Below are 57,671 nucleotides of genomic sequence, written 5' to 3' on the forward strand. Positions count from 1 at the left end.
GGGATCTTTGGTCTTCACACGATCTGTGCTGGCGGCGAATATCCTGTAGGAGCGAGGCTTGCCCGCGAAGAAGCCGGTTCAGACGCTAGAGAATCAACCCGCCAGCAACCACACCCCAGTCGCCGCCGAAGCCGCACCCGCCAGCCGAACCAGCGGTGCGGCGGCCTGAGGCAAGACGCGAACCACCGCATAACCCGCTGCATGCAAAGCCGCCGTCGCCCCCACAAACCCAACGGCATACGCCCAAGGGCTCGACATGTCCGGCAGCTCCAGACCATGCGCCACGCCATGAAACAGCGCGAACAATGCGGTCGCACCCACCGCCAGGCTCAACGGCGGACGCACCGCCAAAGCCACCGTCAGGCCTAACGCCAATACCGAGGCAGCAATCCCGCTTTCCAGCGCCGGCAGGTTCATCCCTTCAAAACCCAGCAGGCCGCCGATCAGCATAGTGCCCACGAACGTGCAGGGCAGCGCCCAACGCGCGGCGCCTTTCTGCTGCGCGGCCCACAACCCCACGGCAACCATGGCCAGCAAGTGATCGAGGCCGCCGATCGGGTGGCTGATGCCGGCCATCAAGCCATTGTCGCCGTGGCCCGGGTGAGCGAACGCGATGGCCGGGCTCAGCAGCAGGGCCATGGCGCCCAGAATGCGTTTCAGTGTCATGGATAAGCTTCCTTGTTGATAAGTGTGATCAGGCCGCAGTCAGTAAGCCCTGGCGTTCGATGAAGGCGATGATTGCTTCCAGGCCCTGACCGGTTTTCTGGTTGCTGAAGACGAACGGTTTGCCGTTGCGCATGCGTTGGGTGTCGCTGTCCATCATCTCTAGCGAGGCGCCTACCAGAGGCGCGAGGTCGATCTTGTTGATCACCAGCAGATCGGATTTGCAGATCCCCGGCCCGCCCTTGCGCGGTAGCTTGTCGCCGGCCGAAACGTCGATCACGTAGATGGTCAGGTCCGACAGTTCCGGGCTGAAGGTCGCCGAAAGGTTGTCGCCACCGGACTCCACCAAGATCAGATCCAGTCCCGGGAAGCGCCGGTTCAGTTGATCCACGGCTTCGAGGTTGATCGAGGCGTCTTCGCGGATGGCTGTGTGCGGGCAGCCGCCGGTTTCCACGCCGATGATCCGTTCGGGCGCCAGGGCTTCGTTGCGCACCAGGAAGTCGGCGTCTTCGCGGGTGTAGATGTCGTTGGTCACGACGGCCAGGTTGTAGCGGTCGCGCAAGGCCAGGCACAGGGCCAGAGTCAGGGCGGTTTTGCCGGAGCCGACCGGGCCGCCGATGCCGACACGCAGGGGGTGTGCGTTCATGTGATTCTCCAAAGTAAAAGGCCCTAGGAACGGAACAGACGGCTGTACTGGCGCTCATGGGCCATGCACGCCAGGGACAGGCCGAAAGCGGCGCTGCCAGAGTGTTCGGGGTTGATTCGGGTGGCGTCTTGCTGCGCCTGTTGCAGCAGCGGCAGCAGTTCGCTGGTCAGGCGCTGGGCAGCTTGCTGGCCCAGGGGCAGGGTTTTCATCAACACCGCCAATTGGTTTTCCAGCCAGCTCCAGAGCCAGGCGGCCAGCGCATCTTGCGGGCTGATCTGCCAGGCGCGGGCCGCCAGCGCCCAGCCAAGGGCCAGATGCGGTTCAGGGTATTGGTCGAGAAAGGCCCGGGCCGGCGCATCCAGTTCCGGTAAACCGTTGAGCAGTTGCTTCAACGAATAACCCATCTGTCGACTTTCCTGATGCAACTCGCGGGTTTCCCGGCTGGCGCGATGCTCTTCGCAGCGTTGCAGCAGTTCGGCCCAGTTTTCTTCGGCCGCAGCGGTGCTATGGGCGAGCAGTAGCGGCGCTTCGAAACGCGCGAGATTGAGCAGCAACTGATCGCTGATCCAGCGCCGCGCGCTGTCAGGATCGTTTACGCGGCCGTTATCCACAGCCATCTCCAAACCCTGGGAATAGCTGTAGCCGCCAATCGGCAGCTGCGGGCTGGCCAAACGCAGCAGCGCCCAGGCTGGGTTCATAAGCGCACGCCGAACTGGTGCAGTTTCGGCGGGTAGTTGAAATCCTCGTCACCATGGCGCGAATGGTGATGACCGCCGCCGTAAGCACCGTGTTCCGGCTGGAATGGCGCTTCGATGTTCTCGGCATTGGCGCCCAGTTGCTCGAGCATGGCCTTGAGCACGTAATCGTCGAGCAGGCGCAGCCAGCCATCACCGACTTGCAGGGCCACATGGCGGTTGCCCAGGTGATAGGCGGCGCGGGTCAGTTCGAAGGCGTTGGCGCAGGTGACATGCAGCAGTTGTTCGGAGCGAGCGCAGACGCGAACGACGCGCCCATCTTCGGCTTGCAGGCATTCGCCGTCATATAGAGGCGGCTGACCGCGCTCCAAAAACAACCCGACGTCTTCACCCTCGGCACTGAAACAGCGCAAACGGCTTTTGCTCCGGGCTTCGAAAGTCAGGTGCAACTCGGCGGCCCAGACGGGTTGAGGGTCGATTCTGCGATGAATCACCAGCATCGGAAGGCTTCCAGCAATGGACAATGCTCAGGGATAGAGCAAGGGGCTTGCCAATCGGGGTGAGAGGTAGGAAATGCCTGTCGGAGCGTGGAGGGTGGTTCAGAATTTTGGATCAAGTTGGTGCGTGTGGAGTTTTCGCGCACCAATGTGGGGTGGGGGGGGCGAGCCTGCTCGCGCCCACAGGGGGATGTATTTACTCGGTGCTGCCGAGGCCTTGCCAGTGTTTTAGGCCTATAAAGATGAAGCGCAACTGCTGCGTGATCTTCGCCTGCGGCGTCAAATGCTCGGGTAGTGCCTCGGCCGGGGGATCAATAATGTCAGGCAGTGTGGCGAACACGCTTTTGACGATCAGATCAGCCATGACACTCAAACCTGCGATGTCCAGATGCTGCAGTTTCGGCATCAGCGACAAGTCTGCCGCCAGGTCCGAGCTGATGTCTTCGCGCAAGCGGCCAATGGCCTGGCGCACCGGCAGCGAGCCGCCGTACTGTTCGCGGGCAAGAAACAGGAACTGCGAGCGATTGGCGGTGACCACATCGAGAAAGATCCGTACCGAGGCGTCGATGATGCCGCCCATGACGAACTCGTTATGGCGCACCAGGCGGATGGTTTCACGGAAGGTCTGACCGACTTCGCTCACCAGCACCAGGCCCAGTTCATCCATGTCGGCGAAATGCCGGTAGAAACCGGTGGGTACGATCCCGGCGGTTCTGGTCACTTCGCGCAGGCTCAGGCTGCCGAATCCTCGGCCGCTTTCCATCAAGTGGCGGGCAGCGTCCATCAGGGCGTTGCGGGTCTGTTGTTTCTGTTCGGCGCGGGGCAGCATCGCAAGGGTGTTTTCTGGACAGGGACAGCGGCGCACTCTAGCAAATCGGCTTCGCTGGCGTCGAACGACTATCGGGATATCACGCGGGGAAATGCAGCTTCTATAAAGTCAAAAGCCCAATCCGGGGATTGGGCTTTTTTTCGGGGCCGCCATGGGCTTAGCTCACAGCGCTGTTGCGTTCGATTACACGGTCACCACCACCTTCAGCAAGGGTTTGACCTTGTGGAGTGCGATCGGAACCGTCGGCAGCCAGGGGCTGGCCTTGTGGAGTGCGATCGGTACCGTCAGCGGCCAGGGTTTGACCTTGTGGAGTACGGTCGGAACCGTCAGCGGCAAGAGTCTGACCTTGTGGGGTGCGATCCGATCCATCTTGAGTGATCAGGCCTTTTTCTTTCAGGCGATCATTGCCACCTTCGGCCAGGGTCTGACCTTGTGGAGTGCGGTCGGAACCATCAGCGGCAACGGTCTGGCTGAACACCGAGTGGCTGTCTTTGACTTGTGGAGTGGCCTGATCAGCGGCCGGCAAAGCAAAAGCGGTGCTGGCCAGCATTGAGAGGGTAAGGCTAAGCAGTAATTCGCGTTTCATGATGGGTTGCTCCTTGGGAGGGCGATAAAGTGGGTACGAGGGCAATGCTACTCTCGATAAGTCGATACAAAAGTTCATAAACGCAATGGTAATAATCAACAGAATTGATTGTTCGGCCGCAGCGCTCTAGAACGGGCGTTTCCGGCGAGCTTTTTTGCACTGGGGTGGGTATTTTCGACCCACTCTCGCCTCGCAAAAGTGCGGGTGTGGTAACGCCGGATGAGGGAGCAGGGTGTCCCCGGCCGATTATTTGAGTGTTAAGTGCCTATTCGGTTAAACCTGCGTGCCATTTCCCAGTCCTAGATTTCATGGCAGGCCAGTTCTGGCCTAACGTTTCATCAGTGCGTCGCTGTCGGGGCGCTCAGTCGTATTCAGGAGCTCTGTGCAATGACGCGCACTCGTAAAATTCTTGCCTGGACCTTCGCCAGCCTCGTTGTCCTGCTGGCCGTCCTGGTGCTGATCATCGCGTTCTTCGATTGGAACCGGATCAAACCGCCCCTGAACGCCAAAGTGTCCGAAGAACTGCATCGTCCGTTCGCCATCAATGGCAACCTTGCGGTGGTCTGGCAGCGCGAGCCTGATGAGGGCGGCTGGCGAGGCTGGGTGCCGTGGCCGCATGTGGTGGCTGAGGATTTGAGCCTGGGCAACCCGGACTGGTCGAAACAACCGCAGATGGCCACCCTCAAACGCGTTGAGCTGCGCATTTCGCCGCTGGCCTTGCTGGCGCAGCGGGTGGCGATCCCGCGCATCGACCTGAGCGAACCCAATGCCGAGCTGCAGCGTCTGGCCGACGGTCGCGCCAACTGGACGTTCAAGTTCGACCCCAAAGACCCGAACGCCGAGCCTTCGAACTGGGTGCTGGACATCGGGGCCATCGGCTTCGACAAGGGCCACGTCACTCTCGACGACCAGAAGCTGAAGACTCAGCTTGATCTGCTTATCGATCCGTTGGGCAAACCGATTCCATTCAGCGACATTGTCGGGGACAAAGCGGCAAAAAAAGCAGTTGAAAAGGGTGGTTCGCCGCAGGATTACGCCTTCGCATTGAAGGTCAAAGGCCAATACCACGGTCAGAATCTCGCGGGCGAGGGCAAGACCGGCGGTTTGCTGGCTTTACAGGACGCCTCCAAGCCGTTCCCGCTTCAGGCGCAAATGAAGATCGCCGACACCAGCGTCGAACTGGCCGGTATGCTCACCGATCCATTGAACCTCGGCGCTCTGGATTTGCGATTGAAACTGGCCGGTGCCAGCCTGGGCAATCTCTATCCTCTGATCGGCGTGACGCTGCCGGATACTCCGCCTTATGCCACCGACGGGCACTTGATCGCCAAGCTGCATGAGCCGGGCGGGGCGGTGTACCGCTATGAGGAGTTCAACGGCAAGATCGGCGAGAGTGACATCCATGGCAACCTGACCTACGTCGCGAGCCAGCCGAGGCCCAAGCTCAGCGGGGCGCTGGTGTCCGATCAACTGCTGTTTGCCGACTTGGCCCCGCTGATCGGTGCCGATTCCAACGCCAGGCAAAAGGACCGCGGCGGTGAAAGCAAGCAGCCGGCAGACAAGGTGCTGCCGGTCGAGGAATTCAAGACCGAGCGCTGGCGCGCGATGGACGCCGATGTTGAATTCACCGGCAAACGCATCGTCCACAACGAAAAACTGCCGTTCAACGATCTCTACACTCATTTGGTGCTGACCGATGGTGTGCTCAGCCTCGAACCCCTGCGTTTCGGCGTGGCCGGCGGTAATCTCGATGCGCAGATTCGTCTGGACGGGCGCGCCGAGCCTTTGGAAGGTCGGGCCAAACTGACCGCGCGCAAGTTCAAGCTCAAGCAGTTGTTCCCCACTTTTGAAATCATGAAAACCAGTTTCGGTGAGCTCAATGGCGACGCCGACCTTACTGGCCGGGGCAACTCTGTGGCCAAACTGCTGGGCACTGCCGACGGCAATTTGAAGATGCTGATGAATGACGGTGCTATCAGTCGCGAGTTGATGGAGCTGGCGGGGCTCAACGTCGGCAACTATGTGGTCGGCAAGATCTTTGGCGACAAGGAAGTGAAGATCAATTGCGCAGCGGCCGATTTCGAGATCAAGGCTGGTCTGGCGACCACGCGGCTGTTCGTCTTCGATACCGAGAACGCGATTGTCTATATCGATGGCACGGCGAATATGGCGACCGAGCAACTGGACCTGACCATCTCCCCGGAATCCAAGGGCTGGCGTTTGATTTCGCTGCGTTCACCGCTGTATGTGCGAGGTAGGTTCATCAAGCCGGATGCGGGCGTGAAAGCGGTGCCGCTGATGCTGCGTGGGGCTGGGATGGTTGCACTGGGTGTGATTGCCGCGCCGGCGGCGGGCTTGCTGGCGCTGATAGCGCCGAGCGCTGGTGAGCCGAATCAGTGTGCGCCGTTGCTGGAGCAGATGAAGGCGGGCAAGGCGCCGGTGACGGTTAAACCCACCAAGTAACTTTCGGCGTCTGTGAAGACGCCATCGCGAGCAGGCTCGCTCCCACAATGGACCTGTGTGTACAGGGAAAATGTGGGGGCGAGCCTGCTCGCGATGGCGATATGCCCGACGCTACAGATCTTTCAGAATGCAATCGAAGCCTACAGGGGAATGAGTTCTCCCGAAGGCTGCGATCTTGGCAATAGACCAGACAATCGAGCTTCCTCCTGCAACCACGCAAAAAACGCCCGCACCGGCGGATGCCGTTCACGGCCCGGTACGCACAGCGCGCTGTATCCGGCCCCGTCGACCTGAGTGTCCCCCCGATAGGGCAGTAGCAAGCCGCTGGCCACACTTTCCGACACCAGAATATTGCTCGCCAGCACCAGGCCTTGCCCGGCGATGGCGGCTTGCAGGGCGTAATGCTCTTCGTCGTATTCACGCACCGCTGGTTGTTCGGTCAGCCACGTTTCGCCGGACTGCGCGCACCAGGCCTCCCAGCCATGGGCGTACAGCTTGGAGTTGTGCCAGCGCACGCTGATCAGGGTCGGTACCCGACTGGACGCCAGGGCCACTTGTTCAGGCGAGCCATAGACCCCGAAGGATTCGTCGAACAGGCACAGGCCATACAGGTTCGGGTAATCGTCGAGGCTGTAACGCACCACCAGATCGACGCTGGCGTCCTGATGCAAATCGATGACTTCGCAGTGAGTGTCCAGGCGCAGGCTGATGCTCGGATGACGGGCATAAAACCGGCCCAGCCTTGGCACCAGCCAGAGGGCTGCGAAGGCGGCCGTGGTGGAAATCGTCAGGTTCGTGCCGCTGCGTTGCGGGCGCAAGGTATCGACACTTTGCGCCACTTCCAGCAGGGCGCCGTGCAGGCTGCGGAACAGCCGTTCGCCACATTCGGTCAGGCGCACCTGCCGTGGCAGTCGTTCGAACAACGGCACGCCGAGCCAGTTTTCCAGGGAGCGGATCTGGTGCGAGACCGCCGTCGGCGTCACGGAGAGTTCTTCGGCGGCGGCCTTGAAACTCAACAGGCGCGAGGCGGGTTCGAAGGCGCGCAGGGCGGTCAGCGGCAACGAGGCAAACATTTGAAACTCCATGGATGAAATGAATTCATCCAGACTGATTTTTGTTCATTTGAAGAGAGGCGGCTACGCGCTTCAAGCTGCAAGCACAAGCCGTTTCAGTTTAGCCCTTCAAGGAGATTCAGATGAGCAGAATTCTTGCCATTCACGCCAGCCCCCGTGGCGACCGTTCACATTCGCGGCGTTTGGCCGAGGTGTTTCTTTGCGCTTGGCAGGGCCGCAACCCGCAGTCGCAACTGACTCGCCGTGAAGTCGGTCGGGCGCTGATTCCGGCCGTCAACGAAGCGTTTGTCGCGGCCGCTTTTCATCCGGAACCTGAAGCGCGACCGCTGTCGATGCAGGCCGACCTGGCACTCAGCGATGAATTGGTGGGGGAGTTGCTCGGCCATGATCTGTTGGTGATTTCCACGCCGATGTACAACTTCAGCGTGCCCAGCGGCCTCAAGGCCTGGATCGACCAGATTGTGCGGCTCGGGCTGACGTTCAATCACACCCTGGACAACGGCGTCGCTCAGTACGAGCCGCTGGTGCAGGGCAAGAAGGCGTTGATCGTCACCAGTCGCGGCGGGTTCGGCTTCGGGCCGGGTGGTGAACTTGAAGCGATGAACCATGCCGATCCGTTGCTGCGCACGGCGCTGGGGTTTATCGGCATCACCGACGTCACCGTTGTCGCCGCCGAGGGTGAGGAGTCCGCCGAGCGCACGTTCCAGGTGTCCGTGGCCGAGGCCGAGCAGCGTTTGCTGGCGCTGGCCAGGGAGTTCTAGATGGCCTGGTTGTTCTTGCTGATCGCCGCCGGGTTCGAGGTCACCTTCGCCATGGGCATGAAGTACGCCGAAGGCTTCACCCGGCTCTGGCCGTCAGTGATTACGGTGGTGGCCGCGGTGGGCGGGATTTACTTCCTCACACTGGCCATGCGCGAATTGCCGGTGAGCATCGCTTACCCGATCTGGACCGCCATCGGTTCACTGGGCACGGTGTTTCTCGGCTTTGCGCTGCTGGGCGAAAGCCTGACCGCGCTCAAGCTGGTGTCGGTCGGGCTGATTGTGGCGGGCGTGGTGGGGTTGAAGTAAGCGATGTCATAGACTGGTCGTTGAGTTGTCATCTTGGGTGGCGATGCTTGGCTGATGCCTTGCATCCGGCCTTGCTTCATCTCACCGATCACAAGGATGTTCATCCATGTCGCAAGGTTCTGCCACGCGTTACCCCTTGGTGCTGGTCCCGGGGATGCTCGGCTTTATCCGTCTGTTGCTCTATCCCTATTGGTACGGAATCATTTCGGCGCTGCGCCGGGATGGGGCGACTGTGATTGCGGTGCAGGTCTCGCCGCTCAACTCCACCGAGGTACGCGGCGAGCAATTGCTGGCGCGGATCGAGGAGATTCTGCGCGAAACCGGGGCCGAGAAGGTCAACCTGATCGGCCACAGCCAGGGCTCGCTGACCGCCCGTTACGCCGCGGCAAAACGCCCGGACCAGGTGGCTTCAGTGACCTCGGTGGCCGGGCCGAATCACGGTTCGGAGCTGGCGGACCATCTGCACACCCATTATCCAGCTGACAGCGCCAAGGGCCGGCTGCTGAGCTTTTTACTGTGGCTGATCAGCGCGTTGATGTGCCTGCTGGAAACCGGCTATCGCGGGCCGAGACTGCCGGTGGATATCCCGGCTTCGCACCAATCCCTGACCACCGCGGGCGTGGCGCTGTTCAATCAGCGTTATCCACAGGGCCTGCCTGACACCTGGGGCGGGCACGGCCCGGAAGTGGTCAATGGCGTGCGGTATTACTCCTGGTCCGGAACCTTGCAGCCGGGCAAGACCGATCGCGGGTGCAACCTGTTCGACGGGACCAATCGAAGTTGCCGGTTGTTTGCCAGGACTTTCGTGCGCGAGGCGGGGCATTGCGACGGGATGGTCGGGCGTTACAGCTCGCATTTGGGGACGGTGATCGGTGATGAATACCCGATGGATCACTTCGATATCGTCAACCAGTCGCTGGGGCTGGTGGGCAAGGGGGCAGAGCCGGTGCGGTTGTTTGTTGAGCATGCGGCGCGGTTGAAGGCGGCCGGTGTGTGAACGGCAGTGGGACCGCGTTATCGTTCTTCGCGGGCAAGCCACGCTCCCACAGGTTTTGTGTCGGACGCCCGTAATAGGCACGACGCCAAACCTGTGGGAGCGTGGCTTGCCCGCGAAGGCGTCCGGTCAGGCAACACTGACCTTACGGCCCAGCACCGTGGTCCAGCGCTCCGACAAAATCACTCCACCCAACGTCAACACCCCACCCACCAGGTGATACATCGCCAACTGCTCATGCAGCACCACCGCCGCAATCAGCGCCGTAATCAATGGCAGCAAATTGAAAAACAACGTGGTCCGGCTCGGCCCCAGGCGCACCACGGCCTGCATCCACGCCAACGGCGCAAGCATCGAGGCCAGCAGGCAGGCGTAAAGCACCAGCGGGATGTTCTGCAGGGTCGGGCCGATTTTCGGTGAGGCGAGGAACAGCGGAAACAGCACCGCCACCGCGACCAACACCTGCAAATACAACAACACCAGCGGCGGCAAACGCAGCTGCCATTTTTTCAGCAGGGTGCTGTAAATCGCATACGCCAGCGTGGCGATCAACATCATCGCGTCACCCAGGTTCACCCCGTGTTCCAGCAACGCGCCAAGGCTGCCGGACGACACCACCACCAAAACACCCGCAAACGACAACACCGCCCCGGCCAGTGCGCCGGCAGTCAGGCGTTGGCCGAGGCTGACAATCGCCATGGCCAGCGACATCAACGGCATCAGCGACAAAATGATCCCCATGTTGGTGGCCGAAGTCAGCGTCGCAGCGAAGTAAGCCAGGCTCTGATAAACCGCCATGCCAAGCACGCCGAGGATGAAAATCCTGCCCAGGTTCGGGCGGATCAACGGCCAGTGGGTGATCACCGGTTTAAGCATGAAAGGCGTGAACAGCAGTGCGGCCAGCAGCCAGCGGTAGAAACCGATTTCGGCGGGAAAGATCGCGCCGACCGCCAGTTTGTTGATCACGGTGTTGCCGGCCCAAATGAAAATGGCCAGCAGGGGGTAAGCGTATTGCATCGGGAAAAACCAGAATGTTAATGAAGGGTGATTATCCGCTTGTCTGGATCAATGCCTATACTTCAATCCAGACAATCTACCTCTGATTCCAGACAGCATGAACAGCAAACACATCGACCTGCTGGATTTCAACGAACTGCCGGCCCCGGTCTATTTCCGTTATGCCGACTTCAACACCCACGAATACGCCTCGGCCCACCATCACCCTTGGGGCACCCTCGAGTATTCGGCCAATGGGGTCTTGCACATGGAAATCGGCAGCCGCCGCTTCATGTCGCCGCCGCAATACGCGGTGTGGGTGCCGCCCGGGACCGAGCACAGTTTCTATAGCAATCAGCCGATCAACTACCGCGCGGTCTGCCTCGCGCCGGCACTGTGTCGCGACCTGCCGCAGCAGGCCTGCACCCTGGCGATCAGCGACATTCTCAAGGCGATCCTGAAAGACTTCGCCGCCCGCGATGTGAAAATTCCCGAGCACGATGCAGACAAGCGTCTGGCTCAAGTGCTGGTGGACCAACTGCAACAGGCGCCGATGCATGAGTGCTACTTGCCCTACGCCAGCAGCCCCGGGCTACTCGCAATCCTTGAAGCCTTACAGACCGAGCCTGGGGACAACCAGCCATTGGCGCACTGGGCCGGACAAATTCACGTCAGCGAACGCACGTTGGCCCGGCAGTTTGTTCGCGAATTGGGCATGAGTTTCGGGGAGTGGCGGCAACGGCTGCGGTTTCTGGCAGCGATCGAAGCGCTGGACAGCCAGCGCAGCATTCAGGAAATTGCCTTCGACATGGGCTACAGCACCGGCTCGGCCTTTATCGCGATGTTTCAGCGTCAGGCCGGGTGCACGCCTGAGCAATATCGACGCAGCCACCTCGATAGCAGGTGAACGTGCAACAGGCTTTGTCTACACTCCGAAAAGGCCGCATCCATCGGTGCGGTAACAAGGAGAAGACTCCATGAAGATGTTGCGTGCCCCGTTGTTGATGGTCGGTTTGCTGCTCTGCTCCCAGGGTTTCGCCGCCACTGCCCAACAGAACAAAATGACCACCTGCAATGCCGACGCTACCGCAAAAAGCCTCAAGGGCGACGAGCGCAAAGCCTTCATGAGCACCTGCCTCAAAGCCGCGCCGGCCGCCGATGCCGCCAAGCCCATGACCCCTCAACAAGAAAAGATGAAAACCTGCAACGCCACCGCCACCACCCAAGCCCTCACGGGCGATGCGCGCAAAACCTTCATGAGCGAATGCCTGAAGAAAAAATAAAGATCAGAAGATCGCGTTCTCTGTAGGAGCTGCCGCAGGCTGCGATCTTTTCGGCGCGCCGCCGCTTGAAGGTCATCCGCTCGCTTCGGCGCCAGAACGCTGGCAGACTGCCAATCCTTTTACGTCGTTCGTTTTGAGGCTGTATGTCAGCGTTTTCTCAGCGTCAGGTCTTGTTGTTCATCAGCTGGGTCATCATTTTTGGTGGTTTGCTGCTGGTGCTACCTCTGCGATTGCTGCCTAGCCTGCTGGCCGGGTTGTTGGTGTTCGAACTGGTCAACATGCTCACGCCGCAATTGCAGCGGCTGATCGAAGGCCGCCGTGCGCGCTGGCTGGCGGTGGCGTTGCTGGGAACATTGGTGGTCAGCGTGCTGGCGCTGATCTTTGCCGGTGCGATCAGTTTTCTGCTGCACGAGGCGGAAAACCCCGGCGCTTCTCTCGATAAATTCATGGTCGTGGTCGACCGCGCACGTGGGCAGTTGCCGCCGTTCATCGACGCTTATCTGCCGGCCAGTGCCGCCGAGTTCCGGGTGGCCATCGGCGAGTGGATGAGCAAGCATCTCAGCGATTTGCAACTGGTGGGCAAAGACGCGGCACATATGTTCGTGACGCTGCTGATCGGCATGGTGCTGGGGGCGATCATCGCCTTGCAGCGAGCGCCGGACGTGACCAAACGCAAACCGTTGGCCGCAGCGCTGTTCGACCGTTTGCACCTGTTGGTCCAGGCGTTTCGCAACATCGTTTTCGCCCAGATCAAGATTTCCCTGCTCAACACTTTCTTCACCGGGATTTTCCTCGCGGTGGTCCTGCCGATGTTCGGGATCAAGCTGCCGCTGACCAAAACCCTGATCGTGCTGACCTTCCTGCTCGGCTTGCTGCCGGTGATCGGCAATCTGATCTCGAACACCTTGATCACCATCGTTGGCTTGTCGCTGTCGATCTGGGTGGCGGTGGCGGCGCTGGGTTACCTGATTGTTATCCACAAGCTCGAATACTTCCTCAACGCGCGCATCGTCGGCGGGCAGATCAGTGCCAAGTCGTGGGAGTTGCTGCTGGCAATGCTGGTGTTCGAAGCCGCGTTCGGCCTGCCGGGCGTGGTGGCGGGGCCGATTTATTACGCGTATCTGAAGAGTGAGTTGAAGCTGGCGGGGATGGTTTGATCCGGCAAATATGTATTGCCTGATCTGACGCCATCGCGGGCAAGCCCGCTCCCACAGGTCATGCGCTGTCCTTGTGGGAGCGGGCTTGCCCGCGATGGGGGTGCTTCGGTTTCAGGTCAGGCGAGGGTGCCGTAACGCTTCATCGCCTCGATCGCCAACCCACTACCGATGCTGCCGAAGATGTTCCCTTCCACATGCCGAGCATTCGGCAACATCGCCGAGACGCTGTTGCGCAGCACCGGAATCCCGCTCGAACCGCCGGTGAAGAACACGGTGTCCACCTGATCGACCCGCACGTTGGCGTCATTCAACAACTGGGTCACGCTGTTGCGCACCCGCTCCAGCAAGTTATCGATGGCTGATTCGAACAGTGCCCGGCTCAGTTCCACGCTCAAACCCGGTTCAATACGATCCAGTGGCACATGGCGGCTGTCGGCGTGGGTCAGCTGGATCTTGGTTTCTTCTACTTCCATAGCCAGCCAGTGGCCGGCGCGCTGGTCGATCAGCTTGAACAGGCGATCGATGCCGCCGGTGTCCTCGATGTCGTAACGCATGCTGCCCAGGGCCAGGGTCGACTTCTGCGAGTACACCGAGTTGATGGTGTGCCAGGTCGCCAGGTTCATGTGGTGGCTGGTCGGCATATAGGCGCCGCTCTTCATCCGGCTGCCGTAGCCAAACAGCGGCATCAGGCCTTGCAGGCTCAGCTGCTTGTCGAAATCGGTCCCGCCGATGTGCACGCCACCAGTGGCGAGAATGTCATCGTGACGATTGTCGTGGTTGCGGCGCTCAGGCGACAGGCGCACCAGCGAGAAGTCCGAGGTACCACCGCCGATGTCGACGATCAGTACCAGCTCTTCCTTTTCGATGGTCGACTCGTAGTCGAACGCCGCTGCAATCGGCTCGTACTGGAACGAGACGTCCTTGAAGCCGATGGCGCGGGCTACATCCACCAGGGTGTTTTCCGCTTCCTGGTCGGCCATTTCATCGTCATCGACGAAAAACACCGGACGACCCAGCACCACTTCTTCGAATTCCCGACCGGCAGCGGCTTCGGCACGCTTCTTCAACTGACCGATGAACAGCCCGAGCAGGTCCTTGAACGGCATCGCCGTGCCGAGAACGCTGGTATCGTGCTTGATCAGCTTGGAACCCAGCAGGCTCTTGAGCGAGCGCATCAGCCGGCCTTCGTAACCTTCCAGGTACTCGTGCAGCGCCAGCCGGCCGTATACCGGGCGGCGTTCTTCCATATTGAAGAAGACCACCGAGGGCAGGGTGATCTTGTCGTCCTCCAGCGCGATCAGCGTTTCCATGCCGGGGCGTAGCCAGCCGACGGTGGAGTTGGACGTGCCGAAGTCGATACCACAGGCACGGGCTGGAGATGCGTTTTTCATGTCTTTCAAGTTCCGGTTAAAAAACGGCCGCGCAGTGTATGTCAGAGCGGCGAAGATTCGAAGGCCGACTATCCGTTAAATCGCAGCGATCAGCGCTTGAAAGATGCTCCAACACCCCCAAACTTCCCTGCATAGACTTGGCAACCCTTGGGGCGACTGCAAGAACCGCGCCCTGCTGCCGATAAACTTCTGATGCGCTGCCCGGTCACAAAGTTGAGATCGGTCAATCCAAATGCTGCAAACAAGAGCATGCTGTACTTGGCTGCGCGATTTCGATAATGGATGGTGATTCCCTCGATGGACTTCAAAGACTATTACAAGATTCTCGGTGTGGAGCCGACCGCGGACGATAAGGCGATCAAGGCCGCCTATCGAAAGCTGGCGCGCAAATACCACCCCGATGTCAGCAAGGAAAAGGACGCCGAGGCCAAATTCAAGGACGCTTCGGAAGCCTATGAAGCGCTGAAAAGCGCCGACAAGCGCGCCGAATACGACGATTTGCGCAAATACGGCCACCACGGTCAGCCCTTTCAGGGCCCACCGGGTTGGCAGAGCCGCGGCGGTTTCGGTGGTGGTGGTCAGGACACGGGCGATTTCTCGGACTTTTTCAGTTCGATCTTCGGCAACCGTGGTCCGGGTTTCAATGGTGGTGGACGGTCGGGTCATAGTGCCGGGCGTCGAGGGCAAGACGTGGAAATGGAATTACCGGTTTTTCTGGAAGAAACCCTCTCGACCGAATCGAAGAAGGTCAGCTTCCAGGTGCCGCATTACAACGCTGCCGGCCAGCATGTCAGCAACACCAGTAAAAGCCTGAACGTGAAGATCCCCGCCGGCGTGACCGACGGTGAGCGCATCCGCCTCAAGGGCCAGGGCGCTCCGGGCATCGGTGGCGGGGCCAATGGCGACCTGTACCTGACCATCCGTTTTGCGCCGCACCCCAAGTTCGACGTCGAAGGCGAGAACCTGATCATCACCTTGCCGCTGGCACCGTGGGAGCTGGCGCTGGGGACCGAAGTCGCGGTGCCGACCCTGACCGGCAAGATCAACCTCAAGGTTCCGGCCGGTAGCCAGAATGGCCAGCGCATGCGCGCCAAGGGCCATGGCCTGCTGCACAAGGCTGGTCATCGTGGCTATCTGTTCGTGCAGCTCAAGGCAGTAATGCCGAAAAAACTCGACCATGACGTCAAAGAATTGTGGGAGGAGCTGGCAAAAAAAGCCGCTTTCGATCCGCGAGAGAACTTTTGATTTTGAGATAAGGAGTAGCCAATCATGAGCGACCCCGTGATCGTTCTACTGGACCTGGCAGAATTCTGCGAGGCGACCGAACTGTCGGACGTGCACGTGATCGAGATCGTCGAACACGGCATCCTCGAACCTCAGGGAGCCCTGCCCAAGGATTGGCGCTTCACCGATTATGAGCTGGTGCTGGCCAAGCGTGCTGCCAAGCTGCGGCGCGACCTTGAGCTGGAATGGGAAGGCGTCGCCCTGGCGCTGGACCTGCTGGAAGAGGTCCAGCAACTGCGGGCCGAAAACCGCATGCTCAAGCAGCGGTTGGGGCGGCTGGTGGTCGAGTAGCTGTAAACACTCCCTGTGGCGAGGGGGCTTGCCCCCGTTGGGTTGCGAAGCAGCCCCAAAAACCAATGCCCCCGGATTTTTTCAAGCCCATCTCATTCTCAGGAATTGCGACCGCTTCGCGGTCGAACGGGGGCAAGCCCCCTCGCCACAGGGCTTCACCCCTTTCTGGGCAACACCACAGTAAACAACGTCCCATCAACCTCATTGGAGCTGACGTCGATCGTCCCTTGATGGGCCTTCACCACTTCCTTGACGATGAACAGTCCCAGACCGAGGCTGGTGGTCGGCGCTCCGAGCTCTTCGTCGGCACTGCGCACCAGCGGATCGAAGATTGTGGAGATCGCCTCGGGTGGAATCGGCGCACCGTCGTTGTGCACAGTGAGCCGAACGCTGTCCGCTTCGCCCCTGAGGGTCAGTTTGACCGCGCTGTTGTTCGAACCGTGTTGCAATGCATTGCCGATCAGGTTCTGCAACATCTGATTGAGCTTTCGGCCATCCCACACACCTTGGGTATCGCCTTCGACGCTCAATGTCGGATCGCATTGCGGATGAGCGGCGCAGGCCTGCGCAATCGCTTCACGCGCCGTATCGGCCAGATCCATGGGCGCCGGTTCGATCGGCAGGCTCTTGCCCAAGCGACTGCGGACCAGCTCCAGCAAATCGCCAATCATCACCGCCATGTGGCGAGTGCCGCGCTTGATGTGGAGCGCACAGGTCAATGCGTCGCCCTCAAGGTTGGTTTTACGCATGAGTATTTCGGTAGACATGCTCACCGCTTGCAGCGGTGCGCGCAGGTCATGGCCGAGGATCGCCAAAAAGATGTCCCGGGAATGATTGACCTGCTCGGCATAGGCCGCGGTAGATTCGGCCAAGGCTTCGTCGATGGCTTCGTTGAAGCGGATCATGTCCTGGAAGTAGGCCAGGTCCGGCGAGTCCAGGCTGTTGACCCACAGACGGATCACACACGCGCGCAAATGGCGAAACTCGCTGGTCATCTGCACCAGGTCGAAGCCCACGGTATGCCGCAACTCGCCATGGCTGGCGCCGGCTTCGTCCAGGCTCGGGGTTTTCTCCGGACCTTCACCCCTGGCTTTTGCCAGCTGTTCACTGGCGGATTGGGGTTTGCTCATGTCCCGTGCGGCGGCCAGCAGGATCGCTTTTGAATGATCGCGCAGGGACACGCCGTCCATGTTGTCGGCCGCGGGGGTGATTGTTCTGGCAAATTGCTCCCATTCATCGACGATACGGTCAACGTGGAACACGATGAACTCGGAAAGGCGCATAAATGGTTACCTGGGGCAGGGGAAGGGGAGCAGCGAATCGCATAGTAGCGCCTTTGGGAGGCTGAAAAAACGACCGTTGATGCGCTGGCACTATCGGAGCCAACGGAGGCGGTATTTATATATTTTCGGCTCCATGATTTTCGAACGGTATCTGCTTTGGCCTAACAGTTATTTGGTCTTTTTTTTGCGGCAGGAGTGAATAGGCTGGTTGCTCTACCCCTTAACACCAAGGTTGTTGAGTCATGTCTGATTTGCAGGGAAGCAATTCAATCGAAACCAATGCCAGTTCCACTGGCGAAAATCAGGGCATTCATTACGCCCGGGTGATCGGCGTCCTGCCGAACGCCATTAAATCTGCATCGGCATCGCGGCTCAAACCTCTCCTCGGGATGAACGCCGAGTGGCCCGAGTGGTACATGGGCGCACGTGAAATCGACCGCCAGTATCTGAAAACCCTGATTGATGAGCGCTGGCGCCTGCAAGGGCTGCTGGACGAGACGCTGGGTCATTTGCAACAGGATATCGATACTTTCGCCAAGCCACTGTTGAGCACGATGATGCGCTCCAGCTTCAATGGCGTCGGCAACATCGACGAGTTGAGTGTGCAACTCGAAGTGCCGAGTACCATGATCTTCGGGATTGACACTGGCGCCAGCCGGGTTCGGCAATCCAGTTTGCTTGAAGCCGCTTTGCACAATTTCGAGGACTCGGAAACCCGCAGCGACGCCTGGCGCAACAGTTCCGGCATTTACCGCAAGGACTCGCGTGGCAGCCTCATGCAGGACCCGGCGATTACGCTAACGGCGTTCGCGGCGCAATGCCGGCAGCTGGATATCGGTGGGCAATATCAACGGCACCTCAAAGCCATTCTGCTGCCGACTTCTGCGCAGGCACGCCAAACTTTGCAGGCGCAATCGATCGCCAGTGAAAAGGCTGCCTTCGATGTCGCAATGCTGGTGGCGCGCATGAAGGGGGAGATCAGCGATTACGTCTACGGCACGCTGAGGCAGGTGCGCAACCAACAGTCGGATATCACTTTGTATGAGCGTCCGCTGCTGAGCCACCGGTTATCGCTGATGGGTTTCAGGCTGACCGGCATCGTACTGTTCAGTGCGGTCAGCGACCCCTCGGAGATAAAGCGGGCCATTGATGCATTGACGCCCACCACATTGAAGTTCTGGAATGAGTGGTCGCACCGTATTCCGGTGTTGCCGGGGAAAGAGGATGAACAGTACAAATTGTTGCAGGCGTTCTTTGCCAACGGCCAACAGGGCGTCACCGATGAAATGCTGCGCAGTGACGATATTTATCGACAGAGTCGTCTGACCGGCCCGTTGATCGCTTACGTTCCCGATGATCCGAATCACCCGCTGAAAGAGTATGCATCGCTAAGCGAATTTCTGAATACGCTGATCGGTCAGTTGCGAGAGACGGACTATCAGGCTTTTTTCAGTCGGTTCGTGGCGCACAAGGACAAGGGACGGTTTTTTTCGCGAGTCAACGAACGCCTCAGGACGTTCACCTGGCAGCCACGCCAACCGCTGGATATGGGCCCGTGGTGGCGCGAAACCGCGATCGAGAATCCTGATGCTGAACCCGTCACCAACCAGCTCAGCGGCGATCTCTGGGAGAGGCTGTTTCGCGAGCGGCGCGACAAAGCCATTGCCGACGCCCGGCAAATGGCGGTGCCGACCGACGATGAAGATGCCGTAAGCCGTTTCAAACGCTTGACCAGCTTTCTGGACATCGGTTGGAACCTGTTCAATTTCGCCGCGATGCTGGTGCCCGGCTTAGGGGAGGCGATGCTGGGGATCATGGTTGCGCAAATGTTGGAGGAGCTGGCCGAAGGTATCGAAGACTGGAGCAAGGGCGATAAGGAACAGGCCTCGTCCTACTTCAATGGCGTACTGATCAATTTTGCCCAATTGGCCCTGATGGGCGCGGGGCATGTTTTGCCTGAGGGTAGCGTGACCCCGAAGGTCTCGCCCTTCATCGAGCGTCTCAAACCTGTGGAACACGAGGGCAGGGAGCGCTTGTGGAATCCCGATCTGCGGCCCTATGAACAGAAAGTCGTCTTGCCGGTAGATGCGTCCGCGAGCGAGCAAGGCATTTACCGGCATCAGGAACAGGATCTCCTGCGTCTCGACGATAAATACTATGGCGTGAAGCAGGATCCGGGCACGGGTCTGCACCGCCTTCAACACCCGAGCCGTCCCGACGCGTATCAACCGTTGCTGGAGCACAACGGTGCCGGTAGCTGGAAGACCGAACTCGATCAACCGCTGGGCTGGAACAAGCGCCGATTATTGAGACGGTTGGGGCCTTCGGTCGACGGGTTCTCCGATGAGACGCTGGAGCAGATTCTGACCGTGAGCGGTGTGCACGAAGATGCCCTGCGACGGATGCATGTTGAGCATGAAACCCCGCCTGCCGTGCTGCTCGACACGCTCAAGCGTTTCAAGGTGTATGCGGATACCGACGCCTGCGCAGAACGAATTCTCGCCAATCAGATCAGTGAGGAGTGGGTGGGTTTTATCTCACGGTTCATGACTGAGCTACCGGGCTGGCCCGAAGGCAAGGCCATTGAAGTCTTTGAGGCGCCGAGTCTTTCAGGCTTGTCGATCAAGGACGGCTACGCGGATGCGTTGCCGGCAGACACCTTGAAAATGAGCCGCAAGGAAGTGCTCGACGGGAAATTGCCTGAGCGTGTTGTCGAGTTCCTTGATGAACAACAATTGCACGATGTTCTGGGTCAATGGCGGTCGGGTATCCGGCAGGAGCGTATCGACGCGGTGCGGGATCTGCTTGGCGGGCAGGCGCGAAAAAACAAGGAACGCCTCTTCGATCGACTGTATTCCGCTCGCGAGCGCTCGGAAAACCCCTCGGTGAACTTACTCAAAAGTAATCACCCGGGGCTGTCGACCAGCATGGCCGAAGAGCTGTTGCGCCATACCGAACCGAGTGACTTACAGCATCTGAATGAGAAAAAACGCCTGCCCCTGACCGTGTATCGGCGAGCGGAAGAGGCGGAGCAGCAGGTACGGCTGACTCGGGCCTACGAAGGGCTATACCTGCCAGATATCTACAACGCCGACACCGCCCGGCTGGAGTTGCACTCCTTGGCAAACCTTCCGGAGTGGCCGACGGATTTGCGGCTGGAGGTTCGACAGTATTCATTCGAGGGGGTGTTGGTCGACAGCATTGGCTCGGCGGATGCGCCGACTCGCAAAGTGTTGATCGTCGATGAAAAGGGCACGTACCAGGCACGCGACGACCTGGATCAACACCTGCATGGCGAGGACAACCTGTACGCGGCGGTCTTGCATGCATTGCCCGACAGGCAGCGAGAGGCATTGGGTTTTCAGATCCACGAAGCAGCGCAACTCGAAAAAGCCGTTCAAGAGCACCCATTGGCCCACCGACAGCTTGAGCCGATTCTATTGGAAAACCCCATTCGCAAGCCCACCTACGACCCGGCCACCATGCGCCTTCGTGGCGGCATGCAAGGCTATGCGCAGCAGGTACCGCACGGGATGGGCCTGCGTCGAAGAGCCAGGGCGCTCTACCCGGGTTTTGCACCGGAGCAGATCGAAGGGCTGCTGACGGCGTTCGGTCACAACGGTGGGGCGGTGCAAGGGCGGCTGGCTGCATTGGAGCGAGAGTTCAGTCAGTTGAACCTGACACTGCAACGCTGGATGAACTCACCAACGGCCTCCTTTCGTTTCGGCCCGGAGGGTGTCGCGCAGTGGCACTCTAGAAACCAGGTCTACAAAGCGATCCGGCAATGCTGGCAGAGAACCGGGCCACGAGGCGTCGAGGTCCCCGGCATCCTTGAGCCCCAAGCGTTGATTCTGGATGGTTTGCCCATGAACCGGCATCTTGTAACCATGCCGAAACTGGAGGCAAACTTCGATCATGTCACTACCCTGAGCCTGGGTAGCACCAACCTCTTGCCTGAGCAGGAACATTTTCTGCGACCGTTTCGCCGGGTACGGTTCCTGAACCTGGAACGAAACCGGTTGATGGGTATACCGCAGGTAATCGATGACATGAGTCATCTGACCGATCTGGTGCTCAACAACAACCGGATCGAACTGAACGCGGTGGGAGTGGCGCGGCTGAAGAAGCTGACTCGTCTCAGGTCGCTAGGGTTGCGCGGGAATCCGTTGCAACTCGCTCCCGATATCAGCCGGATGCCACGGCTACAGGTGCTGCTGTTGAGCGAAACGGGGCTGGACAGCTGGCCTGTGGGACTGTTTTTCCAGCCGCGCCCACGAAATATTTTCCTCGATCTGCGCAACAATCCGCTCAGTCGAATACCGGAGGTAGCACCAGGTTCGTTCCGCGCCGAATTGCTGGCTCGCACATTCCTCAGTCGCGAACCGCAATGGCTATCGGCGGAGAATCTGAACACCCTCAAGCTTTACATCGAATCGGTCGGCCTGGATCCCGAGCGCACATTCCCGCCACGAGGCACACTGGACAGCGCCGATTGGGCGCATGGAATGTCCGAGCTCCAGTGGCAGGCCAGAGAGGAGATCTGGAACGCGGTTGAAGATGAGTTTCACTCGGAGGCCTTTTTCAATGAGATCAGGCAACTCACCCAGTCCGCCGACTTCAATGAAGGTGGCGCCTATTGCGAAGAGTTGACGGCGAAAGTCTGGCGAATGCTGGAGGCCATGGCCGATAACAGCGAGTTGCGGGCAAAGCTCTTCAGCGAGGCTGTGACGCCCACGGAGTGCGTGGACGGCGGCACGCAGCTGTTCAATGCCATGGGGGTGGAAGTGCTCATTCACGAAGCCTACAGGTTGATCCGCCCGGACCTGATTGAACCTCAGTTGCTCGAGCTGGCTCGAGGGAAATCCCGGCTGGATGAGCTTGGGGCCATCGCTCGTCAGCGAGTCGCTGCACGGTTGGCCGAGGGGGAGCAGTTCAGGCGAGTCGACCCTGAAGGGGGAGTCACCGGAACCATTGACGAAGTCGAAGTCCATCTGGCCTATATGACTGATCTGGCCGAGCGCCTGGATCTTCCGTGGCAAGCCCGGGGCATGCAATTTCGCAAGATCGCCGGTGTAACGAAAGAGATGATCGAGGCGGCGTTTGAGCGGGTCAAAGTCCTGGAGGAAGGTGACCTGCTGCGCGATCAGATTCTCAAGCAACCGCTCTGGAGAACCTGGCTGGAGGATTCGAACCGCGAGGCTTTCAATGGTTTCAAGCGCCGAATCGACGTGACCACTGACTTACAGGACGCCTTGCGGAGACGGGCCAACGGGACAGATCTTTCTGTAGCGCAAATGACTGACCTTGAGATGCAAATCAAAGCGCTGGCCGTAGAGTCAGGCAAACCGGAAGACGAGTTCGCTCACGGGCGTGCAATGACGGAGGAGGAATACACACAAGCGTTGAGTGAAATAGACGAGCAGATGAAGGCGCTGATGAATCGGCTCACTCAACAAGCCATAGATCGAGCGGGCCTGCAAAGGGTTGATATTCCCTTCACGATTGACCCCGAGTATTCGCTATAGGTCGTAGCTGAAGCCTCGGCTCAAGGGATATGCCTTGGCCGAGGCTTTTTTCATTGCGGGTGAAGGCTCAGAACAGGAAGTAGCGCTGCGCCATCGGCAATACATCCGCCGGTTCACACCACAGCAATACACCGTCAGCCTTGACCTGATAGGTTTGCGGATCGACATCGATGTTTGGCAGGTAATCGTTGTGGATCAGGTCGGTTTTCTGCACGTCGCGACAGCCTTTGACCACGGCGATTTTCTTTTTCAGGCCCAACGCTTCGGGCAATCCGGCCTCCTGCGCCGCCTGACTGATAAAGGTCAGGCTGGTGGCGTGCAACGAGCCGCCGTAACTGGCGAACATCGGGCGGTAGTGCACCGGTTGCGGTGTCGGGATCGAAGCGTTGGCGTCGCCCATCAGGCTGGCCGCAATGGCGCCACCCTTGAGGATCAGCGTCGGTTTGACCCCGAAAAACGCCGGGCGCCAGAGCACCAGATCGGCCCACTTACCCACTTCCACCGAACCCACTTCATGGCTGATGCCATGGGTGATCGCCGGGTTGATGGTGTATTTGGCGATGTAGCGTTTGGCGCGGAAGTTGTCGTTACCTTCGCCGTCACCGGGCAGCGGGCCGCGCTGCTTTTTCATTTTGTCGGCGGTCTGCCAGGTGCGCGTGATGACTTCACCGACGCGGCCCATGGCTTGGCTGTCGGAGCTGATCATCGAGAACGCGCCGAGGTCGTGAAGGATGTCTTCGGCGGCGATGGTTTCGCGGCGAATGCGGCTTTCGGCGAACGCTACGTCTTCGGCAATGCTCGGGTCCAGGTGGTGGCAGACCATCAGCATGTCGAGGTGTTCATCGATGGTGTTGCGGGTGAACGGCCGGGTCGGGTTGGTCGAGCTCGGCAGCACGTTGGCAAAACCGCAGGCCTTGATGATGTCCGGTGCATGGCCGCCACCGGCACCTTCGGTGTGGTAGGTGTGGATGGTGCGGCCCTTGAAGGCGGCGAGGGTGGTTTCGACGAAGCCCGACTCGTTAAGGGTGTCGGTATGAATCGCCACCTGCACGTCGTACTGATCGGCGACGTTCAGGCAGTTGTCGATGCTCGCCGGGGTGGTGCCCCAGTCTTCGTGCAACTTCAGGCCAATGGCGCCGGCCTTGACCTGTTCGATCAACGGCTCGGGCAGGCTGGCGTTGCCCTTGCCGGTGAAGCCGATGTTCATCGGAAACGCATCGGCGGCCTGAAGCATGCGCGCCAGGTGCCATGGCCCGGAGGTACACGTAGTGGCGTTGGTGCCGGTGGCCGGGCCAGTGCCGCCGCCGATCATGGTGGTGACGCCGCTCATCAGCGCTTCTTCGATCTGCTGCGGGCAGATGAAGTGGATATGGGTGTCGATGCCGCCGGCGGTGAGGATCATGCCTTCACCGGCGATCACTTCGGTGCTGGCGCCGACCGCGATGGTGACGTTGGGCTGGATGTCCGGGTTGCCGGCCTTGCCGATGGCGGCGATGCGACCGTCCTTGAGGCCAACGTCCGCCTTGACGATGCCCCAGTGGTCGATGATCAGGGCGTTGGTGATCAACGTGTCGACCACTTCCGCAGCCAGTAATTGACTTTGGCCCTGGCCGTCGCGAATGACTTTGCCGCCGCCGAATTTCACTTCTTCGCCGTAGGTGGTGAAGTCCTGTTCCACTTCGATCCATAGCTCGGTGTCGGCCAGACGGACCTTGTCACCAACGGTGGGGCCGAACATGTCGGCGTAGGCTTGTCTTGAGATTTTCATGCGCTTGCCTTGGGATTCAATTGTGTTTGAGACCGCTCGCGTCGCTCGCTATCGCAGCCTCGCTTCGCTCGACAGCTCCTACAGGGTGTGTACGACCGCGAAATTTCAGGTGCCGCAGGTGTTCACGCAAATTCCCGGTTGCCTGCAGTCTCTGTAGGAGCTGTCGAGCGGAGCGAGGCTGCGATCTTTCTGAGAACACCGCAGATATCAGTCGAGATCGCCCATGATCCGCCCGGCAAACCCGAACACCCGGCGATGCCCGGCCAGGTCCACCAACTCGACCTCGCGGCTTTGCCCCGGTTCGAAGCGCACGGCGGTGCCGGCGGGGATGTTCAGGCGCATGCCGCGGCTGGCGGCGCGGTCGAAGGTCAGGGCGTCGTTGGTTTCGAAGAAGTGATAATGCGAGCCGACCTGGATCGGCCGGTCACCGCTGTTGGCCACCTTCAAACTGAGGGTGCGGCGGCCAACGTTGAGTTCGATGTCGCCGGGCTGGATCTGGTATTCACCGGGAATCATCAATGGGCTCCTTGGAGAATCTTGTAGTAAAGGGCAGTCGGTTTGTAGCGGCCGTTCGGGTCGCAGGCGTAGTCGGGGATTTCGCCGGCGCGGGTGTAGCCCATCGCCTTGTAGAAGTCTTCGGCGGGGGAGCCGGCCTCGGTGTCGAGGTAGAGCATGCCTCGTTTGTGTTGGCGGGCTGCAAGCTCAAGGGCATGCATCATCTGTTGGCCCAGGCCGCGACGACGGGCGTGTTCACGCACCAGCAGTTTCTGCACTTCGGCGCGGTTCAACCCATTGGCTTTCTGGCACAACGTCAGTTGCACGCTGGCCTGTACCTGTTCGTCCTTGACCACCACCCAGAGCAGCACGTTGCCTTTGTTCAGGTTTTCCTGGACTTCATCGAAATAAGCTCGGGCCTGAGTCGCATCCAGATCCGCCATGAACCCGACACTGGCGCCATAGCCGACGGCGTCGAGCAGCAAATCAATCAAACCCTGACGATAGTGCGCAAAGCTTTCAACATTGACGCGGCGCAGTTGGGCGGCGTTCATGGGTATCACTCCTTGTGGGGACCGGGTGGCATTGCGCCCGGGTCGAGGATCAGTTGCATGAAGGTCAGGTCCAGCCAGCGGCCGAACTTGGTACCCACCTGCGGCATTTGGCCGGTGACGACGAAACCGGCCCGCTCGTGCAGCCGAATCGAGGCGCCGTTACCGCTTTCGATGGCGGCGACCATCACGTGTTTGTTGCAGCCTTTGGCGCGTTCGATCAGCGCTTCCATCAGTTGCGGGCCGAGGCCATTGCCCCGCTGGTCGTTGAGCACATACACCGAGTGCTCGACCGTGTGGCGGAACCCGTCGAACGGCCGCCAGTCACCAAATGAAGCGTAGCCGAGTACGCTGTTATCGCCGTCGACGATCACCAGGATCGGATAGCCCTGGTCTTGCCGGGCGCTGAACCAGGCCTGGCGATTGCCCAGGTCCACGGCCTGTTCGTTCCAGATCGCCGTGGTGTTGAGGACGGCGTCGTTGTAGATGTCGCGGATCGCCGGCAGGTCGGCGAGCGACGCATCGCGGATGTGGTAAGTCATGGCGCGGCCTCAGGCGATCGGTTGGTGAACGGTGACCAGTTTGGTGCCGTCGGGGAACGTCGCTTCGACCTGGATCTCCGGGATCATTTCCGGGATGCCTTCCATCACTTGTTCGCGGCTGAGCAGGGTGGTGCCGTAATGCATCAGCTCGGCCACGGTCTGGCCGTCACGCGCGCCTTCGAGCAGCGCCGCGGAAATATAGGCCATGGCCTCCGGGTAATTGAGCTTCACGCCGCGAGCCAAACGCCGTTCGGCCACGAGGCCGGCGGTGAAGATCAGCAGCTTGTCTTTTTCGCGTGGGGTCAGGTCCATCGTTTGGAATCCATCTGGGCAGATAAAAAGGTATTCGGATTTGTAAATACAAAATCTGTGGGAGCGGGCTTGCCCGCGATGAGGCCATAACATCTTGCAAAGATGTTGACTGTAAGACCGCTATCGCGGGCAAGCCCGCTCCCACATAAAAGCATCATTCAGGTGGCCCATATTCTGGGTGGGACGGCTTCTCGCCCCAGCAACGCCGGGCGCAATAACCGCCACAAATCAATCAGCCAGCCACGTGCCAACAACGCTTCACTGGCCAGGCATCGAGCGACCAAAAGCCCCGGCAACTGTGTCAGATCCCCGCGCACGTCATTGCTCAGCGAGCGGCACTTCTCCAGCAATTCGCTATCAATTTCACCTGTCACCAGCAACGTCGCAAACACCGGTTGGCCATCCAGGCCTATCGGCGAATCCAGCAAACCATCGTTCCCGACAATGCGCTGGCGTTCGTGCCAGAGCAACTGGCCGTCGCGGCGGATATCCAGGTGCGCCTGAAAATGCCCGAGGTCGAAGCGCTCGCCGCTGGCCGGGCGACCCAGCGCCACCACGTCCCAGTAGAACAGCCGCGCATCGCCCTCAAGGTCGATACTGGTGCTGAGTTCCGCCTGAGCGTCGCTGAAGATAATCGTCTCTTGCGGCAGCCACTCCAACGTAGCACCGGCGGCCACGTGCAGGTCGAGTTTCTGATAAGCCGGCCCGCCCGCGCGATACCACTTGGCGGCGCCGGGGCTGGTGATTTGCGCCCAGGCGTCCGTACCGACACTGGCCGAGATGTCCAGCCGATCACCTCCGGCAATTCCGCCCGGCGGGTGGACGATGATGTGCTGACACACCTCGGGGCCTTCGGCGTACAAATGCTTCTGCACCCGCAACGGGCCTTTGTGGCGACGCTGCACCGGGCGTGTGCTGTCGCCGAAACGGGCGTAGCCGAGTTCCAGCTCGGCATGCCAGCTGGGGGTGAACAGTGTGAAGGGGGCAGGTAAATTCATGATTTCTAATTATCGTCAGGAGGCTGCAGGTTAGATCGTAACCAGTCCACGGACACCTTCGGCTTCCATATTTTCGCCGCGACCCTGCTGCACGATCTCTCCCCGGGACATCACCAGGTACTGATCGGCCAGTTCGGCGGCGAAATCGTAGAACTGCTCCACCAGCAGAATCGCCATGTCGCCGCGCGCTGCAAGCTGCTTGATCACTGCGCCGATTTCCTTGATCACCGACGGCTGGATGCCTTCGGTGGGTTCGTCGAGAATCAGTAGCCGTGGACGACTGGCCAGAGCTCTGCCGATCGCCAGTTGCTGTTGCTGACCACCAGACAAATCACCGCCGCGCCGTTGCTTCATTTGCAGCAGCACCGGGAACAGCTCGTAAATGAACGCCGGGACTTCCTTCGCTTCAGCGCCGAGAAACCGTGAGAGGCCCATCAGCAGGTTTTCTTCCACGGTCAATCGACCAAAGATTTCCCGCCCCTGAGGTACATAGGCGATGCCGGCATGCACCCGTTGGTGCGGCTTGAACGTGGTGATCGGTTTGCCTTCCCAGTTCACCGCGCCTTCCTTGGCCGGCAGCAAACCCATCAGGCATTTGAGCAGGGTGGTCTTGCCCACGCCATTGCGTCCGAGCAGGCAGGTGACCTCGCCGACCTTCACCTCAAACGTCAAGCCCCGCAGGATGTGGCTACCGCCGTAGTACTGATGCAGCTTGTCGACTTGCAGCATGTTCAAATTCCTTCTGTTCCACACAGAAACCCTGTGGGAGCTGGCTTGCCTGCGATGGCGGTGTGTCACTCAACAAAGATGTTGGATGTGCAGGCCTCATCGCGGGCAAGCCCGCTCCCACAGGTCCTTTATTCGCAGGTCTATCGGCCGAGGTAAACCTCGATCACCCGCTCATTATCCTGCACCTGTTCCAGTGACCCTTCGGCCAGCACGCTGCCCTGGTGCAACACGGTGACGTGGTCGGCGATCGAGCCGACGAAGCCCATGTCGTGTTCCACCACCATCAGCGAATGCTTGCCCGCCAGGCTCTTGAACAGCTCGGCGGTGAATTCGGTTTCGGCGTCGGTCATACCCGCCACCGGCTCATCGAGCAGCAGCAGTTGCGGGTCCTGCATCAGCAGCATGCCGATTTCCAGAAACTGTTTCTGACCGTGGGACAACAACCCCGCCGGACGATTGACCGAGGCGGTCAGGCGAATGGTTTCCAGCACTTCGCTGATGCGATCTTTCTGTTCGCCACTGAGACGAGCCCGCAGGCTGGCCCATACCGACTTGTCGGTTTTCTGCGCCAACTCCAGGTTTTCGAACACGCTCAGGGCTTCGAACACCGTCGGTTTCTGGAACTTGCGACCGATACCGGCCTGAGCAATCTGCACTTCACTCATCTGCGTCAGATCGAGGGTTTCACCGAACCAGGCTTTGCCGTGGCTTGGGCGAGTCTTGCCGGTGATCACGTCCATCAGCGTGGTCTTGCCCGCGCCGTTGGGGCCGATGATGCAGCGCAGTTCGCCGACGCCGATGTACAGGTTCAGATCGTTCAGCGCCTTGAAACCATCGAAGCTGACGCTGATGTCTTCCAGGGTCAGGATGGTGCCGTGTCGGGTATTCAGACCTTTGCCGGCGCTCTGGCCGAGGCCGATGGCATCGCGGCTGCTGCCGGCGTCCCTGTTGGGCTCCAGCGGCGGAAAAAAAGCTGGCTCGAGCATGAATTCAGCCGTTGCAGTGGTTCTCATTTTACAAGCCTCATTGTTCACCCCTTTTCTTCAGCAACCCGATCACGCCCTTGGGCAGGTACAACGTCACGACGATGAACAGCGCGCCGAGGAAGAACAGCCAGTATTCCGGAAACGCCACGGTGAACCAGCTCTTCATCCCGTTGACCACACCAGCGCCGAGCAGTGGACCGATCAGCGTGCCGCGACCACCCAGCGCCACCCAAACGGCCGCTTCGATGGAGTTGGTCGGCGACATTTCACTCGGGTTGATAATGCCGACTTGTGGCACATACAGCGCGCCGGCCAAGCCGCACAACACCGCGCTCAACACCCAGACAAACAACTTGAAACCGCGTGGGTCGTAGCCGCAAAACATCAAGCGGTTTTCCGCATCCCGCAACGCGGTCAGAACCCGGCCAAACTTGCTTTGCGCCAGCCGCCAACCGATGAACAGGCTCGCCACCAGCAACAGCACCGTGGCGAAAAACAACACCGCACGCGTCCCCGGTTCAGTGATGCCAAACCCGAGAATGGTGCGGAAGTTGGTGAAGCCGTTGTTGCCACCAAACCCGGTTTCATTGCGGAAAAACAGTAGCATCCCGGCGAAGGTCAGGGCCTGGGTCATGATCGAGAAATACACGCCCTTGATCCGCGAACGGAAGGCGAAGAAACCGAACACCAGCGCGAGCAGGCCCGGCGCCAACACCACCAGACACATGGCCCAGAGGAAGCTGCTGGTGCCGGTCCAGTACCACGGCAATTCGGTCCACGACAGGAAGGTCATGAACGCGGGCAAGCCATCGCCCGAGGCTTGGCGCATCAGGTACATGCCCATCGCGTAGCCGCCGAGGGCGAAGAACAGACCGTGACCCAGCGACAAGAGGCCGGCGTAACCCCAGACCAGATCGAGGGCCAGGGCGACGATGGCGTAGCAAAGGATTTTGCCCACCAGCGTGAGGGTGTAGGCCGAGACGTGAAAAACACTGATGGGCGATAACAGCGACAGCAGCGGCAACGCCAGCAGCAAAACAAGGATTACCGCGCCAACAGCGAGGGTTACTTTTGGGCCGGCCTTTTGTGTGGCCGTGAGCAGCAGAGGCTGGTTCATCAGTCGATCACCCGTCCTTTCAGTGCGAAGAGGCCTTGCGGACGTTTCTGGATGAACAGAATGATCAGCGCGAGGATCAGGATTTTGCCCAGCACCGCACCGATCTGCGGTTCGAGAATTTTGTTGGCGATTCCCAGACCGAAGGCGGCCAGCACGCTACCGGCCAGTTGACCGACACCGCCGAGTACCACCACCAGGAACGAGTCGATGATGTAACTTTGACCGAGGTCCGGGCCGACGTTGCCGATCTGGCTGAGCGCCACGCCGCCGAGGCCAGCGATGCCCGAGCCGAGGCCGAAGGCGAGCATGTCGACGCGGCCGGTCGGCACGCCGCAGCAGGCGGCCATGTTGCGGTTCTGGGTGACGGCGCGCACGTTCAAACCGAGGCGCGTCTTGTTCAGCAGCAGCCAGGTCAGCACCACCACAAACAAGGCGAACGCGATGATTACGATGCGGTTGTATGGCAACACAAGATTGGGCAACACCTGAATTCCGCCCGACAACCACGCCGGGTTGGCCACTTCGACGTTCTGCGCGCCGAACACCAGGCGCACCAACTGAATCAGCATCAGGCTGATGCCCCAGGTGGCGAGCAGGGTTTCCAATGGGCGACCGTAGAGGTGACGAATCACCGTGCGCTCCAGCGCCATGCCGATCCCGGCGGTGACAAAAAACGCTACCGGCAGGGCAATCAGCGGGTAGAACTCGATGGCCTGCGGGGCGAAGCGCTGGAACATCAGCTGCACCACGTACGTCGAGTAAGCGCCGAGCATCAGCATCTCGCCGTGGGCCATGTTGATCACACCGAGCAGGCCGAATGTGATTGCAAGACCTAACGCCGCCAGCAACAGAATTGAACCGAGGGACATGCCGCTGAAGGCCTGCCCAAGCATCTCGCCGATCAGCAATTTGTGCTTGACCTGGGCCAGGCTGGTTTCGGCGGCGGTGCGCACATTGGCATCGGCTTCGACGCCGGGTTCAAGCAAACCTTCGAGGCGGGTGCGGGCCAGTGGGTCGCCAGTTTCACCGAGCAGACGCACCGCGGCGAGGCGTACGGCCGGATCGGTGTCGACCAATTGCAGGTTGGCCAACGCCAGGCTCAGGGCGGCGTGAACGCTTTCGTCTTTTTCGCCAACCAGTTGCTGGTCGAGGAATTTCAGCTGCGCGGGTTTGGCGCTTTTCTGCAATTGCTGCGCGGCGGCCAAGCGGATTCTGGCGTCGGCGGCGAGCAACTGGTGGCTGGCCAAAGCGGTGTCGATCAGACCGCGTAGACGGTTGTTCAGGCGCAGGGTTTTCGGTAGGCCATCGATGGTCAGCTCGCCTTGTTGCAGGGCGTTGATCAGTTCGATACGGGCCGGATCGGGCTGCGCGGCCCAGACTTCCAGAAGTTTTGCTTGTTGCACGGGATTGGCTGCGACGAAGTCTTCGGCGTCGCCGGCGTGGGTGGCCATCGGTAACAAAAGTGCGATGGCGAGGATCAAGCGGTAAAGGGCGGTGGGCATAAAAAGTCGCCTTGCGCGGACATTGTGGGAGCTGGCTTGCCTGCGATGCAGACGACTCGGTGTATCTGATGCACCGAGGTGATGCCATCGCAGGCAAGCCAGCTCCCACAGGGATTTGTGTCGGGCCCGAGCTCCGTGCCCAGCCCCGACACCCAGTGGCTTTAGTTGCTCTTCACCGCATAATCCGGCTTCTTGTCGTTACCCTGAATGAACGGGCTCCACGGCTGGGCGCGGATCGGCCCTTCGGTCTGCCACACCACGTTGAACTGACCGTCGGCCTGAATCTCGCCGATCATCACCGGCTTGTGCAGGTGGTGGTTGGTCTTGTCCATGGTCAGGGTGTAACCGGACGGCGCGGCGAAGGTCTGGCCGGCCAGGGCTTCGCGGACTTTGTTGACGTCGGTGGACTTGGCTTTTTCGGCCGCTTGCGCCCACATATGGATGCCGACGTAGGTGGCTTCCATCGGGTCGTTGGTCACCGCTTTGTCGGCGCCCGGCAGGTTGTGTTTCTTGGCGTAGGCCTTCCAGTCGGCGACGAATTTCTTGTTCTGCGGGTTCTCGACCGATTCGAAGTAGTTCCACGCCGCGAGGTTGCCCACCAGCGGTTTGGTATCGATGCCACGCAGTTCTTCTTCACCCACGGAGAACGCCACGACCGGAACGTCGGTGGCTTTCAGGCCCTGGTTGGCCAGCTCTTTATAGAACGGCACGTTGGAGTCGCCGTTGACCGTGGAGATGACCGCAGTCTTGCCACCGGCGGAGAATTTTTTGATGTTGGCCACGATGGTTTGATAGTCGCTGTGGCCGAACGGAGTGTAGACCTCTTCGATGTCCTTGTCGGCCACACCTTTGGAGTGCAGGAACGAGCGCAGAATCTTGTTGGTGGTGCGTGGGTAAACGTAGTCGGTGCCGAGCAGGAAGTAACGCTTGGCGCTGCCGCCTTCTTCGCTCATCAGGTATTCCACCGCCGGAATCGCCTGCTGGTTAGGCGCCGCGCCGGTGTAGAACACGTTCGGCGACATCTCTTCGCCTTCATACTGCACCGGGTAGAACAGCAGGCCGTTGAGTTCTTCGAACACCGGCAGTACCGATTTACGCGACACCGAGGTCCAGCAACCGAACACCACCGCCACTTTGTCCTGAGTCAGCAACTGCCGACCCTTTTCGGCGAACAGTGGCCAGTTCGACGCCGGGTCAACCACCACTGGCTCCAGCATCTTGCCGTTTACGCCGCCCTTGGCGTTTATTTCGTCGATGGTCATCAACGCCATGTCTTTGAGCGAGGTTTCGGAGATCGCCATGGTGCCGGACAACGAATGCAGAATACCGACCTTGATGGTCTCGGCGGCCTGGACCGTCCAGGCCATGCCCATCGCGGCAATGCTTGCCGATAGTGTGAAAGCCTTGATCAAACTGCGACGCTTCATTGTGCGATCTCCATGAACGTTAAAGTTTTTTATGGTTGGCAGATGCGGACGACTGAAGGGTCTTTAGCAAGGGCTGTGCCCGGTCGGGGAAGGGCAAGGAAATGTCGTATTAGAGCGGTTGCGCGGGTTTGGCGGCGCACCATGAAAGACCGCGTTTGGCGCACTGGTGCGAAGAGGTGCGCCAGATTGGGGCGCAGATATTGCCTCGCCCCCTGTAGGAGCGAAGCTTGCTCGCGAAGACGGTGTGTCAGTCACAGGGATATTGGATGGGCTGCCGTCATCGCAGGCAAGCCAGCTCCCACAGGTGGAGCGGTCATATACAAAATCTGTGTACGACACAAATCCTGTGGGAGCGGGCTTGCCCGCGATGGCGGTGGGTCAGTCAGGGTGATGGGATGTGCCGCTGTCATCGCAGGCAAGCCAGCTCCCACAGGTGGAGCGGTCATATACAAAATCTGTGTACGACACAAATCCTGTGGGAGCGGGCTTGCCCGCGATGGCGGTGGGTCAGTCAGGGTGATGGGATGTGCCGCTGTCATCGCAGGCAAGCCAGCTCCCACAAGGGGAGCGGTCATATACAAAATCTGTGTACGACACAGATCCTGTGGGAGCGGGCTTGCCCGCGATAGCGGTGGGTCAGCCACGGTGATGTTGAATGTGCCGCCGTCATCGCAGGCAAGCCAGCTCCCACAAGGGGAGCGGTCATATACAAAATCTGTGTACGACACAGATCCTGTGGGAGCGGGCTTGCCCGCGATAGCGGTGGGTCAGCCACGGTGATGTTGAATGTGCCGCCGTCATCGCAGGCAAGCCAGCTCCCACAAGGGGAGCGGTCATATACAAAATCTGTGTACGACACAGATCCTGTGGGAGCGGGCTTGCCCGCGATAGCGGTGGGTCAGCCACGGTGATGTTGAATGTGCCGCCGTCATCGCAGGCCAGCCAGCTCCCACAGGTGCAGTGGTTCTTTTGGACATTAGCGACGGCGCATCAGACCGATGAAGAACAACCCGCCAATGGCGGCGGTGGCGACGCCGATGGGCAAGTCTTCCGGGGCGATCAGGGTGCGTGCGGCCACGTCGACCCAGACGAGGAACAGGCTGCCCAACAAGACGCACACCGGCAGCAATCGCCGATGTTCAGCCCCAACCAACCGCCGCGCAATATGCGGCACCATCAACCCGACAAACCCGATAGACCCGCTGATCGACACCAACACCCCAGTCATCAACGACGCAATCAAAAACACCCGCAGCCGCACGGTGCGAGCATTCAAACCGAGAGTCACCGCCGTCTGCTCACCCGCCATCAACGCATTCAATGGCCGGGCCATCCCCAGCAACAACACCAACCCAAGCAACACACTGGCGGCCGGCACCGCGAGCAATTCCCAGCGCGCCAACCCGAGCCCGCCAAGCATCCAGAACATCACCGCAGAACTGGCGCGGTGATCACCGAGAAACAACAGCAGATTGGCGATCGCCATCATCACGAATGACACCGCCACGCCGCACAACAGCAGCCGATCACTGTCCAGTCGCCCATTACGATTGGCGATCATCAGCACGATCAACATGCTCAGCAGCGCGCCAATAAACGCCGCGATCGGCAAGGTCAGCAACCCGACAATCTCACCGACATGCAGTACCACGATCACCGCGCCGAGGGTCGCGCCGGAGGTCACACCTAGCAGGTGCGGATCCGCCAGCGGATTGCGCGTCACCGCTTGCAGCACCGCACCAATCAACGCCAGGCCGGCACCCACCAACGCGCCGAGCAACATGCGCGGCACGCGGATCAGCCAGACGATGTGTTCCTGGCCGGCCGTCCAGTCCGCAGCACCGAAGCCAATAATCTTGTGCAGCAGTATTCGCCAGACCACCTCCACCGGCACCCGCGCCGGGCCGAAGCCCAGCGACACCACGCACGACACCAGCAACAGCGCGCCGAGGGCCATCAGCAACAAGGCATAGCGACGATCGATCATTCGCCGTGGAAACCCTTGGCCAGGGTTTCGACCGCCAGCACGTTGTCGATCCCGGGTGTGGCCTGCACGTACGGAATGACGATGAAGCGCTGGTTTTTGATCGCGTCCACCGATTGCAGGGCCTGGTTGTTGAGCAGGAATTGTTCCTTCTGCTCGGCGGTGACTTCGCCGTAATCAACGATCACGATCACCTGCGGATTGCGCTCGACCACGTTCTCCCAATTCACCCGCGTCCAGCTCGCCTCAACATCGTCGAGAATATTGCGCCCGCCGGCAGCGTCGATCAGCGCTTGAGGCATGCCGAGACGACCGGAAGTCATGGCCCGGTCTTCACCGCTGTCGTAGAGAAACACCCGAGGCTTGTCCGTCGGCAGATCCTTGCGGATGTCGGCGACTTGCGCCTGCATCTCGGCGATCACGGTGTTGGCGCGGTCCTGCACGTCGAAGATTTTTCCGAGGTTGCGCAGGTCGTTGTAGGTGTCTTCCAGGCTGGCGGGCGGGCGCTTCATGACGAAGGCGCAGGACTCGGTGAGTTCGTAGACGTTGATGCCCAGCGGTTGCAGGGTTTGCGGCGTGAGATCACCGCCGACGCGCATGCCGTAATCCCAGCCGGCGAAGAAGAAATCGACGTTGGCGTTGAGCAGGGTTTCCACCGACGGGTACTTGGCCGCCAGCTCCGGCAAGCCATCGAGGATGGTCTGCATCTCGGGCGTCACCGACTTCCAGCCCGTCACGCCGCTATACCCGGCCATCCTTGGTTTGAGGCCGAGGGCGAGCATCATCTGGGTCATGTTGATGTCATGGCTGACTGCGTGTTTCGGTGCAGCCTTGAAGGTGACTTCGCGGTTGCAACTCTGAATGGTCAGCGGGTAATGCGTGGCTTCGGCAACCACATGGGCGCTGCCCAGCAGTAAAGCAATGGAGAGGCTGGAGCGCAGCAGGGAACGCAAAGTCATGGTTGGGTTATCCAGGTGATTCGTGGGTAGCCGTGCAAGGGATGGTCATCGATCAGGGCGTCGACGCCGAACACGTTGTGTAAAAGTTGTGCGGTCAGGACTTCTTTGGGCGGGCCGCTGGCAACGATGCGACCGTGATTGATCACGTACAGCCGATCGCAGAAAGCCGCAGCCAGATTGAGGTCGTGAATACTCGCCAGTGTGCCGATCTGCAGCCGCTTGACCAGTTGCAACAGCTCCAGCTGATAGCGCGGGTCGAGGTGATTGGTCGGTTCATCGAGGATCAGCAAGTGCGGTTGTTGAGCCAAGGCGCGGGCGAGGATTACCCGCTGTTTTTCACCGCCGGAAAGGGTGGCGAAGGCGTGGTCTTCGAAGCCCTTGAGGCCGACTGATTCGAGGGCGTGGGTCGCGAGTTTTCGGTCTTCAAGGGTGTCGCCATCAAACAGGCCTTTGTGCGGCGTGCGGCCCATGGCGACCACTTCCTCGACGGTCAGGCCGAAGGCATCGGGGAATTCCTGCAACACCACGGCGATGCGTTGCGCGCACCAGCGTGAGGATTGCTTCCAGACGTTGTGATGGTCGAGCTTTACCTCACCGCTCTCGGGTTTGCTGAAGCGGTAGGCGCACCGCAACAGGCTGGTCTTGCCGCTGCCGTTGGGGCCGATCAACCCGACGAACTCACCGGCGGCCACGTGCAAGGATGCGTCACGCAGCTGGAACTGATGATGGCAATGGCCGTGGCCCAGGGGTGTCCAGGCGAGGTTCGTGAGGTTCAGCGAGGTCATGCAGTTCTCTTGGGGTTTTTGGTGTTGCTGATGACGCCTTCGCGGGCAAGCCTCGCTCCCACAGGTTTTGTGTCGTACGCAATATTTGTGATCGACATAAACCTTGTAGGAGCGAGGCTTGCCCGCGAAGAGGCCCTATGCTTCAGAGATAATCGCCAGAAGTCTATAGATCCCTCTAAAACACGCATCTCACCTGCTTCATGATGAAGCTGAAGTGGATTCAGTTTGCCGGCTCAAGCGCGACAGCAGCAACCGATCCAGTACCCACACGACCACCAGCGAAGCCCCCACCAACGGAAACATCACCGCCAACCCGAACATAATGACCATCGCGGTTTTCCATTTCGGCAGGTCGTGACGCAACGGCGGTACGCCGAACTTGCCCTGTGGCCGGCGCTTCCACCAGATCACTACGCCGCTGACGGCGCTGAGCAAAATCATCAGGCAGATCAGCAGTACGATGATCTGATTGAACGGGCCGAACATCTTGCCTTCGTGCAGCATCACGCCGACTTCGGTGGCCCGGGCGACGTTGCTGTAATGCTGCCAGCGCACGTCGGCGAGGACGTCGCCAGTGTACTGGTCGACATGCAAGGTGGCGTCGTTGCGCGGGTCGTCGGCGAACACCGCGATGGTGAACACGCCGGTAGCCGTGGTGGGGAAGGTGATGCTGTAGCCGGGCTCGACCTTACGTTGCACGGCGATGTTTTGCACGTCTTGCAGGCTGATGGTCGGCGCTGCCGGACCGGTTTGCGTGCTGGCGTGGGCCATGTGTTCGGCGTGGTCGCCGGACATCGGCATCGGCGTGTTTTCCATGGCCCACGGCACGGTCTGGCGCGTGGCGCTGTTGAGGCTGCGGGCCTCGACGTCGGACTTCGGCACGTCATTCCACATGGCTACCGGGAAGCGGTTCCAGAGGTCGGCGTATTGCTTGCCCCAGAACCCGGTCCAGGTCATGCCGCTGAGCAGCATCACCAGCAGCAATGCCGCGCCCCAGAACCCGGTCACCGCGTGCAGGTCACGCCAGAGCACTCGGCCACGACTGTTCAAGCGTGGCCAGAGAATCCCGGCGGACTGGCCGCGCGGCCACCATAAAAATACCCCGGAAACCACCAGCACGACGCCCCAACCGGCGGCCAGTTCCACCAGTCGATCACCGACGGTGCCGATCATCAATTCGCCGTGAATCGATCGCGCGACTGCTTGCAGATTCTTCTTCGCGTCTTGCTCGCCAAGGATGTCGCCGTGGTACGGATCGATGAACACGTTCAGTTCATGACCTTCGTTGATCACCACAAATTGCGCACTGCGTTCAGCGTTGACCGGCGGCAGGTACTGTTTGATCTGACCTTGTGGGTACGCCTCTTTCACCCGTTTGAGCAGGTCGTCGGCGGAGACTTTGTGATGAGCAACCGGGACGTTCAGCAGGCTGCCGTACATCAACGGATCGAGTTGCGGTTTGAACAGGTAGATGATGCCGGTCAAGGCCAGCATCACCATGAATGGCGCGACGAACAGGCCGGCATAGAAATGCCAGCGCCAGGCCAGGTTGTAGAAATTCGGTTTGGGCTGTTTCATCTGGTGTGCTCCGCTTGGCGATTCATTTGTCTTGAAAAGATCGCAGCCTCCGGCAGCTCCTACGGGATGTGTGTACACCCGCAATTCCGGCGGCCTCCTTGGCCCTTGTAGGAGCTGCCGAAGGCTGCGATCTTTTGACTTTTCTTGTTAGAAGCTCATATCAACCTTGGTCCAGAGTGTGCGCCCCGGTTCGTTGATGGCTTGCGGGTCATTGGCCGGGAAGCCAAAACCGGCGTTGCCCGCCAGGTTCAGGTGTTCGGCGTAGGCCTTGCCGAACAGATTGTCGACGCCACTGCTGACCTTCCAGTTCTTGTTGATCCGGTACGCGCCGTTGAGTGAGAACACGCCGAACCCAGAGCTCGTGTCGAAATCTTTGCCGACCACGTTGCCCTTGTTCTGGTCGATGCGGTTCTGCGCCGCAACCACGCGCCACAAGGCGCCGGCGCTCCAGTTGTCTTCGCTGTAGGTCAGGCCGAAACGTGCATCCAGCGGTGGCATCTGCGGCAGGGCGCTGCCGTCGCTGCTGTTCTTGCCCCAGGCGTAGGCCAGGGTCGCGTCGGCTTTCCAGTGGGCCGTCAGCTTGTAGGCTGCACCGAGTTCGCCGCCCATGATTCGCGCGTCGATGTTCTCGGCTTGCGAGGTCATGCCCATCATCCCCGGCGTGTAGTTGAACAGGATGTAGTCACGCACCTGCCCGACGTAACCCGAGGCCCAGGCTTCGAGGTCTTCGGTCTTGTACTGCAGGCCGAAGTCGAGCTGGGTGGTTTTCTCCGGTTTGATCGAGTCGAAGGCATTCACCGAACCGGCGGGACCGGACTTGGGCGAGAACAGCTCCCAGTAATCCGGGAAACGCTGGGAGTGACCGAGGCCCGCATACAGCGTGGTCGGGCTGTCAGCCAGGTCATGTTCGTAACGGACGAAACCGCTCGGCAGTGTATCGGCGCGGGTGTCGTCGGCCGTCGGGTTTGGGCGGGCCATCATCCCGGAGCCGATGGTCTGCCGATAATCCTTGGCCGACGCGCGATCCAGTCGTGCACCGCTGATCAACCGATCGCGGTCGGCGGCGTACCAGGTCAGTTCGCTGAACACGCCGTAGTTATGGAAGTCGGCGTCCTTGTTGCGCGGCACATCCTTGTAGGCGTCGACGCCCATGGCGCTGCGTTGGCGGTGTTCGTTGGTTTGCGCATCCAGGCCACCGATCAGTTGCACATCGGCCCAGCGCCAGGTGGCTTTGATCCGCGCGCCGAGGGTTCGGCGGTCGACGTTGGAGGCCATGGGGCCGGCCATCATCCCGGTGCCGGACGGCGTGCGCAGGGTGTAGTTGTCCATCACGTGGTCGGCGTAGTTGTAGTAGACCTGCGCCTCGACCTTATCCAGCACCTCACCGATGTTTGATTGCTCGAAGCGCAGGCCCAGGCTTTCGCGCAAGAACTGCGAACCGTCCATGCCACGCCCGGCGTAACGGGCTTCGCCATCGCCCTTGCCGGCGGTCAGTTCCAGCAGCGTGTCGGCGCTTGGGGTCCAGCCGACAGCAACGTCGCCGTTCCACTTGTCATAGCGCGAGGGCACGGTGTCGTTGTTGCCGTCCTTGTAATCGTCGGAATGCGCGGTGTTGCCGATCACTCGCACGTAACCCAGCGGCCCACCGGCAGCGGCGTCCACTACTTTGTCGAAACGGCCGTTGGAACCGGCCAGCACGCTGGCGTTCACCCGGGTGCCGAGTTCGCCGAAGCTTTCCGGCTCACGGTCGAACAGGACGGTGCCGGCTGATGCGCCGGGGCCCCAAAGCACGGTTTGCGGGCCTTTAATGACGGTGAGTTTGTCGTAGGTTTCCGGTGAAATGTACGAAGTCGGCGCGTCCATGCGGCCGGGGCAGGCGCCGAGCATCATGCTGCCGTTGGTGAGGATATTCAGTCGCGAGCCGAACATGCCGCGCAGCACCGGATCACCGTTGGTGCCGCCGTTGCGCACCAGCGCGAAACCGGGGATGGTCTTCAGATAATCACCACCGTCGCTGGCCGGCACCGGTTGGCGCGGGTCCTTGGGGTTGGTGACGATGGTCAGCGGCGAACTCGGCGCGATGGCGGTAATCACCGTCGGGCTCAGTTCTTCGGTGTGGTCGGCGTGTTCATCGGCCAGCACCATCGGTGTCAGCAGCAAGCCGCAAAGAACGGCGGTGGCGTGCCTGAAACGAACGCGAGATTCGTTCAGGGCAAAAGAAGCCTGGGCAGCGCCCAAACGTGTGTCAGCAGAAAACCTGGACATGACAATTTCCATCGAACAGTCGTAAACAACACGGCCGGCAGCCTGCGGCTGTCTTCTAAACCGTGTGAAATTGGAAGTGGGTGTTTACGCGACGATGGGCGGTGCGCGGGTGCGGGCACCGGGGAAGAAGGTTTGCCGGGCGTGGCCCAGGCGGGTAGCGGGAGTGGTGAAAGTGGTTGTCTGTGGACTGTCGAAAGCGACGAAGGACTGACCGCCAGTGAGAGCAGGGCAATTGAACAGCAGGCTGCAATAGCCGCATTTTTCCCAGAGTGCGTGATGGTCAGTTTTGGGCGGGCAGTGCTCGGCGGCGGGTTGCGCGCCATGCTCCATGGCCGGCATGTCCATGTCCATGTCCATCGACATGCTGCTCATGGACATCGAGGCGCGTTGATCCATCGGCATCGATTGAGAAATCAGCGGGCCGATAAAGATCATCAGCATGGCGAACAGGCTGATCCAGCTGCCGCGGGTCAGGCTCATTGGCTGACGGCGATGCACGGATGACCTGGTGCCAAGCGGGCGCATGGGCGTTTTCAACGTCGGCGATTACTGAGCGTGCATGTGTTCTTGCATGCTGTCAGGCGCCTTTTTCTGCACAGTGACGTCGACTGTGACATCGCCGGATTTTTCGAAATGCATCGTCAACGGGAAGCGCTTGCCGTCGCTCAACAGGCTGCGGTCTTTCAACTCCAGCAGCATCACGTGATACGCCATCGGTGCGAAGGTAACTTCGCCGCCAACCGGAATATCGACGCTGGGCACTTGCTGCATTTTCATCAGATCGTTTTGCATCACATGCTCGTGCAGCTGGGCAACGCCTGCGATTGGCGAGTCGACGCTCAGCAATCGGTCGGCGGTTTTGCCGCTGTTGTGAATCACGAAATACGCTGCGACGGTGGGCGCGTTGGGGGGCAATTCTTGCGACCATGGATGGGCGATCTCAAGCTCGCCAGCCTTGTATTCGTGAGCATTGGCAAAACAGGCAGGCAGCAGCAATACAGCCAGAACGATGAGTTTGTTCAACATGGCAGTTCTCCAGAACGATTCAAAACGCAGGTCAATTGCGAGAAGGAATCACACCAGAGGGGACGCGCGGGGGTTGAGACTCGGCCATTGCTGGCGCGGTGTAGGAGTGTCGAGCGTGGCAGGCGGCAGGCTTCGATTGGCCTCGAAACGCGCGAAATACAACTGCGGCGCATGCCCCGGCAACGCCACCAATGGCGCGGAGCCCGAGCAACACCAGCAATGTTGCATATTGGAATGATCGTCGCTCTGCGGAGCTTTCTGCTCGATGTCTCCCAGGGAAATCGCTACCAGTTTGGTGCCGTTGGAAGAGCAGAAACTGCCCCACAACAATTGCTCTGCAGGCGATTTCGCCGTCTGCGCCATCGCTCCGGACATCGGCATGGCGAGCATGTTGAACAGCACTGCAAAGCAGGCGATCCAGGCAAATGCAAGCCGTTGTCGGGACATGAGGGCAGATCCGGTTGAGTGGGCAATCAGGCGCGGCTATTTAGCCTGATCAGGGGCGATAAGTAAAAAGGCCGCGTGTGGTGTGGTGTCGCAGTGCAATCAGAGAGCGCTGGCATGCAGCCGTAGGCCTAATGCTTTCATCACTTTCATGATAGTCGCGAATTCCGGGTTGCCAGTGCTGCCCAATGCTTTGTAGAGACTCTCGCGACCCAGCCCGGCATCACGGGCAATCTGTGTCATGCCTTTTGCACGAGCTATGTCGTTGAGTGCGGCACGTATGAGAACTCCGTCACCTGCATCTTCTTCAAAGCAGGCGTCCAGGTAAGCGGCCATTTCTTCTGGTGTTTTGAGAAATTCGGCGGCGTCGAATCGGGTGAATTGTTCGGCCATGACTTACTCCTCATTACCGATGTTTTGCGCCATTTGAAGAGCGCGTTTGATATCTCGCTTTTGAGTCGACTTGTCACCGCCCCACCAGCAGCAGATAGACCACTGCCCCTCGACGAGTGAAATACATCCTGTAGCCGGGGCCGTAATGAACACGCATTTCATAAACAGCTTCGCCTACGGATTCGCAATCACCAAAATTACCGTGTTCGGCAGCTCGAAGCCTGGCGATAATGCGAGCTTTACCGATGATGTCTCTCAATGAGTCGAGCCAATCGGCAAACGCACGAGATCGTTCGAAGTCGATCATGTCGGATCGTATTCCTTGGGATACAAATTGGCAAGCCACACTTTTCTCGGCCCAATGGGAGGCCTTACCCATGAGTGGCATGGGTGGTGTTGCTAGCTAGGATCAGGGGAATCGAATATAGAGTTGAAGCGCTTGCCGGGAACAGTCGGCCCTCTCCTGGAAAGTTGTCGGCAAAGTCGCAAGGTCGTGCAGGCTCAGGAAATGTCTGACACTGACAAAGCCGCCAAGACGTCATCCACCGCCCCAAATTCCCGCTCAACCCCCGGCAACACCGGCCGCTTCAACACCAGCACCGGCACTCCACGTTCCCGCGCCACTTCCAGTTTCGGCTCGGTGGCGGTGCTGCCGCTGTTTTTGCTGATCAGCACATCGATCTGCCGACGCTCGAACAGCTCGCGTTCATCCTCGATCAGAAACGGCCCACGCGCGCTGATCACTTCGCAGCGCTCGTTGCCCGGATAAACGTCCAGTGCACGCAAGGTCCAGAATTGCTCCGGCGGGATTTCGTGCAGGTGCTGCAGCGGTTCGCGTCCGAGGGTGAACAGCGGTCGCCGGAAGGGTTTGAGCGCTTCGATCAGTTCGGCCCAGTCGCTGACTTCGCGCCAGTCATCCCCGGCTTGTGGTTGCCAGGCCGGACGCCGCAAAGCCCAGCACGCAATGCCGCTCAACTTCGCGGCGGTGGCGGCGTTCTGGCTGATTTGCGCTGCGTAGGGATGGGTCGCATCCAGCAGCAGGTCAATGCCTTCATCCCGGATGAATTGCGCCAGACCTTCAGCGCCGCCATAGCCGCCAACCCGAACCTGGCAGTTCAGATCCGTCGGCACGCGACCGACACCGGCCAGGCTATAGATGTGTTCCGGGCCCAGAGTCCGGGCGATGGCCAGGGCCTCCGTGACGCCGCCGAGCAACAACACGCGCTTCATTGAAAAACTCCTGCATGGCCGACAATCCCGCCCTGGCGATCGATGGCGAACACTTCGACCTGAACCTGCGCCGGCACCACGCTGCGGGCAAAGTCCAGGGCGTGCTGGCACACCGCGTCACCGAGCGCGATCCCCGCAGCGCTGGCCATGGCCAACGCCTGCTGACTGGTATTGGCTTCGCGGATCGCCTGTTGCAGCGCCGCATCGGCACCGACCGCCGCGGCCCATTCGGCCAATTGCGGCAGGTCGATGCTTGAATGCCGACTGTGCAAATCCATGTGCCCGGCCGCCAGTTTGCTGATTTTGCCGAAGCCGCCGCACAGGCTGAGTTTAGCCACAGGCACTTTGCGCAAATGCTTGAGCACCGCGCCGACGAAGTCGCCCATTTCGATCAGGGCGATTTCCGGCAAGTCATAGACTCGGCGCATGGTGTCTTCGCTGGCGTTGCCGGTGCACGCGGCGATGTGCAGGTAACCGTTGGTTTTGGCGACGTCGATACCTTGATGGATCGAGGCGATGTAGGCCGCGCAGGAAAACGGCCGGACGATGCCGCTGGTGCCTAGGATCGACAAGCCGCCGAGAATCCCCAGCCGCGGGTTCATGGTTTTCAGCGCCAGGGCTTCGCCGTCCTCGACGTTTACCGTGACCTCGAAGCCGCCCGGGTAATCAAGCTCCTCGGCCAGCAGCGTCAGGTGCTCGCTGATCATTTTGCGCGGCACCGGGTTGATTGCCGGTTCGCCGACGTTCAGCACCAGCCCGGGCCGGGTGACGGTGCCCACGCCACGGCCGGCGCTGAAGCGAATGCCCGGCTCACTGTGCAAGCGCACTTGGGAAAAGAGCAGGGCGCCGTGGGTTACGTCCGGGTCGTCGCCGGCGTCCTTGATCGTTCCGGCTTCGGCGCCGTCGTTCATCAGTCGACAGAATTCCAGGCGCATCTGCACCCGTTTGCCTTTGGGCAGAATGATCTCGACGGCGTCCGCTTCGACGCCACTGAGCAGCAGGCGTGCCGCCGCGAGGCTGGTGGCGGTGGCGCAGCTGCCGGTGGTCAGGCCGCTGCGCAGCGGGGCGGGTTGTTCGGCGGTTTCGTCACGCATCGAGGGGTTTCGTCACGTCCAGCAGGGTAATCGGCAGCGCCTGACGCCAGGTGTCGAACTCGCCCAACGGTTGCGCCTGAGCGACGTGAATGCGGGTCAGTTCACCGCCATGCCGTTCGCGCCAGGCCATCAGGGTCACTTCGCTTTGCAGGGTGACGGCGTTGGCGATCAGCCGACCGCCGGGTTTGAGTTGCGCCCAGCAAGTGTCGAGCACGCCTTCGCGGGTGACACCGCCACCGATGAAAATTGTGTCCGGGCGTTCGAGTCCGGTCAGGGCTTGCGGCGCGCTGCCGCGAATCAGTTGCAGACCGGGGACGCCCAAGGCGTCGCGGTTGTGTTCGATCAACAACTGCCGCCCTTCATCGGCTTCGATGGCCAGCGCCCGGCAGCTCGGGTGAGCGCGCATCCATTCGATACCGATCGAACCGCTGCCGGCGCCGACATCCCACAGCAGTTCGCCGGGTGTCGGTGCGAGGCGGGCGAGGGTGATGGCGCGCACGTCGCGCTTGGTCAGTTGGCCGTCGTGCTGGAAAGCAGAGTCTGGCAACCCGGCGAGGCGCGACAGGCGAGGTGTGTTCGGTTCGGCGATGCATTCGATGGCGATCAGGTTCAGATCGGCGATCAGCGGCTCGCTCCAGTCATTGGCGACACCCTCGATACGTCGTTCGGCTTCGCCGCCCAGATGTTCCAGCACGGTGAGGCGACTCGGCCCGAAACCGCGCTCGCGCAGCAACGCCGCGATGGCTGCCGGACTCTGGCTGTCATTGCTCAACACCAGCAAGCGCACACCACTGAACACATGGGCGTTGAGTGCGGCGACGGGGCGGGCGACCACCGACAGGGTCACTACGTCCTGCAACGGCCAGCCCAGGCGAGCGGCCGCCAATGACACGGAAGACGGGGCGGGCAGGATCAGCATTTCCGCACCGGGCAGTTGCCGCGAAAGGCTGGCACCGACGCCATAGAACATCGGGTCGCCGCTGGCCAGCACACACACCGGCTCGCCACGCAGTGCCAGTAACGGTTCAAGGGAAAACGGACTCGGCCATAATTGCCGCTCGCCGCGAATGCACACCGGCAGCAAATCCAGTTGTCGCTGACCGCCAATGATCCGCGAAGCGCCCAGCAGGGCGCGACGGGCATTCTTGCCCAGGCCCTTGAAGCCGTCTTCACCGATACCTACTACTGTCAGCCAGGGTGACATCTGCCGTCCTCAAAAAAAGTCCACAAACGGACTGTTCCGACGGGCAGGCTTTTCATGCCGTCGGACAAAGCAGGCATAATACCGCGCCTTCGCCCGCGAAGCGCCTTTCCCACACAGCCGGTCGCCCCTTTGAACGAACGCCCGATGTCCACCGCCTTACGCCCCTCGGCCTGCCCGGGGTTGCTGCGTATTGTCCCGGCACTGGATGGGGGCATTTGTCGGATCAAATTGAACGGCGGCTCGATCAGCGCCGCCCAGGCTGAAGCGGTGGCCAGCGCGGCCGAGCGGTTTGCCGGGGGCGTGATCGAGGCGACCAACCGCGCCAACCTGCAGATTCGCGGGATTGGCGGCGAGCAGACGGCCTTGATCGACAGCCTGCTCGCCGCAGGATTGGGCCCGCGTACCGCGGCGGGCGACGATGTGCGCAATCTGATGCTCAGCCCGAGCGCCGGGATCGACCGGCAGATGTTGCTCGATACGCGCCCGTTGGCCGAACAGATCCTCACCAGCCTGCAAAGCCATGAGCGTTTTCACCAGTTGAGCGCCAAATTTGCCGTGCAACTCGATGGCGGCGAAAGCCTGGCGATGCTCGAACATCCTCATGACCTGTGGTTGAGCGCCGTTGAGCACGAGGGTGAGTGTGTGCTGGCCTTCGGTCTGGCGGGTTGCCCGACCCAGACTCCGTCGGGCGCGGTGCGACTGGAAAACGGCCATGCGCTGGTGATCGCGGTGCTTGAGTTGTTCCTCGATCTGGCGCGTCCCGACCAGACGCGCATGCGTCATCTGCTGGCCGAATACCCGGTGGCCGGGTTTGTCGCTCAAGTAGCCGAACGTGTGCCGCTACTGTCCATTGTGAGCGGGGCGCGCGTTACGAACTCGAATGTTCTGCATATCGGTGTTCATCCCCAGCGTGAAACCGGCCGTGTCTATGTCGGCGCGACGCCGCCTCTGGGCCGGCTCGATCCCGCCATGCTTCGGGGCGCGGCACGACTGGCCCGTGAAAGGGGCGATGGCAGTCTGCGCTTCACTCCTTGGCAAAGCCTGCTGCTGCCAGATATCCACGAAGACGACGCCGCTCAAGTTATCCACAGCCTGGAAAGTTTGCGCCTGCGCTGTTCGGCAGACGATGCCTTGGCGCATCTGATTGCCTGCACCGGTTCGGCGGGTTGCGGCAAAGGCCTGTCCGACACCAAAGGCGATGCGCTGCAACTGGCGACGTTGTTGCAACGTCAAGGCCAAGTCTTTGATGTGCATCTGTCTGGCTGCGCGCGTTCCTGCGCGGCGGCACACATCACGCCAGCGACGTTGCTGGCAGTCTCACCCGGTCACTACGACCTCTATTTTCGCGACGCAGCACAGCCGGGTTTCGGCGCGCTGCACGCACGCAATCTTACTATTGAAGCGGTCGCGACCTTGCTCGACGCCCGCTCACGGAGCTCCCTTGATGCTTGATTACATCCGCGACGGTCAGGAGATCTATCGCAACTCCTTCGCGATCATTCGCGCCGAGGCCAACCTTGCGCGTATTCCGGCCGATCTGGAGAAACTCGCGGTGCGGGTGATCCACGCCTGCGGCATGGTCGAGGCCATCGACGGGCTGCAATTTTCCGAAGGCGCCGGCAAGGCCGGGCGCGATGCGTTGGCGGCTGGTGCACCGATTCTGTGCGACGCGCGGATGGTCAGCGAAGGCGTGACCCGCGCGCGTTTGCCGGCCAATAACCAAGTGATCTGCACACTGCGCGATGACAGCGTCCCGGAGCTTGCCCGCGAGTTGGGCAACACCCGTTCCGCTGCCGCGCTGGAACTGTGGCGTCCGCACCTGGAGGGCAGCGTGGTGGTGATCGGCAATGCGCCGACCGCGCTGTTTTATCTGCTGGAGATGCTCGACGCCGGCGCGCCGAAACCGGCGCTGATCCTCGGCTTCCCGGTGGGTTTCGTCGGCGCCGCCGAATCCAAGGCGATGCTCGCGGCGGACAGCCGTGGCGTGCCTTTCGTCATCATGCAAGGCCGGTTGGGCGGTAGTGCCATGGCCGCCGCCGCCGTCAACGCCCTCGCCACGGAGATTGAATGATGCAGCAACCTGGACGTTTGATTGGCCTGGGCGTCGGCCCCGGTGATCCGGAACTGATTACCGTCAAAGCCTTGCGCCTGTTGCGCGAATCTCCGGTGGTGGCGTACTTCGTCGCCAAGGGCAAGAAGGGCAACGCCTTCGGCATCATCGAAGCGCATCTGCAGGACGCACAAACCCTGCTGCCGCTGGTTTACCCGGTGACCACCGAAGCGCTGCCGGCGCCGTTGTCGTACGAACAAGTTATCAGCGATTTCTACGATGCGGCTGGCGAACAACTCGCCGCGCATCTGGACGCTGGCCGTGACGTGGCGGTGATCTGTGAAGGCGATCCGTTCTTCTACGGCTCCTACATGTACCTGCACGATCGTCTGGCCGAACGCTATAAAGCCGAAGTCGTGCCGGGCGTCTGCTCGATGCTTGGCGGTGCGTCGGTACTCGGCGCGCCGCTGGTGTATCGCAATCAGAGCCTGTCGGTGTTGTCGGGTGTGCTGCCGCACGAAGACCTCAAGCGGCGACTGGCCGATGCCGATGCGGCGGTGATCATGAAACTGGGGCGCAATTTTCCCAAGGTCCGTCAGGTGCTCGAAGAACTCGGTCTGGCGGAGCGTGCGCTGTACGTCGAGCGCGCGACCATGGCCAATCAGAAAATCGTGCCGCTGGATCAGGTCGAGCCGATGTCCTCGCCGTACTTCTCGCTGATCATCGTTCCCGGTGAAAGGTGGCAAGGCTGATGGCCCATTCCGCTCCGGCGATTGTCATTCTCGGCAATGGCAGCCTCGCGACTGCGCGCAAGATTCAGCAGGTGTATCCGGGCGCGCTGATCCATGGATTGGCCGAACGGGTCGAAGGCGCGGACCGTGTTTATCACGAGTTCGGCGCGACCCTGCGCGAACTTTATCAACAGGACACGCCGATCATCGCGCTGTGCGCCGCCGGGATTGTGATCCGCACCCTGGCGCCGTTGCTGCTGGAAAAAGGTGCCGAGCCGCCGGTGCTGGCCGTGGCCGAAGACGGTAGCGCAGTGGTGCCGCTGCTCGGCGGTCTCGGCGGGGTGAATGTCATGGCGCGCGAAATTGCCGCTGGCCTCGACGTCGCGGCGGCGATCACCACCAGCGGTGAATTGCGTTTCGGCACCTGCCTGCTCAATCCACCCAGCGGCTATGCCTTGGGCGATCTGGAGTTGGGCAAGCGCTTCGTCTCGGACTTGCTGGCTGGCGAACACGTGCGCATCGAAGGCGCTGCGCCTTGGTTGGCGCAAGCACAATTGCCAGAAGACCCTCAGGCGCATTTGTCGATCCATATCGGCAGCGCCGAACGGACGCTGGCCGCCAATGAATTGTTGATCTACCCGCGCAGTGTGTTGTTGGCTGTCAGCGCCACGATGGCGGATTTGCCCCAGGCGATTCGCGCGGCGCTGCGTCAGGCGCGAGTCGCCGTTCAATCGCTGGCGTGCCTACTGGCGCCGGTCTCGGAGATGGCCAGCCCGGCGTTGCGCGAAGCGGCGCTTGAACTGGGGGTGCCGCTGCGTTTTGCCTCCCCCGCCAACGATGCCGGCGAGTTGGCTCGCACGGCTGTTCCCGACGCGACAATTCTCCCGATCGACGCAAACCTGGCGCTGGCGATTGCCGAACAACCGCTGGATATCGCACAGATCGGCCGCCCTCGCGGTCGGCTGGCGGTGATCGGTTTGGGCCCGGGTGCCGCGGAACTGATGGTGCCTGCGGTGAAGGCCGAACTGGCCAAAGCCACGGATGTGCTCGGTTATGAAACTTATGTACGCATGGCCGGCCCGTTTCGACCGGATCAAGTGTTGCATTGCACCGACAACCGCGAGGAGATGCAGCGTGCCCGTCACGCCTTCGAACTGGCGGCCCAAGGGCGTTCGGTGATTGTGGTCTCGTCCGGTGACCCCGGCGTGTTCGCCATGGCCGCCGCGGTGCTCGAAGCCTTGCACGAGTCGAGTGAGCCGGCCTGGCACAGCGTCGATCTGGAGATTCTGCCGGGGGTTTCTGCTTCGCTGGCGACCGCCGCTCAGGCCGGTGCACCGCTGGGGCATGACTTCTGCGTGATGTCGCTGTCGGACAACCTCAAGCCGTGGTCGATCATCGAGAAGCGTCTGGACCTGGCCGCCGAAGCCGATCTGGCGCTGGCTTTCTATAACCCGATATCCCGTTCTCGGCCGTGGCAGTTAGGCCGTGCTCTGGAAATCGTTGCACAGCACCGTACGCCGCAAACCCCGGTGGTTCTGGGCCGTGATATCGGCCGGCCCGGCCAGACGCTGCGGGTCACCACACTCGGTGAGCTCACGCCTGAGCAAGTGGACATGCGCACCATGGTGCTGATCGGCTCGTCCACCACCTGCGTGTTCCCCCGCGCCGAAGGTGGCGACTGGGTCTACACACCGCGTTGGTATGGCAACAAACCCCTCTGCTGAACCCTGGCGGCCCGTTCGGGCCGCCTTCATCACCTGAATCCCGCTATTTTCCCGATTGTTACGGCATTTGTGCGTGTAAGCCTGTTCGGTCATTTGAGTGGGATTGGGTTGTCTGTCCAGGAAGAACTTTGATCCTGCTTTGTAGGAAGTTTTACTTTGATACCGGTGTTTTTCAGGTGTGACAACTCATAACTTAAGACGGCTGTTACAAGGTCCGGCTATGGCGAGCTTTTTCAGGGCTCTAATGTGTATGTCATTAGTAAGCGAGGCTGTGTGCGTTAAGTCTGTAACAGTGGATGTGCTGTTTGCCCTGTAATTAATTGAATTCCTTGTTGGTTGAGCAGTGTTTGGATGGTGGGTTAGTTTGGTTTCGGGTTTTTTGGTGTTAGTTGGTTTTAGAGCGTTTATATGGCGTTCTCTCGATATTAAGTGATGTCGGCGTTCGTCCAGGAACGGCGGCGCCTTTTTGTATTGTTGCAAATCGGTGGAATGCACGACTGTCTGAGTGCGCGTGTGGAATCATCATTGTCTAGAGTCGATCCCGGCTATTTATATACGATAAATGGAAGTGTTGTTTATGAGTGAATCCAAGTTCTCGATTGCGGATGGCTATGTCGATTTTGTGGAGCTGTTTAATCGGGAGGACCTTGAGCAGGCCTTAATATCGTACAAAGGTACCGATCAATATGATGCAGTGTTTCGATATTACTTTGGTTGTTTCAATGTGCCGGATTCTTCCCGGTTGTTGGAGCCGTTAGGGCTGCTCAAGCAAGCGTTGGGGGCCCTGGAAGGAGGTGCTCGGCGCCGTCGCGCGGCAGAGGCGGAAGCGCCCATGAGTCCTGGTGTCGCCGGGGGGCCTGATTTGGCGGATATCTGCAACAGAGTGGAGGATTTCGAGACGCGCCTGCACAACAGTCTCGAACAGCTGAAAATACCCGCCACCGAGGTGCCGAAAAATCTGCATTTTGTCTGGCTTGGGGGTGGTGTCGGGGAGATTCAGCGCGATTACATCAACATTTGGAAGCAGGTGATGGTCGCAGAGGGTTATAACCTCAATCTCTGGTACGACAGCGACGCGCTGCTGGCCTATGAAACCAACCGGATCATTGTCGAAGCCGCCAAGGCCGATGCCATGCTCAATGGCGGGCAAACCAGTACCGATGCAAATGAATTGGGCGACCGCTATGAAGAGCGCGCCATCGTTCTGAAGCAGCAAATGTACGCGCACATTACGAAGGCCGTAGAAAGCGGCAGCAGCGCGGATGCTGCCAGAATCGATTTACTGGTTCGAGCCTATGGCCAGGACGAGGCGCGCCTGAGTGCCTTGAAAAGCAGTAACCGACTCAGCCTCTTGGCATTGGTCGAAGGTGGTCTGGCACTGCGCGATTTGGCTGTCGCTGAGGCACCGCTGCATTTGGAGGATATCTACGAGCGCGAGATCAGTCTGCGAGGCAATTTTGCGGCGGCTTCCGATGTCGTTCGTGTCGAGGCCCTGATTGCCGAGGGTGGCAGTTATGCCGATGTCGATAATCTGCCGCCGTTGCTGGAAAAACTGGGCGAGGTGGATATCCGTGCATTCAAGACTGACGCGCGTCTGGGCGTGCTGCAGTTGATGCTCGACCGCAATCCCGAGTGGATGCCCGGCCGTCAGGCATTGCGCGGTAGGTACACCAATTATTTTGAGCAGATCCCGCTGGAGCATCGCGAAGCACTCGAGCGCTTCGCTGAAAGCCAACCTGAATTGAACCGCGTTTTTCGTCCCCCGGTAGAACGTCTGGTTCAACCGGATGGTCTACGAGCCGTCGCCGAACAAAGTAGCCTGAGCAACGCTTTCCTGATGGCCCATCCCGGGTCAGCGATGCTCAAAACCGTGCGTGAGCGTTTCAGGCTCAATTATGAAATTGTCGATGCCACGGCCCGCTTGGCCGATGAGAAAAATGTTGCCCTCACTGATGCCGAGGCCATGAGTGGCCTTGCGAAAGAGGCCGCGACGCAGGTTTTCGGTGCTCTACACAACCTGCCGATGGAAAAAGAACTGGCGGTGTCTTTTCTGGTTCAGGCGGCCGCAACCTACTACAGCGACGGCATCCGCCCCCAGAGCGAGGTGACAATCTATCTGACCGGTCCTGCGGCCATGCGCGAGGGCATGATGGACTACGAAAGGACGCATTTTACGTCGCGAACCGCCGAAGCATGGCGAGCGGAGGTTGCAATCCCGGCCATTGCCACCGTCAACCGGGCGACTGAAGAGGAGCTCGATCACTCTTGGAAAGAGAATGAAAGTGACACCGGACAATGGTTGAGCAACGAGGTAAGTCGTTGGCAAGAGGGGCAATTCAAAGCCCGTTACGCGGGCGATCTGGCACAGTTGCTCAAATACCGCACCATTGATTTCGAAGAAGGCTGGCCGGTGATCGAGGGGCGTCATGTAGTGTCCACCGACCTGTTGCAGCATCTGGCCGATGAGTTGGGTGAACCGTTCATGCGCATGATGAATAGTGGCCATTGCGGAGCAGTGACTTTCGACAAGGCTGTCCGACTGAGCTTTGATGAGCGTCAGTTGATCCTCGCGCAAAGTGCTAGTACATGGCCTCCTGGATTGTTGAGCGATCCGCAGACGCAACAGCTATCGATCGATGAACTCCTGAGCCGACTCGCCAAGGGCACGGTCAGAGCCGATCAGGTGAGCCCCTTGCAGCGCCTGCTGCTGGCAGCCTTGATCGGCGCACCGGCCGTGGATAACCAGAGCTTCGACGCGGCTCGCCCGCAACTGGAGAATCTCGCCAATAGCCTCGGCAAGCTGGGGACGGCGGGTCGCTACGCGATGATCGAACACGCACTGTACCAACGCCAGGCTCCGGCGTTTCTGGCCGGGCTTGCCAGTCCTGCCGATCATCCGCCAGCCCATTCCGAAACCGCCCTGGGGCTGAAGAAAGATGCGCTGGAGCAACCATTGACTTTGCGTCAATGGGGCAAGCACGTCGCCAGAATCCAGCAGGTGGCGAAACTTGAATTCCGTGATCAGGTTGCCGAGCGCGTCGGGGTTGTTATGGGCGGCTTTGATGCGGGCACCATCAAGCTTGTACCGCAAGATTTAATGCTTCAGGGCACAGGGGACGCGTTGGGTGGACGTTGTTATCCACTGGCCTTGGTGATGGCAGCTGCGTTGTCGGAGGGAAAGGCGGCGACCAATACCCTGCGCGAGCGATTCTATTTGGGGGTTTTGGAGCCTGAGACAAGCGATTCAGCAATTTTTCTACACAGTCTGGAAGCGTTGCGTGGCGTGCAAATCAGCGAGGTGGGCAGCGCGCTGGCGCGCTCGGATCTGAATCAGGTCGTCGACATTCTGAGCACCAGAACAATCACCAGTACGTTGATGCTCAACTCCGATAATCACTCCATGCTCGTGGCCAAAACCATTGAGGGCGAACACAGCACCTATCACTTTTACGATCCGAATTTCGGTGTTTTAGAGTTCGATCAACCGGCCGCGTTCAGACTGGCACTGGAGCAGTTCTTCCTTGAACAGAAGATGGCCGGACCCTACGCAGCCTATGGCGATACGGCGCATCCGACCTTCGATCTGATCGAGCTGGAAGGCGCGCGGGTGTCGGAGGTGGCATTGCCTGGCGCAATTCGGGTCTCGCAACTACTGCAACCCGGCACGTTGCCGGGAGAGTCGCAACGCCCGGTCAGGCAGCGTCTGGCCAGTGCCCGCGGACAATCGTTGATGAGTAATTCTCGTCTGGGCAGTTGTCTGTTGGCGCAGGACAGTCATTGGTGGGGTCAACAGATCGAGCAAGTGACGACCCGTCTCCGGCAGCAGAATCAGCTGGCACCACAGCTTGTGCCGTTGTTCGAAACCCTGGAGGTCATGCCGGACGGGGCGTACCGGATGAGCCTGATCGACCCTGCAAACCCTGAGCACGTGGTACGAGTCATCACCGACGACCATCGACTCTTGCGCATTAAAAACTACCTCTCGGAACGTTTTGCAGCCTTGGCCAACAAATCATCCGTCCCGGGGGATCCCGTCGATCCCACTGATGTGGGTAGCGTTCACACCCTGAACGCCGGCTTCGCCATTCAAGCGCTGATGAATGCGCTGAGGGGACAGGAAGGGCCGGACAAATCCCTGACAATGGCTGTCCGGTTGCACGCCTATGTCAATTACGCGCAATTGGTGCATGGCAACGTGGTCGATGTAGCGGGCCTGGTGGGTCTGGTCCGGCAGGCACTGGCTGAAGAGAAGTTGATTGCCCGTACCGTCGCCCCAGTGGTCAAAGCCGCTGTGGGGCCGAGCGTGGGCGAAGCGACCGGCGGACTGTTGCAACTGGCGAATGTCGGGTTCGACATTTATCAATTGGCGACTGCGGAAAATGATGTCGAGCGAGCCCAGTTCGGGACGCAATTGGCTTTCGACTCGGCGAGTCTGGTGTTGTCGGTGGGCGCTTACGCTGCCGGTGCCACAATCGCCGGGGCGTTTCTGGGCGGGGCAGCCGTGATTCTGGGGGGGCTGGCAGTGGGATTGGCGGCAGTGGTCAAGGGCTTCGCCACCATTGCCGAAGAAGCCAAACAGGTCGGGCTGTTTTTCGATGAAATCGAGAAGGCTCATCGTCAAGGCTATCGATTCGACGGCGCTTTAGCGGCGTGGGTACCGCACTCATCGCTGATCGTCCAGGCGCTGGATCTGGCCGCCGGCAAACTGCTGCTCGACAGCCCAAAACTGTACCCGCTGCGCGACCATTTCGGGGTACCGACCTTTGACGACGATTACGAGCGGGCGATCAACATCCGTCGGGAACTGAATCTGCCTAGCCAGATAAAATTCACTCCGCCCACCGGGCAGATCATCGTGCTGCCCTGCACACCACAAACCTGTTACAGCTACGAGTACAAGGCGTTGCCCTTCGCCACGCTGCGCCATGACACCGGGTTCGACACGGCCCGGCGCCTGGAGAAAAAGAAAACGGACGGCGGATGGCTGTTCCTGTTTTCCTTCTATTCGTTTCCGAGTGAGTACATTCTTTATCGCCTGTTCCCGGTCTATACGCCGACAGTGATCGATGTGCTGCTCGATGCCGTCGAGCGCTCGCTGGTGATACCCGTTCTACCGCCGGCATGGCACGGGAAAGTCGCCTATCGGATTCAGGGCGCCGGCAAGCAATGTGCATTGGTGCTCAATCCCGGGGTGAGTCTGACACTTGAGTCACCCAGCATTACTACTTCCCGATGGGTGCTGGAGGCGTCGTGGGCCAACGAGAGCGATGTTGTTCTGGAGGGGGCGGCGGGCCTGCAGATCGGTACCGTCAAGGTGGAGTTCAAGGGCCGAGGTCTTCATGACGTCCTGATCCGGATCGCCAACAATCAGCTGTTCCAGCTTGATCGCGGAAAACGGCAGATGAACCTCGTCGAGCAGGATGTACCTTCGGGCATGGATCGGCAGACGTTGCAGGAACATTTCAAGGGACTGGCTCAGGAGCATCGTTTGGTGATGCCGTATACGCCGGTTCATCACTATCTGATTCCGTTCGAGAAACCGAGTGAGCCCCGTCACACCACCGCCTGGTACGACGCGAAGGAGGAACGCTTCCTGTACATCCGCAGCAAGGATGTACTCGCCGCTGATGAAGCGCTGCTAGGAGCGGTGGCTGGCGGCTACGGCTATTTCTACGAACCGCAGGGTTTCGTGATTTGGCAAGTCGACGCGGTCACCGGATTGCTCAGTTATCGTTATCGGATACTGCCTAAAGACACGGGAGCCACCATCAAGAGCATTGAGGCGGACGCGCAGGGGGTGATTCATGTCGTACAGGAAATTGCTCGCGAAGATCAGACCAGCGATGTGCTGGTATACGTGATCCATGACGGGCAACTGCTGCTGAGTTCGGTCACCCGCGACATGGATCCGGGGCTGGAATCAGTCTTCAGTGCCAGCGACACACTGGCTGACTGGTCGCAGGTTCTTGGCAGCTATTACGTTCTTAGGCCTGTTATTGACGATGATGACGTTTCCAACGTCGACTGGCAGCCGGCGCCCTTTGTTTCGGTCTGCTGGAAGTTCGAAGCGAACGCGCGGGACATGGCCTGGGTTCGCGACAGTGACCATCTGATCATCCGTCCCTCTCCACGGCGCCACCGCGGGCGCGGCTGGGCCGATTCGATCAAGAACATGACTGATTTGACGTTGCTCACACCAGCGGACGGCAGCGATGTGTTTGTCATCTACGACAGGCTCAGGCAGCAGCTGTGCCGTAAGCAACGCACCCTGGTGGCGGGCAAAGGACAGTGGTCCGAAACATGGCAACAGCCTGCGAAGCTGGAGAATGTCGCTGCAGTCGAAGGCGGGTACCTGGCGCTGACGTCGGAGGGCCTGTTCTTCAATCTGACTCCCCAGGGGTACCTGACGCTGGGAGGTCTTGGCGAGTTGTGGTTCAAGGATCGGATGCACTGGTGGTCCGCATTGGAACCGCTTGCCCGCCAATACGTGGCCGAGCGTTTTGCCCTGGTCGGCCTGAGCAACTTCAACGATAACGCGAAGTTGTGCGCCTGGTACGTCGGCAATCGATTGTTGCTGGCTGATCTGGGCCATGGAAAAGAAGTGCGCCTGCTCGGCGTTACCCCTGATAGCGAGGCGGCCTGGTTATTCGATGTTTCGAGCGGCGAAGTCTATCGTCAGGCGTTCATCGATCCGCAGCGGCTGGAACCTGCATTCGGCCAAGGCTCGCGATTGCTGCGTGCTGATGCGTTACCCGCCGCCGAGCGTGAATGGGCGCCTTGGCAGTTCGCCGAGGTGACGGTTGAGGGAGCCGGACTGCGCGGTACGACACTTGAAGGCGTGGTACTCAAGCTGCGCTATCAAGAACCGGCATTGCTCACCGGCGTCACCCATGAGTGGGTCATGTCTCAGGAGGGGCGAGCGCACGATAGCCTCAAACAATTGGTGGACAGCCAACCTCATGAGGCGCTGCTGTCGGTAGAGGACGTTGGCAGTCTGATATGGTTCGTAGTCGATACCGAACGTGTAATTCGGGTGGCAAAAGCTGCCATTCCA

At 60.2% G+C, this 57,671-nt stretch carries 48 protein-coding genes and 1 pseudogene (1 of these 49 running past the window's edge); 15 read left to right on the plus strand and 34 right to left on the minus strand.

Annotated elements, in window-relative coordinates; all coding sequences use genetic code 11:
- Positions 1–93 precede the first annotated feature (93 nt).
- The 6 genes from JFU11_RS25950 to JFU11_RS25975 form a co-directional block, all read right to left on the minus strand.
- On the minus strand, positions 94–666 hold the full coding sequence (locus JFU11_RS25950; RefSeq protein ID WP_201062527.1) for a HupE/UreJ family protein: 573 nt from the start codon (positions 664–666) through the stop codon (positions 94–96).
- Positions 667–694: 28 nt separating this feature from the next.
- Positions 695–1,309, minus strand: a complete 615-nt coding sequence (gene ureG, locus JFU11_RS25955) for an urease accessory protein UreG (protein ID WP_201062528.1) — start codon at positions 1,307–1,309, stop codon at positions 695–697.
- Positions 1,310–1,332: 23 nt separating this feature from the next.
- Positions 1,333–2,007 (minus strand): urease accessory protein UreF, encoded by a 675-nt coding sequence (locus JFU11_RS25960; protein WP_201062529.1) that lies wholly within the window; start codon positions 2,005–2,007, stop codon positions 1,333–1,335.
- Positions 2,004–2,504 carry an urease accessory protein UreE gene (gene ureE, locus JFU11_RS25965; protein ID WP_123721470.1) on the minus strand — a complete coding sequence of 167 codons (501 nt, stop codon included), beginning with the start codon at positions 2,502–2,504 and terminating at the stop codon, positions 2,004–2,006. Before ureE ends, JFU11_RS25960 begins: the two co-directional genes overlap by 4 nt.
- Before the next feature lie 193 nt (positions 2,505–2,697).
- A complete protein-coding gene (locus JFU11_RS25970; protein WP_008009759.1) occupies positions 2,698–3,330 on the minus strand; it encodes a TetR family transcriptional regulator in 633 nt (210 codons plus the stop codon).
- 157 nt (positions 3,331–3,487) lie between these two features.
- On the minus strand, positions 3,488–3,916 hold the full coding sequence (locus JFU11_RS25975; protein ID WP_201062530.1) for a hypothetical protein: 429 nt from the start codon (positions 3,914–3,916) through the stop codon (positions 3,488–3,490).
- A gap of 387 nt (positions 3,917–4,303) precedes the next feature.
- Here JFU11_RS25975 and JFU11_RS25980 point away from each other — a divergent pair, with 387 nt between their 5' ends.
- Positions 4,304–6,379: an AsmA family protein gene (locus JFU11_RS25980; RefSeq protein ID WP_201062531.1), complete on the plus strand. Its 2,076-nt coding sequence runs from the start codon at positions 4,304–4,306 to the stop codon at positions 6,377–6,379.
- A 140-nt stretch (positions 6,380–6,519) separates the two neighbouring features.
- Here JFU11_RS25980 and JFU11_RS25985 read toward each other — a convergent pair whose 3' ends face one another.
- Positions 6,520–7,464 (minus strand): LysR substrate-binding domain-containing protein, encoded by a 945-nt coding sequence (locus JFU11_RS25985; RefSeq protein WP_201121408.1) that lies wholly within the window; start codon positions 7,462–7,464, stop codon positions 6,520–6,522.
- Positions 7,465–7,574: 110 nt separating this feature from the next.
- On the opposite strand from JFU11_RS25985, the gene JFU11_RS25990 reads away from it, so the two are divergent.
- From JFU11_RS25990 to JFU11_RS26000, 3 genes are all read left to right on the plus strand, one after another.
- Entirely contained in the window at positions 7,575–8,213 is a 639-nt protein-coding gene (locus JFU11_RS25990; protein ID WP_038978743.1) for an NAD(P)H-dependent oxidoreductase, read from the plus strand.
- Positions 8,214–8,519, plus strand: coding sequence for a multidrug efflux SMR transporter (locus JFU11_RS25995; RefSeq protein WP_007903452.1), 306 nt, complete (start codon positions 8,214–8,216; stop codon positions 8,517–8,519).
- Positions 8,520–8,625: 106 nt separating this feature from the next.
- A complete protein-coding gene (locus JFU11_RS26000) occupies positions 8,626–9,516 on the plus strand; it encodes a triacylglycerol lipase (protein WP_048396159.1) in 891 nt (296 codons plus the stop codon).
- A gap of 126 nt (positions 9,517–9,642) precedes the next feature.
- On the opposite strand, the gene JFU11_RS26005 is transcribed toward JFU11_RS26000, so the two are convergent.
- Complete coding sequence (locus JFU11_RS26005; RefSeq protein WP_201062533.1) at positions 9,643–10,530, minus strand: DMT family transporter; 888 nt, start codon at positions 10,528–10,530, stop codon at positions 9,643–9,645.
- A gap of 97 nt (positions 10,531–10,627) precedes the next feature.
- On the opposite strand from JFU11_RS26005, the gene JFU11_RS26010 reads away from it, so the two are divergent.
- The 3 genes from JFU11_RS26010 to JFU11_RS26020 all read left to right on the plus strand — a co-directional run bounded on the left by JFU11_RS26010 (position 10,628) and on the right by JFU11_RS26020 (position 12,949).
- Positions 10,628–11,416 carry a helix-turn-helix transcriptional regulator gene (locus JFU11_RS26010; protein WP_201062534.1) on the plus strand — a complete coding sequence of 263 codons (789 nt, stop codon included), beginning with the start codon at positions 10,628–10,630 and terminating at the stop codon, positions 11,414–11,416.
- Positions 11,417–11,486: 70 nt separating this feature from the next.
- A complete protein-coding gene (locus tag JFU11_RS26015; protein ID WP_095052920.1) occupies positions 11,487–11,792 on the plus strand; it encodes a PsiF family protein in 306 nt (101 codons plus the stop codon).
- A 143-nt stretch (positions 11,793–11,935) separates the two neighbouring features.
- On the plus strand, positions 11,936–12,949 hold the full coding sequence (locus JFU11_RS26020) for an AI-2E family transporter (protein ID WP_052965889.1): 1,014 nt from the start codon (positions 11,936–11,938) through the stop codon (positions 12,947–12,949).
- A gap of 116 nt (positions 12,950–13,065) precedes the next feature.
- Here JFU11_RS26020 and JFU11_RS26025 read toward each other — a convergent pair whose 3' ends face one another.
- The gene (locus JFU11_RS26025; protein ID WP_201062535.1) at positions 13,066–14,340 is read right to left on the minus strand and encodes an Hsp70 family protein; all 1,275 of its coding nucleotides are present in this window, start codon (positions 14,338–14,340) and stop codon (positions 13,066–13,068) included.
- A gap of 297 nt (positions 14,341–14,637) precedes the next feature.
- Here JFU11_RS26025 and JFU11_RS26030 point away from each other — a divergent pair, with 297 nt between their 5' ends.
- Together JFU11_RS26030 and JFU11_RS26035 are read left to right on the plus strand one after the other, a co-directional pair.
- Positions 14,638–15,585: a DnaJ C-terminal domain-containing protein gene (locus JFU11_RS26030; RefSeq protein ID WP_123721726.1), complete on the plus strand. Its 948-nt coding sequence runs from the start codon at positions 14,638–14,640 to the stop codon at positions 15,583–15,585.
- A gap of 24 nt (positions 15,586–15,609) precedes the next feature.
- Entirely contained in the window at positions 15,610–15,915 is a 306-nt protein-coding gene (locus tag JFU11_RS26035; protein WP_095052922.1) for a chaperone modulator CbpM, read from the plus strand.
- A 155-nt stretch (positions 15,916–16,070) separates the two neighbouring features.
- Here the strand turns inward: JFU11_RS26035 and JFU11_RS26040 are convergent, their stop codons facing one another.
- Complete coding sequence (locus JFU11_RS26040; protein ID WP_123721459.1) at positions 16,071–17,198, minus strand: HAMP domain-containing sensor histidine kinase; 1,128 nt, start codon at positions 17,196–17,198, stop codon at positions 16,071–16,073.
- A 242-nt stretch (positions 17,199–17,440) separates the two neighbouring features.
- Here JFU11_RS26040 and JFU11_RS26045 point away from each other — a divergent pair, with 242 nt between their 5' ends.
- Positions 17,441–22,723 (plus strand): NEL-type E3 ubiquitin ligase domain-containing protein, encoded by a 5,283-nt coding sequence (locus JFU11_RS26045; protein ID WP_201062536.1) that lies wholly within the window; start codon positions 17,441–17,443, stop codon positions 22,721–22,723.
- Between the two features lie 67 nt (positions 22,724–22,790).
- Here JFU11_RS26045 and ureC read toward each other — a convergent pair whose 3' ends face one another.
- From ureC to JFU11_RS26165, 24 genes and pseudogenes are all read right to left on the minus strand, one after another.
- Complete coding sequence (ureC, locus tag JFU11_RS26050; protein WP_201062537.1) at positions 22,791–24,491, minus strand: urease subunit alpha; 1,701 nt, start codon at positions 24,489–24,491, stop codon at positions 22,791–22,793.
- A gap of 207 nt (positions 24,492–24,698) precedes the next feature.
- Positions 24,699–25,007, minus strand: a complete 309-nt coding sequence (locus JFU11_RS26055) for an urease subunit beta (RefSeq protein WP_008011171.1) — start codon at positions 25,005–25,007, stop codon at positions 24,699–24,701.
- Positions 25,007–25,540, minus strand: a complete 534-nt coding sequence (locus tag JFU11_RS26060; RefSeq protein WP_123721456.1) for a GNAT family N-acetyltransferase — start codon at positions 25,538–25,540, stop codon at positions 25,007–25,009. The genes JFU11_RS26055 and JFU11_RS26060 overlap by 1 nt, the downstream gene beginning before the upstream one ends.
- A 5-nt stretch (positions 25,541–25,545) precedes the next feature.
- A complete protein-coding gene (locus JFU11_RS26065) occupies positions 25,546–26,079 on the minus strand; it encodes a GNAT family N-acetyltransferase (protein WP_201062538.1) in 534 nt (177 codons plus the stop codon).
- A 9-nt stretch (positions 26,080–26,088) separates the two neighbouring features.
- Positions 26,089–26,391, minus strand: a complete 303-nt coding sequence (gene ureA / locus JFU11_RS26070; RefSeq protein WP_007937143.1) for an urease subunit gamma — start codon at positions 26,389–26,391, stop codon at positions 26,089–26,091.
- A gap of 158 nt (positions 26,392–26,549) precedes the next feature.
- The gene (locus JFU11_RS26075) at positions 26,550–27,389 is read right to left on the minus strand and encodes an urease accessory protein UreD (RefSeq protein ID WP_201062539.1); all 840 of its coding nucleotides are present in this window, start codon (positions 27,387–27,389) and stop codon (positions 26,550–26,552) included.
- A 30-nt stretch (positions 27,390–27,419) separates the two neighbouring features.
- Positions 27,420–28,118, minus strand: coding sequence for an urea ABC transporter ATP-binding subunit UrtE (gene urtE / locus JFU11_RS26080; RefSeq protein ID WP_201062540.1), 699 nt, complete (start codon positions 28,116–28,118; stop codon positions 27,420–27,422).
- 140 nt (positions 28,119–28,258) lie between these two features.
- Positions 28,259–29,131, minus strand: a complete 873-nt coding sequence (gene urtD / locus JFU11_RS26085) for an urea ABC transporter ATP-binding protein UrtD (protein ID WP_123721452.1) — start codon at positions 29,129–29,131, stop codon at positions 28,259–28,261.
- A 10-nt stretch (positions 29,132–29,141) separates the two neighbouring features.
- Entirely contained in the window at positions 29,142–30,221 is a 1,080-nt protein-coding gene (gene urtC / locus JFU11_RS26090; RefSeq protein ID WP_008011177.1) for an urea ABC transporter permease subunit UrtC, read from the minus strand.
- Positions 30,221–31,723: an urea ABC transporter permease subunit UrtB gene (gene urtB, locus JFU11_RS26095; RefSeq protein WP_201121409.1), complete on the minus strand. Its 1,503-nt coding sequence runs from the start codon at positions 31,721–31,723 to the stop codon at positions 30,221–30,223. The genes urtC and urtB overlap by 1 nt, the downstream gene beginning before the upstream one ends.
- Before the next feature lie 161 nt (positions 31,724–31,884).
- On the minus strand, positions 31,885–33,150 hold the full coding sequence (urtA, locus tag JFU11_RS26100) for an urea ABC transporter substrate-binding protein (protein WP_007907378.1): 1,266 nt from the start codon (positions 33,148–33,150) through the stop codon (positions 31,885–31,887).
- A 976-nt stretch (positions 33,151–34,126) separates the two neighbouring features.
- The gene (locus JFU11_RS26105) at positions 34,127–35,137 is read right to left on the minus strand and encodes an iron ABC transporter permease (protein WP_201062541.1); all 1,011 of its coding nucleotides are present in this window, start codon (positions 35,135–35,137) and stop codon (positions 34,127–34,129) included.
- On the minus strand, positions 35,134–36,093 hold the full coding sequence (locus JFU11_RS26110; protein ID WP_201062542.1) for an ABC transporter substrate-binding protein: 960 nt from the start codon (positions 36,091–36,093) through the stop codon (positions 35,134–35,136). The genes JFU11_RS26105 and JFU11_RS26110 overlap by 4 nt, the downstream gene beginning before the upstream one ends.
- Complete coding sequence (locus JFU11_RS26115; RefSeq protein ID WP_123718999.1) at positions 36,090–36,878, minus strand: ABC transporter ATP-binding protein; 789 nt, start codon at positions 36,876–36,878, stop codon at positions 36,090–36,092. Before JFU11_RS26115 ends, JFU11_RS26110 begins: the two co-directional genes overlap by 4 nt.
- 198 nt (positions 36,879–37,076) lie before the next feature.
- A complete protein-coding gene (locus JFU11_RS26120; RefSeq protein WP_201062543.1) occupies positions 37,077–38,456 on the minus strand; it encodes a PepSY domain-containing protein in 1,380 nt (459 codons plus the stop codon).
- A 147-nt stretch (positions 38,457–38,603) separates the two neighbouring features.
- Positions 38,604–40,721 carry a TonB-dependent copper receptor gene (locus tag JFU11_RS26125; RefSeq protein WP_123718997.1) on the minus strand — a complete coding sequence of 706 codons (2,118 nt, stop codon included), beginning with the start codon at positions 40,719–40,721 and terminating at the stop codon, positions 38,604–38,606.
- 84 nt (positions 40,722–40,805) lie between these two features.
- Positions 40,806–41,246 (minus strand): DUF2946 domain-containing protein, encoded by a 441-nt coding sequence (locus tag JFU11_RS26130; RefSeq protein ID WP_201121410.1) that lies wholly within the window; start codon positions 41,244–41,246, stop codon positions 40,806–40,808.
- A gap of 21 nt (positions 41,247–41,267) precedes the next feature.
- On the minus strand, positions 41,268–41,747 hold the full coding sequence (locus JFU11_RS26135) for a copper chaperone PCu(A)C (protein ID WP_201062545.1): 480 nt from the start codon (positions 41,745–41,747) through the stop codon (positions 41,268–41,270).
- Between the two features lie 48 nt (positions 41,748–41,795).
- Positions 41,796–42,194 (minus strand): DUF2946 domain-containing protein, encoded by a 399-nt coding sequence (locus JFU11_RS26140; protein ID WP_123718994.1) that lies wholly within the window; start codon positions 42,192–42,194, stop codon positions 41,796–41,798.
- A 99-nt stretch (positions 42,195–42,293) separates the two neighbouring features.
- Positions 42,294–42,584: an addiction module antidote protein gene (locus JFU11_RS26145; RefSeq protein ID WP_074873403.1), complete on the minus strand. Its 291-nt coding sequence runs from the start codon at positions 42,582–42,584 to the stop codon at positions 42,294–42,296.
- A 3-nt stretch (positions 42,585–42,587) separates the two neighbouring features.
- A pseudogene (locus JFU11_RS26150) lies at positions 42,588–42,891 on the minus strand (type II toxin-antitoxin system RelE/ParE family toxin).
- A gap of 194 nt (positions 42,892–43,085) precedes the next feature.
- On the minus strand, positions 43,086–43,814 hold the full coding sequence (locus tag JFU11_RS26155) for a cobalt-precorrin-6A reductase (RefSeq protein ID WP_123718992.1): 729 nt from the start codon (positions 43,812–43,814) through the stop codon (positions 43,086–43,088).
- Positions 43,811–44,908, minus strand: coding sequence for a cobalt-precorrin-5B (C(1))-methyltransferase (locus tag JFU11_RS26160; RefSeq protein WP_123718991.1), 1,098 nt, complete (start codon positions 44,906–44,908; stop codon positions 43,811–43,813). Before JFU11_RS26160 ends, JFU11_RS26155 begins: the two co-directional genes overlap by 4 nt.
- On the minus strand, positions 44,901–46,112 hold the full coding sequence (locus JFU11_RS26165) for a bifunctional cobalt-precorrin-7 (C(5))-methyltransferase/cobalt-precorrin-6B (C(15))-methyltransferase (protein WP_048396176.1): 1,212 nt from the start codon (positions 46,110–46,112) through the stop codon (positions 44,901–44,903). Before JFU11_RS26165 ends, JFU11_RS26160 begins: the two co-directional genes overlap by 8 nt.
- Before the next feature lie 144 nt (positions 46,113–46,256).
- Here JFU11_RS26165 and cobG point away from each other — a divergent pair, with 144 nt between their 5' ends.
- From cobG to JFU11_RS26190, 5 genes are all read left to right on the plus strand, one after another.
- Positions 46,257–47,564 (plus strand): precorrin-3B synthase, encoded by a 1,308-nt coding sequence (cobG, locus tag JFU11_RS26170; protein WP_201062547.1) that lies wholly within the window; start codon positions 46,257–46,259, stop codon positions 47,562–47,564.
- A complete protein-coding gene (locus JFU11_RS26175) occupies positions 47,557–48,183 on the plus strand; it encodes a precorrin-8X methylmutase (RefSeq protein WP_008069015.1) in 627 nt (208 codons plus the stop codon). The genes cobG and JFU11_RS26175 overlap by 8 nt, the downstream gene beginning before the upstream one ends.
- The gene (locus tag JFU11_RS26180) at positions 48,183–48,914 is read left to right on the plus strand and encodes a precorrin-2 C(20)-methyltransferase (RefSeq protein ID WP_201121413.1); all 732 of its coding nucleotides are present in this window, start codon (positions 48,183–48,185) and stop codon (positions 48,912–48,914) included. The genes JFU11_RS26175 and JFU11_RS26180 overlap by 1 nt, the downstream gene beginning before the upstream one ends.
- Positions 48,914–50,617, plus strand: coding sequence for a precorrin-3B C(17)-methyltransferase (cobJ, locus tag JFU11_RS26185; protein WP_201062549.1), 1,704 nt, complete (start codon positions 48,914–48,916; stop codon positions 50,615–50,617). Before JFU11_RS26180 ends, cobJ begins: the two co-directional genes overlap by 1 nt.
- Positions 50,618–51,194: 577 nt before the next feature.
- Positions 51,195–57,671, plus strand: the 5' portion of a protein-coding gene (locus JFU11_RS26190) for a TcdA/TcdB pore-forming domain-containing protein (RefSeq protein ID WP_201121411.1). The gene runs 615 nt beyond the window's last position; 6,477 of the gene's 7,092 nt are visible here — the first part of the coding sequence; the start codon lies at positions 51,195–51,197; its stop codon lies off the right edge, out of view.

It is taken from the genome of Pseudomonas sp. TH37 (assembly GCF_016650735.1).
Classification (GTDB): domain Bacteria; phylum Pseudomonadota; class Gammaproteobacteria; order Pseudomonadales; family Pseudomonadaceae; genus Aquipseudomonas; species Aquipseudomonas farris.

Coding starts and splice junctions, on each gene's coding strand:
- JFU11_RS25950 (WP_201062527.1), bottom strand. CDS start 666: ATGACACTGAAACGCATTCTGGGCGCCATGGCCCTGCTGCTGAGCCCG.
- ureG (WP_201062528.1), bottom strand. CDS start 1,309: ATGAACGCACACCCCCTGCGTGTCGGCATCGGCGGCCCGGTCGGCTCC.
- JFU11_RS25960 (WP_201062529.1), bottom strand. CDS start 2,007: ATGAACCCAGCCTGGGCGCTGCTGCGTTTGGCCAGCCCGCAGCTGCCG.
- ureE (WP_123721470.1), bottom strand. CDS start 2,504: ATGCTGGTGATTCATCGCAGAATCGACCCTCAACCCGTCTGGGCCGCC.
- JFU11_RS25970 (WP_008009759.1), bottom strand. CDS start 3,330: ATGCTGCCCCGCGCCGAACAGAAACAACAGACCCGCAACGCCCTGATG.
- JFU11_RS25975 (WP_201062530.1), bottom strand. CDS start 3,916: ATGAAACGCGAATTACTGCTTAGCCTTACCCTCTCAATGCTGGCCAGC.
- JFU11_RS25980 (WP_201062531.1), top strand. CDS start 4,304: ATGACGCGCACTCGTAAAATTCTTGCCTGGACCTTCGCCAGCCTCGTT.
- JFU11_RS25985 (WP_201121408.1), bottom strand. CDS start 7,464: ATGGAGTTTCAAATGTTTGCCTCGTTGCCGCTGACCGCCCTGCGCGCC.
- JFU11_RS25990 (WP_038978743.1), top strand. CDS start 7,575: ATGAGCAGAATTCTTGCCATTCACGCCAGCCCCCGTGGCGACCGTTCA.
- JFU11_RS25995 (WP_007903452.1), top strand. CDS start 8,214: ATGGCCTGGTTGTTCTTGCTGATCGCCGCCGGGTTCGAGGTCACCTTC.
- JFU11_RS26000 (WP_048396159.1), top strand. CDS start 8,626: ATGTCGCAAGGTTCTGCCACGCGTTACCCCTTGGTGCTGGTCCCGGGG.
- JFU11_RS26005 (WP_201062533.1), bottom strand. CDS start 10,530: ATGCAATACGCTTACCCCCTGCTGGCCATTTTCATTTGGGCCGGCAAC.
- JFU11_RS26010 (WP_201062534.1), top strand. CDS start 10,628: ATGAACAGCAAACACATCGACCTGCTGGATTTCAACGAACTGCCGGCC.
- JFU11_RS26015 (WP_095052920.1), top strand. CDS start 11,487: ATGAAGATGTTGCGTGCCCCGTTGTTGATGGTCGGTTTGCTGCTCTGC.
- JFU11_RS26020 (WP_052965889.1), top strand. CDS start 11,936: ATGTCAGCGTTTTCTCAGCGTCAGGTCTTGTTGTTCATCAGCTGGGTC.
- JFU11_RS26025 (WP_201062535.1), bottom strand. CDS start 14,340: ATGAAAAACGCATCTCCAGCCCGTGCCTGTGGTATCGACTTCGGCACG.
- JFU11_RS26030 (WP_123721726.1), top strand. CDS start 14,638: ATGGACTTCAAAGACTATTACAAGATTCTCGGTGTGGAGCCGACCGCG.
- JFU11_RS26035 (WP_095052922.1), top strand. CDS start 15,610: ATGAGCGACCCCGTGATCGTTCTACTGGACCTGGCAGAATTCTGCGAG.
- JFU11_RS26040 (WP_123721459.1), bottom strand. CDS start 17,198: ATGCGCCTTTCCGAGTTCATCGTGTTCCACGTTGACCGTATCGTCGAT.
- JFU11_RS26045 (WP_201062536.1), top strand. CDS start 17,441: ATGTCTGATTTGCAGGGAAGCAATTCAATCGAAACCAATGCCAGTTCC.
- ureC (WP_201062537.1), bottom strand. CDS start 24,491: ATGAAAATCTCAAGACAAGCCTACGCCGACATGTTCGGCCCCACCGTT.
- JFU11_RS26055 (WP_008011171.1), bottom strand. CDS start 25,007: ATGATTCCCGGTGAATACCAGATCCAGCCCGGCGACATCGAACTCAAC.
- JFU11_RS26060 (WP_123721456.1), bottom strand. CDS start 25,540: ATGAACGCCGCCCAACTGCGCCGCGTCAATGTTGAAAGCTTTGCGCAC.
- JFU11_RS26065 (WP_201062538.1), bottom strand. CDS start 26,079: ATGACTTACCACATCCGCGATGCGTCGCTCGCCGACCTGCCGGCGATC.
- ureA (WP_007937143.1), bottom strand. CDS start 26,391: ATGGACCTGACCCCACGCGAAAAAGACAAGCTGCTGATCTTCACCGCC.
- JFU11_RS26075 (WP_201062539.1), bottom strand. CDS start 27,389: ATGAATTTACCTGCCCCCTTCACACTGTTCACCCCCAGCTGGCATGCC.
- urtE (WP_201062540.1), bottom strand. CDS start 28,118: ATGCTGCAAGTCGACAAGCTGCATCAGTACTACGGCGGTAGCCACATC.
- urtD (WP_123721452.1), bottom strand. CDS start 29,131: ATGAGAACCACTGCAACGGCTGAATTCATGCTCGAGCCAGCTTTTTTT.
- urtC (WP_008011177.1), bottom strand. CDS start 30,221: ATGAACCAGCCTCTGCTGCTCACGGCCACACAAAAGGCCGGCCCAAAA.
- urtB (WP_201121409.1), bottom strand. CDS start 31,723: ATGCCCACCGCCCTTTACCGCTTGATCCTCGCCATCGCACTTTTGTTA.
- urtA (WP_007907378.1), bottom strand. CDS start 33,150: ATGAAGCGTCGCAGTTTGATCAAGGCTTTCACACTATCGGCAAGCATT.
- JFU11_RS26105 (WP_201062541.1), bottom strand. CDS start 35,137: ATGATCGATCGTCGCTATGCCTTGTTGCTGATGGCCCTCGGCGCGCTG.
- JFU11_RS26110 (WP_201062542.1), bottom strand. CDS start 36,093: ATGACTTTGCGTTCCCTGCTGCGCTCCAGCCTCTCCATTGCTTTACTG.
- JFU11_RS26115 (WP_123718999.1), bottom strand. CDS start 36,878: ATGACCTCGCTGAACCTCACGAACCTCGCCTGGACACCCCTGGGCCAC.
- JFU11_RS26120 (WP_201062543.1), bottom strand. CDS start 38,456: ATGAAACAGCCCAAACCGAATTTCTACAACCTGGCCTGGCGCTGGCAT.
- JFU11_RS26125 (WP_123718997.1), bottom strand. CDS start 40,721: ATGTCCAGGTTTTCTGCTGACACACGTTTGGGCGCTGCCCAGGCTTCT.
- JFU11_RS26130 (WP_201121410.1), bottom strand. CDS start 41,246: ATGCGCCCGCTTGGCACCAGGTCATCCGTGCATCGCCGTCAGCCAATG.
- JFU11_RS26135 (WP_201062545.1), bottom strand. CDS start 41,747: ATGTTGAACAAACTCATCGTTCTGGCTGTATTGCTGCTGCCTGCCTGT.
- JFU11_RS26140 (WP_123718994.1), bottom strand. CDS start 42,194: ATGTCCCGACAACGGCTTGCATTTGCCTGGATCGCCTGCTTTGCAGTG.
- JFU11_RS26145 (WP_074873403.1), bottom strand. CDS start 42,584: ATGGCCGAACAATTCACCCGATTCGACGCCGCCGAATTTCTCAAAACA.
- JFU11_RS26155 (WP_123718992.1), bottom strand. CDS start 43,814: ATGAAGCGCGTGTTGTTGCTCGGCGGCGTCACGGAGGCCCTGGCCATC.
- JFU11_RS26160 (WP_123718991.1), bottom strand. CDS start 44,908: ATGCGTGACGAAACCGCCGAACAACCCGCCCCGCTGCGCAGCGGCCTG.
- JFU11_RS26165 (WP_048396176.1), bottom strand. CDS start 46,112: ATGTCACCCTGGCTGACAGTAGTAGGTATCGGTGAAGACGGCTTCAAG.
- cobG (WP_201062547.1), top strand. CDS start 46,257: ATGTCCACCGCCTTACGCCCCTCGGCCTGCCCGGGGTTGCTGCGTATT.
- JFU11_RS26175 (WP_008069015.1), top strand. CDS start 47,557: ATGCTTGATTACATCCGCGACGGTCAGGAGATCTATCGCAACTCCTTC.
- JFU11_RS26180 (WP_201121413.1), top strand. CDS start 48,183: ATGCAGCAACCTGGACGTTTGATTGGCCTGGGCGTCGGCCCCGGTGAT.
- cobJ (WP_201062549.1), top strand. CDS start 48,914: ATGGCCCATTCCGCTCCGGCGATTGTCATTCTCGGCAATGGCAGCCTC.